34 protein-coding genes and 1 pseudogene are annotated in these 44,936 nt (G+C 65.6%); 18 read left to right on the top strand and 17 right to left on the bottom strand.

Annotated features, from left to right (window positions below; translation table 11 throughout):
• Positions 1–287: 287 nt before the first annotated feature.
• The gene (locus QJT82_RS38335) at positions 288–1,235 is read right to left on the bottom strand and encodes an NAD(P)-dependent oxidoreductase (RefSeq protein ID WP_259245213.1); all 948 of its coding nucleotides are present in this window, start codon (positions 1,233–1,235) and stop codon (positions 288–290) included.
• Between the two features lie 8 nt (positions 1,236–1,243).
• Positions 1,244–2,050: an N-acyl homoserine lactonase family protein gene (locus QJT82_RS38330; protein ID WP_028343658.1), complete on the bottom strand. Its 807-nt coding sequence runs from the start codon at positions 2,048–2,050 to the stop codon at positions 1,244–1,246.
• Between the two features lie 389 nt (positions 2,051–2,439).
• Between QJT82_RS38330 and QJT82_RS38325 the strand changes: the two genes are divergently transcribed.
• The 4 genes from QJT82_RS38325 to QJT82_RS38310 all read left to right on the top strand — a co-directional run bounded on the left by QJT82_RS38325 (position 2,440) and on the right by QJT82_RS38310 (position 9,112).
• The gene (locus QJT82_RS38325; RefSeq protein WP_028343657.1) at positions 2,440–3,990 is read left to right on the top strand and encodes a caspase family protein; all 1,551 of its coding nucleotides are present in this window, start codon (positions 2,440–2,442) and stop codon (positions 3,988–3,990) included.
• A gap of 142 nt (positions 3,991–4,132) precedes the next feature.
• The gene (locus QJT82_RS38320; RefSeq protein WP_028343656.1) at positions 4,133–4,783 is read left to right on the top strand and encodes an OmpA family protein; all 651 of its coding nucleotides are present in this window, start codon (positions 4,133–4,135) and stop codon (positions 4,781–4,783) included.
• A gap of 245 nt (positions 4,784–5,028) precedes the next feature.
• Positions 5,029–5,946, top strand: coding sequence for an efflux RND transporter periplasmic adaptor subunit (locus QJT82_RS38315; protein WP_028343655.1), 918 nt, complete (start codon positions 5,029–5,031; stop codon positions 5,944–5,946).
• Between the two features lie 13 nt (positions 5,947–5,959).
• Positions 5,960–9,112 (top strand): efflux RND transporter permease subunit, encoded by a 3,153-nt coding sequence (locus tag QJT82_RS38310; protein ID WP_028343654.1) that lies wholly within the window; start codon positions 5,960–5,962, stop codon positions 9,110–9,112.
• Between the two features lie 472 nt (positions 9,113–9,584).
• Here the strand turns inward: QJT82_RS38310 and QJT82_RS38305 are convergent, their stop codons facing one another.
• The 6 genes from QJT82_RS38305 to QJT82_RS38280 all read right to left on the bottom strand — a co-directional run bounded on the left by QJT82_RS38305 (position 9,585) and on the right by QJT82_RS38280 (position 16,703).
• A complete protein-coding gene (locus QJT82_RS38305; protein WP_028343653.1) occupies positions 9,585–10,220 on the bottom strand; it encodes a pyridoxamine 5'-phosphate oxidase family protein in 636 nt (211 codons plus the stop codon).
• Between the two features lie 82 nt (positions 10,221–10,302).
• Positions 10,303–11,604 (bottom strand): ArgE/DapE family deacylase, encoded by a 1,302-nt coding sequence (locus QJT82_RS38300; protein WP_028343652.1) that lies wholly within the window; start codon positions 11,602–11,604, stop codon positions 10,303–10,305.
• Positions 11,601–13,289: an ABC transporter ATP-binding protein gene (locus tag QJT82_RS38295; protein ID WP_259245073.1), complete on the bottom strand. Its 1,689-nt coding sequence runs from the start codon at positions 13,287–13,289 to the stop codon at positions 11,601–11,603. The genes QJT82_RS38300 and QJT82_RS38295 overlap by 4 nt, the downstream gene beginning before the upstream one ends.
• A complete protein-coding gene (locus QJT82_RS38290) occupies positions 13,286–14,119 on the bottom strand; it encodes an ABC transporter permease (protein ID WP_281446690.1) in 834 nt (277 codons plus the stop codon). The genes QJT82_RS38295 and QJT82_RS38290 overlap by 4 nt, the downstream gene beginning before the upstream one ends.
• On the bottom strand, positions 14,095–15,129 hold the full coding sequence (locus tag QJT82_RS38285; protein WP_281446689.1) for an ABC transporter permease: 1,035 nt from the start codon (positions 15,127–15,129) through the stop codon (positions 14,095–14,097). Before QJT82_RS38285 ends, QJT82_RS38290 begins: the two co-directional genes overlap by 25 nt.
• Complete coding sequence (locus QJT82_RS38280) at positions 15,126–16,703, bottom strand: ABC transporter substrate-binding protein (protein WP_028343649.1); 1,578 nt, start codon at positions 16,701–16,703, stop codon at positions 15,126–15,128. Before QJT82_RS38280 ends, QJT82_RS38285 begins: the two co-directional genes overlap by 4 nt.
• Before the next feature lie 185 nt (positions 16,704–16,888).
• Between QJT82_RS38280 and QJT82_RS38275 the strand changes: the two genes are divergently transcribed.
• Complete coding sequence (locus QJT82_RS38275; RefSeq protein ID WP_028343648.1) at positions 16,889–17,749, top strand: helix-turn-helix transcriptional regulator; 861 nt, start codon at positions 16,889–16,891, stop codon at positions 17,747–17,749.
• 248 nt (positions 17,750–17,997) lie between these two features.
• Here the strand turns inward: QJT82_RS38275 and QJT82_RS38270 are convergent, their stop codons facing one another.
• The gene (locus QJT82_RS38270; protein WP_016845951.1) at positions 17,998–18,672 is read right to left on the bottom strand and encodes a Crp/Fnr family transcriptional regulator; all 675 of its coding nucleotides are present in this window, start codon (positions 18,670–18,672) and stop codon (positions 17,998–18,000) included.
• A 215-nt stretch (positions 18,673–18,887) separates the two neighbouring features.
• On the opposite strand from QJT82_RS38270, the gene QJT82_RS38265 reads away from it, so the two are divergent.
• From QJT82_RS38265 to QJT82_RS38250, 4 genes are all read left to right on the top strand, one after another.
• Positions 18,888–20,945, top strand: coding sequence for an AsmA family protein (locus tag QJT82_RS38265; protein ID WP_028343647.1), 2,058 nt, complete (start codon positions 18,888–18,890; stop codon positions 20,943–20,945).
• Positions 20,946–21,079: 134 nt separating this feature from the next.
• Positions 21,080–23,572: an adenylate/guanylate cyclase domain-containing protein gene (locus QJT82_RS38260; protein ID WP_028343646.1), complete on the top strand. Its 2,493-nt coding sequence runs from the start codon at positions 21,080–21,082 to the stop codon at positions 23,570–23,572.
• 418 nt (positions 23,573–23,990) lie between these two features.
• Positions 23,991–24,914 carry an alpha/beta fold hydrolase gene (locus QJT82_RS38255; protein ID WP_196238222.1) on the top strand — a complete coding sequence of 308 codons (924 nt, stop codon included), beginning with the start codon at positions 23,991–23,993 and terminating at the stop codon, positions 24,912–24,914.
• Between the two features lie 7 nt (positions 24,915–24,921).
• Positions 24,922–25,800: an HlyD family efflux transporter periplasmic adaptor subunit gene (locus QJT82_RS38250; protein ID WP_035632869.1), complete on the top strand. Its 879-nt coding sequence runs from the start codon at positions 24,922–24,924 to the stop codon at positions 25,798–25,800.
• Positions 25,801–25,976: 176 nt separating this feature from the next.
• Here QJT82_RS38250 and QJT82_RS38245 read toward each other — a convergent pair whose 3' ends face one another.
• Positions 25,977–26,828: a caspase family protein gene (locus QJT82_RS38245; RefSeq protein WP_028343643.1), complete on the bottom strand. Its 852-nt coding sequence runs from the start codon at positions 26,826–26,828 to the stop codon at positions 25,977–25,979.
• Between the two features lie 372 nt (positions 26,829–27,200).
• Here QJT82_RS38245 and QJT82_RS38240 point away from each other — a divergent pair, with 372 nt between their 5' ends.
• The 8 genes from QJT82_RS38240 (at position 27,201) to QJT82_RS38205 (ending at position 39,017) form a co-directional block, all read left to right on the top strand.
• On the top strand, positions 27,201–28,928 hold the full coding sequence (locus QJT82_RS38240) for a hypothetical protein (protein WP_028343642.1): 1,728 nt from the start codon (positions 27,201–27,203) through the stop codon (positions 28,926–28,928).
• A gap of 253 nt (positions 28,929–29,181) precedes the next feature.
• Positions 29,182–29,907, top strand: a complete 726-nt coding sequence (locus QJT82_RS38235) for a thermonuclease family protein (RefSeq protein WP_028343641.1) — start codon at positions 29,182–29,184, stop codon at positions 29,905–29,907.
• A 183-nt stretch (positions 29,908–30,090) separates the two neighbouring features.
• On the top strand, positions 30,091–30,924 hold the full coding sequence (locus tag QJT82_RS38230) for an LssY C-terminal domain-containing protein (RefSeq protein WP_028343640.1): 834 nt from the start codon (positions 30,091–30,093) through the stop codon (positions 30,922–30,924).
• A gap of 253 nt (positions 30,925–31,177) precedes the next feature.
• Positions 31,178–32,362: an aminotransferase class V-fold PLP-dependent enzyme gene (locus QJT82_RS38225; RefSeq protein WP_028343639.1), complete on the top strand. Its 1,185-nt coding sequence runs from the start codon at positions 31,178–31,180 to the stop codon at positions 32,360–32,362.
• Positions 32,363–32,737: 375 nt separating this feature from the next.
• Positions 32,738–33,790, top strand: coding sequence for an ABC transporter ATP-binding protein (locus QJT82_RS38220; RefSeq protein ID WP_245288869.1), 1,053 nt, complete (start codon positions 32,738–32,740; stop codon positions 33,788–33,790).
• Positions 33,791–33,812: 22 nt separating this feature from the next.
• Positions 33,813–34,877 (top strand): extracellular solute-binding protein, encoded by a 1,065-nt coding sequence (locus QJT82_RS38215; RefSeq protein ID WP_028343637.1) that lies wholly within the window; start codon positions 33,813–33,815, stop codon positions 34,875–34,877.
• Positions 34,878–35,003: 126 nt separating this feature from the next.
• Positions 35,004–36,725 carry an iron ABC transporter permease gene (locus tag QJT82_RS38210; protein WP_028343636.1) on the top strand — a complete coding sequence of 574 codons (1,722 nt, stop codon included), beginning with the start codon at positions 35,004–35,006 and terminating at the stop codon, positions 36,723–36,725.
• A 183-nt stretch (positions 36,726–36,908) separates the two neighbouring features.
• The gene (locus QJT82_RS38205; protein ID WP_028343635.1) at positions 36,909–39,017 is read left to right on the top strand and encodes a S9 family peptidase; all 2,109 of its coding nucleotides are present in this window, start codon (positions 36,909–36,911) and stop codon (positions 39,015–39,017) included.
• A 188-nt stretch (positions 39,018–39,205) separates the two neighbouring features.
• On the opposite strand, the gene QJT82_RS38200 is transcribed toward QJT82_RS38205, so the two are convergent.
• The 3 genes from QJT82_RS38200 to QJT82_RS38190 form a co-directional block, all read right to left on the bottom strand.
• Positions 39,206–39,925: a ribonuclease activity regulator RraA gene (locus tag QJT82_RS38200; RefSeq protein ID WP_028343634.1), complete on the bottom strand. Its 720-nt coding sequence runs from the start codon at positions 39,923–39,925 to the stop codon at positions 39,206–39,208.
• Positions 39,926–40,026: 101 nt separating this feature from the next.
• Positions 40,027–41,766, bottom strand: coding sequence for an L-arabinonate dehydratase (gene araD / locus QJT82_RS38195; protein WP_028343633.1), 1,740 nt, complete (start codon positions 41,764–41,766; stop codon positions 40,027–40,029).
• 175 nt (positions 41,767–41,941) lie between these two features.
• Positions 41,942–42,574, bottom strand: a complete 633-nt coding sequence (locus QJT82_RS38190; protein WP_018269422.1) for a response regulator — start codon at positions 42,572–42,574, stop codon at positions 41,942–41,944.
• A 188-nt stretch (positions 42,575–42,762) separates the two neighbouring features.
• Between QJT82_RS38190 and QJT82_RS38185 the strand changes: the two genes are divergently transcribed.
• Positions 42,763–43,035, top strand: a complete 273-nt coding sequence (locus QJT82_RS38185) for a hypothetical protein (RefSeq protein ID WP_259245072.1) — start codon at positions 42,763–42,765, stop codon at positions 43,033–43,035.
• Between the two features lie 138 nt (positions 43,036–43,173).
• Here the strand turns inward: QJT82_RS38185 and QJT82_RS38180 are convergent, their stop codons facing one another.
• The 4 genes and pseudogenes from QJT82_RS38180 to QJT82_RS38165 form a co-directional block, all read right to left on the bottom strand.
• Entirely contained in the window at positions 43,174–43,491 is a 318-nt protein-coding gene (locus QJT82_RS38180) for a hypothetical protein (RefSeq protein ID WP_028343631.1), read from the bottom strand.
• A gap of 3 nt (positions 43,492–43,494) precedes the next feature.
• Positions 43,495–44,352 (bottom strand): protein-glutamate O-methyltransferase CheR, encoded by an 858-nt coding sequence (locus QJT82_RS38175; protein ID WP_028343630.1) that lies wholly within the window; start codon positions 44,350–44,352, stop codon positions 43,495–43,497.
• Positions 44,353–44,389: 37 nt separating this feature from the next.
• On the bottom strand, positions 44,390–44,779 hold the full coding sequence (locus QJT82_RS38170; RefSeq protein ID WP_018269419.1) for a response regulator: 390 nt from the start codon (positions 44,777–44,779) through the stop codon (positions 44,390–44,392).
• A 43-nt stretch (positions 44,780–44,822) separates the two neighbouring features.
• A pseudogene (locus QJT82_RS38165) lies at positions 44,823–44,936 on the bottom strand (chemotaxis protein CheW); the annotation flags it as partial.

Raw genomic sequence — 44,936 nt, 5'->3', positions numbered from 1 at the left:
CACACATGAGGCTCCTGACCCGCAGACTTGCCGCTGCCCGCAAGGATGGGTGACTTATGAGTCAGACTCTGAGGAGCGCGTAGCGCGTCTCGAAGGATGCACGGCCCGGCTGGTGGCCGTCGACCCTTCGAGACGCGCGCGAGAGCGCGCTCCTCAGGGTGACGGTGATGGAACTTTGTACGCGGCTCCCTCCACCGTCATTGCGAGCGAAGCGAAGCAATCCATGCATCCGAGCATGCGGGACGATGGATTGCTTCGTCGCTACGCTCCTCGCAATGACGGTGCCGTTACGCCCTGTCGATATGTTTCGCGATGACCGGGAAGTAATTGTCCCCCGATCCCTTGTCGATCGCCTCCTGCAGCACCGCGCCGATCAGCTCCGCACCGCGGATCTTGATGCCGGCATCGGCGGCGAGCTCCAACGCGTAGGACAGATCCTTCAGCGCATATTCGGTCGAGAATGCGCGCTCGGGAAACACGCCGGGCACGATCGCCTTCATGCCATGGTTACGCAGCGCGAAGCTGTCGGCCGAGCCCTTCGACAGGGTATCCAGCAGCAGTTTTGGATCGACGCCGTTGTGCTTCGCCACCGCGACGGCCTCGGCCAGCGCATTGACGGTTTCGAACAGCACCATGTTGTTGAGAATCTTGGTCACCTGCCCCGCACCGACGTCGCCGCAATTGGTGACGTCGGTGGCGAAGCAGCGGATCAGCGGCTCGATCGCAACATAGAGCGCGGGCACCGCGCCGACCATCACGCTGAGCGTGCCGTCCTGCGCCGCCTGCCGCGTGCGCGCGATCGGCGCGTCGACCCACGCCGCGCCCTTGGCCTGCAACTGCCCGGCGAAATCGCGGGTCTGGCTGACTGAAGACGTGCCGAGATCGACCACGATCTGGCCGCTTCTCGTGCTCTTCAAGATGCCGTCGCCTTCGAACACCGCGCGCACGTGCCTGGCGCTCGGCAAGCAGAGGAACAGCACATCGCTCTGCTCGATGACGTCGGCGACCGACGCCGCAACTTCGGCACCGTCGGCGCGCAACCGCTGCAGCGGTTCGGCCGAGAGGTCGAACACGACAACGCGCTTGCCGTTCTTCTTGACGAGGTTGCGGCAAATCGGCTCACCCATCACGCCGAGGCCGATGAACCCGAGAGTCTTGGTGTCAGTCGTCTTGGTGTCAGTCATATCGCTTCTTTTTGACGTTTCTTGACGTGTTGCAGACGTGCCTCGCTCAATCGGCGAGGCTATTTCGCGAACGATCGCGACGGCGCCAGATGCAGGGCGAACGCATCGACCTTGTCGCTGGCCCGCGGATAGATCTCGCTGACGATCGGATCGTGACCGGGAATGAAGCGATCGGGATGACCGGCCAGTCGCTCGACGGTCTCCCAGCCTTGCGCCATGTCGCCGACATTGTAGACGATCGGGAACGGGCTGCGCTTGTGCAGGTTCGCGTAATAATGCGCGGCATCGGACGCTAGCACGACCGGGCCGCGCGCGGTCTCGATGCGCACCACCTGCAGGCCGTCGGAATGGCCGCCGACGCGATGAACGGTGACGCCGGGTGCGATCTCGCCGTCGCCGGAATGGAAGGTGACGCGCTCGCCATAGACGTGGCGCACCATCTGCGTGACGTGTTCGATGGAGAACGGATGGCGCAGCATGCCGTTGCACATGCAGCGGCCGGTCGCGTAGCTCATCTCACGTTCCTGCAGATGGAATTTGGCGTTCGGGAAGCGATCCAGATTGCCGGCATGGTCGTAGTGCAGATGGGTGACGATGACGTCCTTGATGCTGTCGGCGCTGACGCCGAAGCCGGCCAGCGCATCGACCGGGTTGAGCGTCAGCTTGCGGGCGCGCGCCTTGGCCTCCTCGGCGTTGAAGCCGGTGTCGACCAGGATGTCGCGGCCATGACCCCGCACCAGCCAGACGAAATAGTCGAGGTCCTGCGCGGTGGTGTCGTGCGGATCGGGCACCAGGAAGTTGAGGTGGGGCGTGCGCGGCGACATCGTCGCATAGCGCAGGGCATAGATCTCGTAGGCGTTTCCCATCGGTTTCGCTCTTGTTTGCAAGGCCTGTTTTGAACGGCTTGTCTTTGAATGGCTTGCCGTCCTGAACACAAAGCCATCGCCTCGCGCAAAGGTCAAACCGCGCGGCGTGCGACGAGCGCATGACAGGGTGGCGACAGCCGTTGTGAGTGCCAGCACATTATCGGCTCACAGGAACCAGCACCATGCCGTGACGGCGATGGCCGCCATGACCGTGTGCTGTTGCACTGCGGTCTCACCAGTATCACCGCGATAAACGATGCCGCCGCAAGCCGTTGACGGGGGTTTGGCCGTGGTTTGATAATGGATTTTCGCTAGAGTAAGGTCCCCGAGGCGCAGGCTGGAAGCGGCGCCGTTTCATTGGAATGCCGCGATCTGGATTTGCTGCGATTATGAAAATCCGCCTTGCCTTGCTCGCCACGCTGATTTTTTCAATCGCGGCGCCCACTTTGTCCTACGCCGCCGGCGACCGTTTCGCGCTGGTCATCGGCAACGCCAAATATCCCGACGCCGACGCACCGCTGAAGGAGCCGGTCAACGACGCCCGTGACGTCGCCGACGAGCTCAAGCGCGATGGCTTCACCGTCGAGGTCGGGGAGAACCTGACCGGCGACGGCATGCGCCGCGCCTTCGACCGCCTCTACGGCAAGATCAAGCCGGGCTCGGTCGCCCTGATCTTCTTCTCCGGTTACGGCATCCAGTCGAACCGGCAGAGCTACATGATCCCGATCGATGCGCAGATCTGGGCCGAGGCCGACGTTCGCCGCGACGGCTTCAGCCTCGAGACCGTGCTCGGCGAAATCAACAGCCGTGGCGCCGGGGTGAAGATCGCCTTGATCGACGCCTCGCGGCGCAACCCGTTCGAGCGGCGCTTCCGCAGCTTTTCGGCAGGGCTCGCCCCGGTGATCGCCCCCAACGGCACATTGGTGATGTATTCGGCCGCGCTGTCGTCCGTCGTCTCCGACAATGGCAGCGACCACAGCCTGTTCGTGCGGGAACTCCTGAAGGAGATCCGCACCCCCGACCTGATGGCCGAGGAAACGCTGAACCGCACCCGCGTCGGCGTCACCCGGGCCTCGCGGCAGGAACAGGTGCCGTGGATCTCGTCGTCACTGGCCGAGGATTTCTCGTTCATTCCGGCCGGCACGGCCGGGCCGTCGAACGCCGCGCCGGCACCTGCCGCGTCGCCGTCACCCGAGGTCGCAACGGCACCGCCGGTCCCGGCTCCGCCCGCAGCAACGCCGACACCGCCTGCGACAACCCCGACGCCACCAGCGGCAACAGCGCCGACACCATCACCGGCGCCGCCGACGCCTCCGGTTGCGGCAGCGCCGACTGCACCGCCACCCCAGCCCAAGGCGCCCGAGATCGCCCTGCCGCCGCCCGCGGCTCCCCCGCCGGTCGTGATCCAGCCCACGCCGGCGCCTAGCAATTCGCCCGTGCTCGCCGATGATCCGACGATCAAGAGCCTGAGCGAAAAGCTGGACAAGAATCCCGACGACGCAGCGGCGCTGTATCGCCGCGGCCAGGTCTATGCCAGCAAGGGGGCCTACGACCTTGCGGTGAAGGACTTCACCAATTCGCTGCGGCTGAACCCGAAGGATGTCGAGGCCTATAACAACCGCTGCTGGGTCCGCACCGTGATCGGCGACCTGCAGGCGGCGCTGAAGGACTGCAACGAGGCGCTGCGGCTGCGTCCGAACTTCGTCGATGCGCTCGACAGCCGCGGGCTGATGAACCTGAAGGGCGGGCAGAACAAGAACGCGATCGCCGATTTCGACGCCGCGCTGAAGATCAACCCGCGGCTGACCTCGTCGCTGTACGGGCGCGGGCTCGCCAAGCAGCGCAACGGCGCGGTCGCGGAGGGCGATCTCGACATCGCCAACGCCAAGGCGATGGACCCGAACATCGTCAAGGAATTCGCCGACTACGGCGTGCAGTGACAGACCGACGAAGACCTGCCCGCGAGCTCGAACCGCGGACGGAATTGCGCGACTAATCAGAGGGTGCGTGCCGGGCAGCAACGCCGGCGATCAATCTGAATAATTGCCTGGAACCGCGCCAGCTTGCGCAAGAGGGACCGAAATGTTCAAGCCGTCGGCAAAGGCCGCGATCGTTTCAATCATGACCGTTGGCGCCGCGCTGTCGTTCGGCATGGCCGTCGCCCATGCCGGCGACGTCACCGAAGATCAGATCATCAAGGCGCTGACGCCCGACAAGAAGCCGCTGACCCGCGGCCTTTCGGCCGGCCCGCAGACCACCTCGCCGGAGCTGAATGCCGACCAGGCCAAATTCGTGCAGAGCGTTCGCGGCCGCGCCACCCGCTCGCTGTCCTCGGCGGAACGCGAGGAAATCGCGACCATCGTCCAGGACAAGCCCAAGATCGATCTCGAGATCAACTTCGACTACAACTCCGCCGACATCAGCGCGAAGTCGCTGCCGTCGGTGCAGGCGCTCGGCCGCGCCTTGACCAATCAGGACCTGAAGGGCTCGACCTTCGTGGTCGCCGGCCACACCGACGCCGCGGGCGGCGAGGACTACAATCAGGGTCTCTCGGAGCGCCGCGCCGACGCCATCAAGCGCTATCTCGTCGACAAATACGGCATCAACGGCACCGATCTCGTCACCGTCGGCTATGGCAAGAGCAAGCTGAAGGACCCGAGCCACCCGATGGCGGAGGTGAACCGGCGCGTGCAGGTCGTGAACGTGGAAAACAAGGCCACCGCCGCCAAGTGATGGGCGTGGCGGACTGTGTTTTTGAGGTTACAATGCGCCCCGCACCCCGGCGGGGCGCATTTGCTTTTGGGCCAATGCCGTTGGGCCGAGACCCAAACGGCCCACAGGTGACCCGCCTCACATGACGTCAGGGCATGATCCGGAACAATGGCACCGGCCTTCCGAATGCCCAAGCAGTACGATAGCGAGCGTGATGAGACTTCGACCAACACCCATGATGCGCCAGGCTCTGGATTGATCAGGCGATGAATTTTTCCCAATACCTCAAGCCTGCGCTCGGCACGGTGGTTTTCCTCGCCCTCGCGATCGCCTATTACGCGTTCGAGCATCGCTCCCATCCCGAGGAGAAGGAGACGCCGGGCCAGGCGCTGGTCGTGGTGACGAAGTCGACCAATGCCTGCTTCTCCGACATGGTCCGCGTCACCGGCTTCATCGTGCCGCGCCGCGAGGCGCAGGTGAATGTCGACCAGGACGGCTCCAAGGTCATCGACGTGCTGGTCCGCGAGGGCGACACGGTCACCGAGAACCAGGAACTGGCGCGGCTGACCCCGCCGCCGCAGCAGGCCGCACAGGCCAATGCCAAGCCGCTTGTGCTGCGGGCGCCGGCGGCCGGCCTCGTCACCGAAGTGCGCACCGCGCCCGGCGCGCCGGCTTCGCCGCAGGGTCCGCCGATGTTCAAGATCTCCATCAACAACGAGATCGAGCTCGACGCCGAAGTGCCGGGCTTCCAGCTCCTGAAGCTCAACCCCGGCGCCAATGTGCGCATCAGCCGCGACGATGCGCCCGACATGGTCGGCAAGGTCCGTCAGATCTCGCCGCAGATCGACCGCACCACCCAGCTCGGGCACGTCCGCATCACCATCAACAACAATCCGACGCTGAAGGTCGGCATGTTCGCGCGCGCCAATATCGACGCCAAGCGCTCCTGCGGGGTCGCGGTGCCGCGCACCGCGATCGACCGCCTGACCCTGCAGGTCGTGAAGGGCAACACCGTCGAGACCCGCCGGGTGCGCGTCGGGCTGACCTCCGACACCTCGACCGAAATCCTTGAAGGCCTCGACGTCGGCGAAATCGTCGTGGCCGATGCTGGCACCTCGCTGCATGACGGCGACCAGATCAAGACCATGTTCGCCGACGAACTCGATCGCACGCGATCACGGTAATTCGGGCACGCTAATGGCTTTGAACATCTCGGCATGGTCGATCCGGAACCCGCTTCCCTCGATCGTCTTCTCGATTATCCTGCTCGTGCTGGGCTGGGTTTCCTTCACCAAGCTCGCGGTGACGCGGCTGCCGAGCGCCGACATTCCGGTGATCTCGGTCGCGGTCTCGCAATTCGGCGCCGCGCCGTCGGAACTTGAATCGCAGGTCACCAAGACCATCGAGGACGGCGTCTCCGGCGTCGAGGGCGTACGCCACATCTCTTCCTCGATCACCGACGGCCTGTCGGTGACCACGATCCAGTTCGCGCTGGAGACCAACACCGATCGCGCGCTCAACGACGTCAAGGACGCGGTGACGCGCGTGCGCGCCAATCTGCCGCAGAACGTCACCGAGCCGCTGATCCAGCGCGTCGACGTGATCGGCCTGCCGATCGTGACCTATGCTGCGATCTCGCCCGGCAAGACGCCGGAGCAGCTGTCCTATTTCGTCGACGACGTGGTCAAGCGCGCCCTGCAGGGCGTGCGCGGCGTCGCCCAGGTCGAGCGCATCGGCGGTGTCGAGCGCGAGATCCTGGTCTCGCTCGATCCTGACAAGCTGCAGGCGGTGGGACTGACCGCGGTCAATGTCAGCCAGATCCTGCGCGGCACCAATGTCGACGTCGCCGGCGGCCGCGCCGAGATCGGCAAGAACGACCAGGCGATCCGCACGCTCGCCGGCGCCAAGACGCTGAACGAGCTCGCTGGCACCATGATCCCGCTGTTCGGCGGTGGCGAGATCCGGCTCGACGATCTCGGCACCGTCACCGACACCATCGCCGACCGCCGCACCTTCGCCCGCTTCAACGGCGAGCCGGTGGTCGCGCTCGGCATCAAGCGCTCCAAGGGCGCCAGCGACGTCGTCGTCGCGGCCGCTGTGCAGAAGCGGATCGACGCGCTGAAGGTGGCCTATCCCGACGTCGACCTGAAGCTGATCGACACCTCTGTCGAGTTCACCAAGGGCAATTACGAGGCCGCGATCTCGACCTTGTTCGAGGGCGCGATCCTTGCCGTGATCATCGTGCTGCTGTTCCTGCGCGACATGCGCGCCACGATCATCGCGGCGGTCTCGCTGCCGCTGTCGATCTTCCCGGCATTCTGGGCGATGGACCTGCTCGGCTTCTCGCTCAACCTGGTCTCCTTCCTCGCCATCACGCTTTCGACCGGCATCCTGGTCGATGATGCCATCGTCGAGATCGAGAACATCGTCCGCCACATGCGGATGGGCAAGACGCCCTATCGTGCCGCCCTCGAAGCGGCCGACGAGATCGGCCTTGCGGTGATCGCGATCTCGCTCACCATCATCGCGATCTTCGCGCCGGCAAGCTTCATGTCAGGGATCGCCGGGCAGTTCTTCAAGCAATTCGGCATCACCGTGTCGGTGCAGGTGTTCTTCTCGCTGCTCGCCGCGCGCTTCGTGACGCCCATGCTGGCCGCCTATTTCCTCAAGCATCATGACCACGACGATCCGCCGCCCGGCCCGATCCTGCGCGGCTATCACAGCCTCGTCACCTGGTCGGTAAAGCACTACTTCGTCACCGTGCTGATCGGTTTTGCGATCTTCGCCGCGTCGATCTGGAGCATCACGCTGCTGCCGCAGGGCTTCCTGCCGGCGCAGGACACCGCGCGCTCGCTGCTCGCGATGGAGCTGCCGCCCGGCTCGCAGCTCGCCTACACCGAGAAAGTCACCGAGGAGATCGTGGCGCGGCTGCGCAAGCGGCCCGAGGTACGAAGCGTGTTCGTCGATGGCGGCCGGGTGCCGCCGGGCCTCCAGGAGGTGCGCCGCGCCGCGCTGATCATCAACTACACGCCAAAGGCCGACCGCAAGATCACCCAGCGCGAGCTCGAACTGTCGATCGGCAAGGAGCTCGATAACGTTCCCGACATCAGATTCTGGTTCCTCGACGAGAACGGCCTGCGCGCGATTTCGCTGGTCGTCACCGGTACCGACAGCAACATCGTCAACAACGTCGCCAGCGAACTCGCGACGCAGATGAAGCGGATTCCGATCATCGCCAACGTGATCTCGGAGACCGCGCTCGACCGGCCCGAGCTGCGCATCCGTCCGCGCGCCGAGCTCGCGGCCCGGCTCGGCGTCTCGACCGAGAGCCTGTCGCAGACCATCCGCGTCGCCACCATCGGCGACGTCGGTCCGGCGCTGGCGAAGTTCGACGCCGGCGACCGCCAGGTGCCGATCCGCGTCCAGCTCGAGGACAATGCGCGCAGCGACCTGCAGATGCTGGAGCAGCTGCGGGTGCCGCTCGGCCAGCGCGGCGAGCGCGGCGGCGTGCCGCTCTCCGTGGTCGCCGACATCCAGCTCGACCAGGGCCCGACTAGCATCAACCGCTACGACCGCGAGCGGCAGGCCACCGTCGCGGCCGATCTCGTCGGCAACGCCGCGCTCGGCGACGCCACCAAGCTGATCTACGACCTGCCGGTCATGAAGAGCCTGCCGAAGGGCGTGAAGGTCAGCCCGTCCGGCGACGCCGAGAGCCTTGCCGAACTGTCCGACGGCTTCGCCACCGCGATCACCGCCGGCCTGATGATGGTCTATGCCGTGCTGGTGCTGCTGTTCGGCACCTTCCTGCAGCCGATCACCATCCTGTTCTCGCTGCCGCTCTCGATCGGCGGCGCGATCGGCGCGCTGCTGCTGACCGGCAAGCAGCTCACCACGCCGGTATGGATCGGCATCCTGATGCTGATGGGCATCGTCACCAAGAACGCCATCATGCTGGTGGAGTTCGCCGTGGAGGCGATCCGCGACGGCAAGGCGCGCGAGGAAGCCATGATCGACGCCGGCATGAAGCGCGCCCGCCCGATCGTGATGACCACGATCGCGATGGCCGCCGGCATGATGCCGTCGGCGCTCGCGTTCGGCGCCGGCGGCGAATTCCGCTCGCCGATGGCGCTCGCGGTGATCGGCGGCCTGATCTTCTCGACCGCGCTGTCGCTGGTGTTCGTGCCGGCGATGTTCATGGTGATGGACGACATCGGCAGCCTGATCTGGCGCTTCGGCAAACGGTTCGTGGTCTCGCATGCCGACCACGAGCTGACCCCGAACGAGAAGCAGGCTGACGAGACCAAGCGGCCGCCCGGTCCACCGAACATGATCTCGCCCGCCGCGGAATGAGCTGAGGCTCGCCAGCGGTGCCGCCAAAGCATGGTGAAGCCGGGTTTGGCGGCAGTCGCGAAGGCCGCCGTCGCAGGGCGCGCTGCCAAAATATCGAAAACAACCCCATGCAAAGTAGCCGGCGGCTGCCGGCGTCCGACATGGCAGCTTGACTCGTCGGGCAACTCAGTGGCATTCTTCCATTATTCAGAAATCGTATGACCGCGGCGTCGCTTCTCTGCGGCCAACCGTAGCGACGCCGCCGTTGAGTCCGCGGCCCCTCCACTACGTCGTCCCTGCGAAAGCAGGGACCCATAGCCACAACTGCCAATTGTTGGGCGATGCTGGAACGACGAGTCCTGCAACAAGGTCCGCCGCGGCGTATGGGTCCCTGCTTTCGCAGGGACGACGATGAGGATGCTTCCCGATTCAGGGCGTCACGCCACGCGGTGTCATCACCCGGGCATGCGATTCAATCTGGTTTCATTGAGTTCTAGTAGAGTCTCGTGCGATAGGCCTCTTCCATCGCCTTCTCGGCGACCTCGACCTCGATCGCGGCGGTCTGCTCGGCGATGATCCGGCCGAGCGTCGGAAAGCTGTGGCGCTCGACTTGCGCGGCGGGATTCCAGAGCTTCGAGCGCATCAGCGCCTTGCCGCAGTGGAAGTAGGTCTCGTCGACATGCACCTTGAGGCCGATGACCGGCGTGACGTTCTGCACCGTCAGCGGCGTCAACAGGTCCGGCTCCTGCGAGATCTCGGCGCGCCCGTTGACGCGCAGCGTCTCGTTGATGCCGGGCACCATGAAGATCAGCCCGATCCCGGGCGAGGCGATGATATTGCCGAACGTATCGACCCGGTTGTTGCCGCGCCGATCCGGGATCAGCAGCGTCTTGTCGTCGAGCACGGAAACGAAGCCCGGCGCATCGCCGCGCGGGCTGGCGTCGGCGTGACCCTTGCCGTCGCTGGAGGCGATGACGAGGAACGGCGACAGCGCGATGAAGCCGCGGCAGAACTTGTCGAGATGGTAGAGCACCTTTTTCTCGGCGAGCGGGCTCAATTGCCCGAAATGCGCACGAAGATCCTCCTGCGATTTGACCGGCGGCTTGCCGCCTGCATTCTGGTCACCCATAGCGAACCTCCCGTTTGGTTTGTCCCAATTAATTGAGCACGATCTTGTCGGAAAACCGCTTCGCACTTTTCCGGATCATGCTCTATACCGCGTCGATCCCGCACCAGCTCGCGACGAAGAGGGCGTAGGCCTTGGTGACCTTCTTCAGCGAATCGAGCTGGACCCGTTCATTGAAGCCGTGCGCGTTCTCCATCCTGGCGCCGAAGCAAAATGCGGGAACACCATAGTCCAGGCCATAGAAGCGCGCATCCGTCAGCGCGGTCGAGGGAAAATCCGTCAGCTTGCGCTCGAACACATGCTCGTAGACCGAACCGAGGACGGCCTCGCTCTCCTGCACCTCGGTCGCTTCATAGCCCGGCGACAGGAAGCCCGACCAGACGATCTCGGGCGGATTGTTGGCGAGGAACGGATGGGCCCGGGCGGCCTTGGTCACGCAGTCGACGATCTCGGCCTGGCAGTCGGCGATTTTCCATCCCGGCAGGATGCCGATTCGGCAATCGACGTCGCACCAGGCCGGTACGCTGGAGGCCCAATCGCCGCCCTTGATGATGCCCGGATTGAAGTTGAGCGGGTGATGCACCGCGCCGAAATAGCGATGCGACTTGGCACGCTCGTTCCACTCCGCCTCCAGCGCGTCGAGATGGCCGATCAGATGATAGGCGGCGCGGATGGCGTTGGAGCCGGTGCCGGCGCGCGCGACATGGACCGGGATTCCGCGAACCCTGAGGCGAAACCAGATCACGCCGACCTGGGCGCGCATCAACCGTTCCTCGGTCGGCTCCGGCAGCAGGCAGGCATCGGCACGGTAACCTCGCTGCAAGGTCGAGAGCGCGCCGAGACCGGTGCTCTCCTCCTCGATCACGGATTGCATATGGATGCGGCCCTTCGGCGCAAAGCCCGCGGCCTTCACCGCATCGAGCGCGTAGAGCGCGGCAATGGTGCCCGACTTCATGTCGCCGGTGCCGCGGCCATAGAGCCAGCCGTCCTCGACCACCGGCTGGAACGGCGGCCGCTCCCACATGTCGAGCGGCCCGACCGGCACCACGTCGCAATGCCCCTGAAGGATCAGCGAACGTCCCTCCTCGCGCGCCGGCCGATAGGTGCCGACGACGGTCCGCGCGCGGGAGAAATCGGTCTCGACCGGCCCGTAGCCCGGCAGCGTCTTCAGCTCGTCCTGATTGATGACCCAGTCGTCGACCTCATAGCCGCGCTCGCGCAGCAACTTCGCGAACATGTCCTGACAGGGACCTTCCTGACCGCGCGTGCTGGGAATCGACGAGAAGGCGATCGTGGTCGCGATCTGCTGCTCGAAGGCGGCGTCGACAGCCGCCTCGATGCGCTCGCGCGCGCTGGCCGGAAGGGGGACTGAACGGCTGTCGGTCATGAATTGGTCCTTGCTGTGGGGCGTGCATCGGCCGCGGCCGCAAAGCCCGGCTGGTCGAAGAAATCGCGCCCGGGAATCGCGTCGAGCAGATCGCGCGTGTAGGCCTGGCGCGGCGCGGTGAACACTTCGGCGGTGGTGCCTTCCTCCACGATACGCCCCTTCTGCAGGACGATGACGCGGTCAGCGATCTCGGCGGCGATCCGCAAATCGTGCGTGATGAAGATCATCGCAAGCCGCATCTCCTGGCGCAACTCGGCGAGCAGCGCCAGCACCTGGGCCTGCACCGAGACGTCCAGCGCCGACACCGCCTCGTCGGCGATCAGAACCCGCGGCTTCAGCGCCAGCGCCCGCGCGATGCAGATGCGCTGGCGCTGGCCGCCCGAGAATTCGTGCGGGTAGCGATCGGCGGCGGTCGCCGACAGGCCGACCCGCACAAGGAGCTTGTTCGCCTGCGCCATCGCCTCGGTCCGCGACGTGCCATAGGCCATCGGACCGCGCGCGATGGCATCGCCGACCTTCTGGCGCGGATCGAGACTGGCAAACGGATCCTGGAACACGATCTGGAGCCGGCGCCGCGCCTGGCGCAATGCCTCGCCGCGCAGCTGCCGGAGATCCGCGCCGCCGAAGCGGATGGCACCGGCGTCAGGTTCGGTGAGCCGCATGATCATGCGGCCGAGCGTCGACTTGCCGGAGCCGGATTCACCGACCACCGCAAGCGTCTCGCCCTCGTGCAGCGTCAGCGAGACGCCATCAGCGGCGATCACCTCGCGTGGCGGCTGCAACCAGCCGCGCTTGACCCGAAAGGTCTTTTGCAGGCCGATGACCTCGAGCAACGGCTCGGGACGCACGATGGCCTCGTGGATGTCGGCGAGGCGCGCCTTCGGAACCGCGTCGATCAATTCGCGCGTGTAGGCGGCCTGCGGATTGCGAAGCACCTCGCTGGCCGTGCCCTGCTCGACCACCTTGCCATGGCGCAGCACCACGACGCGATCGGCAACGTCGGCGACGACGCCGAAATCATGGGTGATCAGCAGCACGCCCATGCCGCGCTCGCGCCGGAGATCGTCGATCAGGCGCAGGATCTGGCGCTGGGTCGTGACATCGAGCGCGGTGGTCGGCTCGTCCGCGATCAGGAGCGCGGGGCGGTTGGCCATCGCCATCGCGATCATCACGCGCTGGCGCTGGCCGCCGGAAAGCTCGAACGGGTAGCTCTTTTCCAGCAGCTGCGGATTCGGCAGCCCGACCTGGGTCAGCAGCGTCAGCACCCGCTCGCGGACTTCGGTCACCGAGGGCGCAGGCCGCTGGTGCGCCAGGATCATCTCCTCGATCTGCCTGCCGACGCGCTTCAGCGGATTGAGCGAGGACAACGGCTCTTGAAAGATCATCGCGGCGTTGCCGCCGCGCAACTTGCGGAGGGCGCGGCCGTCGAGCTTCGACGGATCCTGCCCTGCGACCGTCACGGCACCGGACCCGACGTCGACGCCCCGCGGCAACAGCGACAGCACCGCATGCGCGATCATCGACTTGCCGGAGCCGGATTCGCCGACCAGACAAACCACCTCGTTTGGCCTGATTTCAAACGACACATTCTCGACCGCGAGGGGCCGGTCGCCCCCTTTGGGGAGCGCAATCGAGAGGCCCTCGACTGCAAGAACAGGCGCGCCGGACTGCATGGCTTCGCTCATGACCGGCGCCTCGAGACGCGCGGGTTGAGAACATCCGACAGTCCCTCGCCGAACAGGTTGATCGCCAGCACGGTGACGAGGATGGCGAGGCCGGGAAACACGCTCATCCACCACGCATTCCGGATCACGGTGCGGCCCGCACCGATCATGAAGCCCCACGACATCAGATTGGGATCGCCGAGCCCCATGAAGGACAGCGCGCTTTCCAGCAGGATCGCGGTCGCGACCGTCAGCGACGTCACCACCAGGATCGGCGAGATCGCGTTCGGCAGGATATGGCCGAGCACGATGCGCCAGGTGCGTTCGCCCTGGCACAGCGCGGCCTCGACGAATTCGCGGTGCCGCAGACGGAGGAATTCGGCGCGCGTGAGCCGCGCCAGCGGCGGCCAGCTCACCGCGCCGATGGTCAGGATGATCGTCAGCAGCGACGGATTGAAGGTCGCGACCAGCAGGATGGCCAGCACGAAGGCCGGAATAGTCTGGAACAATTCCGTCATCCGCATCAGCACCAGATCGACCTTGCCGCCGAAATAGCCTGACATCGCGCCGATCACGACGCCGATCGCCATCGCCGCGAGCGCCGAGGCGATGCCGATCAGGAGCGACACGCGCGCGCCATAGGCGACGCCGGCGGCGACGTCGCGGCCGAGCGTATCGCCACCGAGCCATAATCCGTCCTCGCCGGGCGGCGTGAACGGCGCGCCGACCATCTCCCAGGGCGAGACCGGAAATGCGACCGGCGCGATGATCGCGACGACAACGACGACGAGGAGCAGGACAAGGCCAAGTCGGAGGCCAAGCGGTCTTAGGAAGACAAATATGTCTGGCAACTCCTTGGCTCACAGAACGACATGGCTACGATCCGACTTATCAGCCGGTAGACCAGGTCGGTGAGCAGGTTGAGCGCGATCACGACGATCGAGAGGATCAGGAAGATGCCGAGCAGGACCGGATAGTCGCGCTGCAGCAGTGCCTCGAAGGTCAGGCGGCCGAGGCCCGGCCAGGCAAACACCGTCTCGATCACCACGGCGCCGCCGACCAGCGCGCCGGCCTGCATGCCGGCGACAGTGACGACCGGCACCAGCGCATTGCGCAGCATGTGGCCGACCACGATCCGTGTTCCGGACAAGCCCTTGGCGCGCGCGGTCTTGATGAAATCCTGCTGCGCGACCTCGATGATCGAGGATCGCATCAGCCGGGCATAGATCGCCAGATAGATCGCCGCCAGCGACGTGACCGGCATGATCATGTGTTTCATGATGTCGAGCGCATGTTCGACCGGCGAGAGCTGGACGTTGATGGTCTCGTAGCCGAACGGCGGCAGCCAGCCGAGCGTCACCGAGAACACCAGCACGAGCATCAGGCCGAGCCAGAACACCGGCGTCGCGTAGAGCACGAGCGAGAGCACGGTGAACACCGTGTCGAGCACACTGCCCGCCGCGAGCCCGGCCAGCGCGCCGAGCGCGGTGCCGATCAAGAGCGCGAGGCAGAAGGCCGTCACGGTCAAGAGAAGCGTCGCCGGAAGCCGTTCGAGGATCAGATCGACGACCGGACGGCGCTGGCGGTGGGAATAGCCGAGGTCGAGCCTGACGACACGGCCGAGGTGGCTCGCAAGCTGCACGAAATACGGCTTGTCGAGCCCGTACTCCTTGCGCAGGTCGTCGAGCAGTTTTGGATCGGACGCGCCGGATTGCCCGGCCATGACCTGGGCCGGATCGCCGGGCGCGGCCCGCACCAGCACGAAGTTGAACGTCGCGATGACGAGGATCACGGCGACGAGCTGGGCGATGCGGCTGACCGCCTGAAGTCCGATCGCCGCTGCGCTCCCGAGCCGGGTCACGATTTGTAGACCGACCCGAAGGTTTCGTGCGAGCCGATGCCCGTCGTCACGATGTTCTTGAACGCCTTGTCGTAGATGATGGGATATTCGATCTCGAGCGTCCAGGCCACCGGCACGTCCTCGACCAGGATCTGCTGCACCTTGGTGTAGAGCTCCTGCCGCTTGGCTTCATCGAGCGTCACCGCGGCCTCGTCGAACAGTTTGTCGACCTCGGGATTCGAATAGCCCTGCGTGTTGGAGAACAGGATGCCCTTCTTGATGTTCGACGAAATATAGGTGCGGGCGACGCCCAGCGCGGGATCGCCAAGCTGGTAGAGCAGATTCTGGGTCATCTCATAATCCCAGTTGCCGACCTTCTCGGCCCATCCGGCCATGTCGGTGCCGACAAGGACGAGGTCGATGCCGACCCGCGCGAAGCTCTGGCGGAAGAATTCGCCGGCCCGCTGATAGGACTCGCCATAGGGCGGCACGATATACTTGATCTCGGCGCGCTTGCCGTTGGCGCCAGGCTTCAATCCCATGTCGTCGAGCAGGGCCTTGGCCTTGTCGACCGAAAACTCGTAGCGCTTCACGTTCGGATCGTAGAACCGCGTCTTCGACGAGATCGGTCCGGTCGCCACCTTGGCATTGCCGAAATAGACCCGCTTGCTGAACGCCTCGCGATCGATCAGGTGCATCACCGCCTGCCGGAACCGCTTGTCGTTCATCGGCGCGATGCGATTGTTCATTTCGAGCCACTGATGCGGCGCGAAATACTCGTAGCCCCTGGTGGTGAATTCGAGGTTCTTCTGCGCCTTGAAGCGCTGCACATCGTAGAATTCGACGTCGGACCATTGCACGAGCTGCACCGTACCGTTCTCGAGCGCCAGCGCGCGCGAGGCCGCGTCCGGAATCACACGGTAGACGATCTCGTCGAGATAGGGCTGGTCCTTCTGATAGTAGCCGTCGTGGCGGACGAGATGAACATGCGAGCCGCGCACCCACTCCTTCAGCTTGAAGGGGCCGGTGCCGATCGCCTTGTCGTTCTCCGGATTCTTGCGGTAGTCGGTGCCGTCATAGATGTGCTTGGGCACGATCGGGGCGGACGTGCAATCGAAGCAGCCGATGAAGGGCGCGAACGGCTGCTTCAATTTGAACACGACGGTGAGCGGATCGGGCGCCTCCGCCGACGCCACGCGGGCGAAGTTTTGCCGTGCGCGCGGATGCGTCTCCACCAGCAGCTTCATGCAGCTGAAGACCACGTCCTCCGAGGTCATTGGCTTGCCGTCGTGGAAGGTGATGCCCGGAAACAGCTTGAACGTATAGGTCAGACCGTCGGGCGAGATCTCCCAGGACTGCGCCATGCCGGGCATCGGCTTGAGATCGGCGCCGTATTTCAGCAGGCCTTCGTAAATCTTGCCGCCGAGCGTCAAGGTCGGCTGCTGCTGGTTCAGCGCGGTCACCAGAACCGGCGGCTCGGGCTGGATGATGGTGTTGAGCGTTCCACCGCGGGTCTGGCCCGCCGCCCGCGTGATGCCGAACGGGATGGCTGCACCGCAGGCCAGCATTGCCTTGGTGAATTCGCGTCTGTTCATCGGACCTCTCCGTCTCCGCGCTCTCACATTCGATTTCGGCGAATGCCGCGGGGTGAGGCATTGTTGCCAAACGCCATATCCCGCGCTACCTGAAGAGGGACAACAACCATCGCGATCGGGCCAAGTGGCCCGGAAGATGCATGAGCACCCTGCGAAAACGACGATCGATCAGGAGCTCACGACACTTGAAAGTCGCAGCGCGACGAAATGACACCACCGGCTTGCGCGTTTGCCGCAAGCAATCGGGTCCCGCAGCCGCCGCGCACTATGCCGGACAGCTGCAACAGGTCGAGCGGCCGCTCGCGGCGATGGCGGCCTCCTATCCGAACGAAAGCACCAGTGCACGACACGCGCACCGACGCGATCAATTCATCCTGCAGACCGCGGGCGTCACCTCGATGATGACCGAGCGCGGCCATTTCGTCGTGCCGCCCGGCCACGGTCTGTGGATTCCGGCCGGCGTCGCGCACCAGTCGCGGGCATGGGGCGAGGTCGAGATCCAGACCATCTATGTCACGCCTGACCGCATCAGGAACGCTCCGGCGACATGCCGCCTGATCAGGGTCTCCGCGCTGGTCGAAGCGTTGATGGAAGAAGCGGTGCATATGCCGACCCGTTACGATCCGGAAGGGCGCGACGGCAGGCTGGTCGATTTCCTGCTCGACGAGATCGGCAGGATGCCGGAAGTGTCGCTGCATGTGCAGGTGCCGCCCGATCCGCGGCTCGCCGCGATCTGCGAAGCCGTGCTGGTCGATCCGAGTTCCGATCTCACGCTCGACGAATGGGCCGATCGCTGCCAGCTCAGCCGGCGGACGCTGACGCGTCTGTTCCGGCGCGAGACCGGCCAGAGTTTTGCGGCCTGGCGCCAGCGGGTGCGGCTGCTCGAAGCGCTGGCGCGGCTCGGCGCCGGCGAAGCCGTCACCTGCGTTGCGCTCGACGTCGGCTATGAAAGCCCGAGCGCTTTCGCCGCGATGTTCAAGCGCGAGCTCGGCGCCGCGCCGCGCCAGTATCTGCGCTGGGCCGATCCCGAAGTGGTGTTGAGGTAGGCTGATTCGCGTCACGCATCTGCCGGAACGCAAAACCCCTGCGGTCAACGGGAGAGACCGCAGGGGTTTGCAGGTGGATGGCGTGAGGCCAGCAAAGGCTGGGTGTCACCCCAAGGACCGGCGGCCGGATGAAAGCGGTACCGGCCTCATCATGCAAGCACGTCTTTTAGGCAGGAGTGCGTCAACATTCGCGAGCAAAGCGCGCGAAAGAATCGGATCTTCCCGCGCGCGTTGCATTCGCGCCCGCTCTAGTCGTTGCGGGCAACCGCCGTCAGCTTGGTCATGTTGTGCAGCATGATCCGGCCGCGTTGCAGGTCGACGATGCCGTCCCTGCGCCAGGTCTGCAGCTGCCGGTTGACGCTTTCGCGCGCGGCGCCGACGAAGATGCCGAGCTGTTCCTGCGAGATGTGCACCTCGGAACCGAAATCCTCGGCCAGCGCGCACAGCCGCCGTGCGAGGCGGACCGGCAATGGCTGCAGCACGGATTCTTCCATCCGCTCGCTCTGCCATCGGATGCGCTGGCACAGCAATTCGATCAGCCTGACCGCGACCTTCGGCTCGCGCTCGAGGAAGCCGAGGAAATCCTGCCGCCGCAACACGAATAATTCGCTGGGCTCGCCCGCGGTCGCATCCGCGGTGCGGTCCTGACCGTCGAGCACGGCGACTTCGCCGAACAGGTCGCCGGATCCCATGAAGTTCAGTGTGAGCCGGCTGCCGTCGGAGGCACCGGTCTCGATCCGGATCTGACCACGGCGGACCCCAAACAGGGCATCGCCGGGATCGCCTTTCTGGAACAGCACCTCGCCGGTCGCGAGTTGCTGGGTGTGGCAGAGGCCGGAAAGCCGCTGCAATTCGTCCGCACCGAGATCGGCGAACATCGGATTCATCTTCAGAATGACCGCAAATTCGGCCTGTTTGCTCATTGTACTGCTGCCTTCCAAATCCATCCGAGCCGATCCCCTGACGCCCGGTTAGCAAAAATCACCCTCATAAGAGTGTGTGAGAGGTCACATAAGTTCATGCGGTAACGGATTATTTTTCCGGTCAATGGAGCGAGATCCCGTTTGCGGGATAAACTCGTGTGATCGGCCGTGTCCTTCTGCGGCGGAATTCCGCTTGCCCGGCCTGGAACAACGACATGAGAGCACTGAAATTCGCCGGGGCCGCCATCGCTGCCGTGATCGTGATCATCGCGCTGGTCGCAGCGGTCGGGATCCCGTCCTCGTTCCTCACATCTGCGATCACCGATCGGGTCGAGCGCGAGACCGGCTACAAGCTCACCATCAATGGCGGCGCCAGGATAGGCCTCTGGCCGAGGGTCAATCTGACGCTGAGCGATGTCGTGTTGCAGGACCCGCGGGGGCGCGACGTCAACAACCGGTTCGCAGCCGCTAGCGTCGGGGCCGAGATGACGTTGTCGAGCCTGTGGTCGGGCCAGCCCGACATCACCGACCTTTCGATCGTCAAGCCGGTGATCAATCTGCCGCTGCAGCGCGAGCGCACCCGCGACCACAATCCGCCGGCGAAATCCTCCGCGTCCGATGGCGGCGGCATCACGATCCGGCATGTCAGCATCACCGGCGGAACCATCGTGCTCTCCAATGTGCGCGACCGGGTCGAGAACCGGATCGAGACGCTCAACGCGGACGCGACCATTGGCGACGACCGCAAGATCGTCGTGACGGGTGATGCACACGCCGGCGACAAGCCGCTGAGGTTCGAGATCCGCGCGACCGCGCCGCAAGCGCCGCTGGAGCGTCAGAGCGTGCCGGCCGAATTCAGCATCGATGCGCCCGGCCTGCTGCCCGCGGCGATCAAGGCGAATGCGGAAGCGCGGTTGAACGGCACGGTGGTGATGTTCAACGGCGTCTCCGGCACGCTCGGCGATGGCGGCTTCACCGGCTGGGCCTCGGTCGATTTCGCCAGCAACAAGCCGCTGGTGAAGCTCGATCTCGACTTCCAGCGCATTGCGATCGCGATGCCGCCGGGCCAGTCCGGCTCCACGCAGCCGCTCGGCACCAATACCTGGAGCAACGCGTCGATCGATCTTGCCGGGCTCAACTATGTCGACGCGCAGGCGCGCATCTCGGCGGCGGAGCTCGTGATCGGCGACGGCCGCTTTGCGCAGGCGGCGATCGATGCGTCCATCGACAGCGGCGTGCTGAAGGGCCGGCTCGCCAATCTCGGCGCCTATGAGGGCACCGCCAATGGCGACGTCACCATTGACGCGCGAGCTACGAATCCAATCTACGCGCTGCGGCTCGACCTCGCCGGCGTGCGCGCGCTGCCGGTGCTGAAGAGCCTTGCCGAGTTCGACAAGCTCGACGGCAGGATGCAGGCCAAGATCGCGCTGACCGCGCAAGGCGGCAGCGAGCGCGCCATCGTCGGCAATCTCGCCGGCACCGCCTTCGTCGTGTTCCAGGACGGCAAGATCCTCGGCCTCAACGTGGCGCAGATGATCCGGAGCCTCACCACCAGCACCTTGTCGGGCTGGCAGGAGAGCCAGGAATTGTCGACCGATCTCAGCCAGCTCTCGGCGTCATTCAAGGTCGACAAGGGCCAGGCCGTCACCACCGATCTCAATCTGATCGGCCCGCTGGTGAAGATGACCGGGGTCGGCACCATCGACCTCAACACCCGCCAGATCGGGTTCCGCGTCGAGCCGCAGCTCGTGATGACCACCGAAGGCCAGGGCCGCGCCGGCAATCCGGTCGGCCTCGGCATCCCCGTGATGCTCGAGGGACCCTGGGTATCGCCGCGGATCTATCCGGAGATGCAGGGCATCCTCGACAATCCGCAGGCGGCCTATGCCAAGCTCAAGGAGATGGGCAAGGGCCTGTTCGGGGCGAACGGCCAGGGGCTGAGTGAAGGCCTCAACGGGCTGACCAATCTGCTCAACGGCGTGCAGGGCGGCGCGCAGCCCGGCACCGGCCAGCCACCCGGCGGCGGCGCCGGCCAGAGCAACCCGCTCGGCGGGCAGCTTGGCGACACCATCGGCAATTTGCTGCAGCAGGGCCTCTCCACCTTCAATCAAGGCAACGCATCGCGGCCGAGCCGCAGCCTGGCCAAGCCCGAGGCGGACGCGCCGCCGGCCGCCGATCCGGCCCCGCCACCGCCCCCTCCGCCCGGCGAGACCGCCGAGCAGCACGACAGTCCGGCGATGAAGGACGTGCTGCGTCAGCTGTTCAATCGCTGATATTCCCGGACATCCCCCGCCGATATGAAGGGATAACCATGCGGCCCGAGCGGCCGCCCCGCCTCGCCGATCCGTGCTAAACAGCGGCGGATCGTGCGGCGCACCCGATTGATGCGAGGGGCGGACGAGGCTGGATGAACGCGGCTACGGACAAGGGCAAGAACTGGTTCCTGCGCGGCGGCCTGTTCGCCAAATATGTCCTCGCGCTGGTCGGCCTCGTCGTATTCGTGCTCGCGGTCAACGGCGCGCTCGAGACCTGGATCAGCTACCGCGGCATCAAGGGCACGCTGACGGATGCGATGAGCGAGAAGGCGGACGCCACCGCCAAGCGCATCGAGCAGGCGATCTCCGACCTCGAGCGCCAGATCTCCTGGGTGACCCGCGCCTCCTCCAATACGATCGAGCTGCGCCGCGCCGACTATGCCCAGCTGCTCGGCCAGGTGCCGGCGGTGAGCCAGCTCACCCTGATCAGCGGCCAGGGCCGCGAGCTGCTGCGGCTGTCGCGCCAGACCACCACCGTCAACTCCAACGCCGACTTCTCCCGCGATGGCAGGTTCACCGAGACCATCGCCCGCGGCACCGCCTATGCGCCGGCGTATTTTCGCGACGGGCGGCCGTTCATGTCGATCGGCGAGCAGCATTCCGGCTTCAATGCCGGCGTCACCATGGCCGAGATCGACCTGCGCTTCCTCAATGACTATTTCGGCGATTCCCAGGTCGGCCGGCTCGCTCATGCCTATGTCGTCGACGGCAAGGGCCGCGTGCTGGCGAGCTCGTCGAAGGGCCCCGAGGTCGGCAAGGATCTTGCCGCGCTGCCGCAGGTCGCCGCGGTGCTTTCGCCCGGCGGCAGGCCGATCGCCTCCGGCAAGGATGTCGACGGCAACGCGGTGCTGACCACAGCAACGGCCGCGCCGAACCTCGGCTGGCACGTGTTCTATGAGCAGCCGACCGCGCAGGCGCTGTCGCCGATCCGCGACCAGCTGGTGCGCATCGCGCTCTTGATCGCGCTCGGCCTCGTGGTCGCGATCATCGCCGGCACGATCCTGGCGCGGCGCATGCTGGAGCCGATCACCGCGCTGCGCACCGGCGCGCGGCGGCTTGGCGCCGGCGACTTCGGCCATCGCATCGAGGTGAAGACTTCAGATGAGCTGGAGGAGCTCGCCGGCCAATTCAACAGCATGGCCACGCAGCTGGCCGAAACCTATTCCGACCTCGAGGCCAAGGTGAAGGAGCGCACCCGCGACCTCGCGCAATCGATCAACGAGCTGAAGGTACTGGAGGAGGTCGGCCGCGCGGTGGCGTCCTCGCTCGATCTTGCCGCCGTGCTGCCGACGGTCGGCGCCCGCGCGCTCGAGATCACCCATGCCGACGCCGTGCTGATCTATGGCTATGACGCCGCACGGCGCAGCTTCACCCTGACGCAATCGATCGGCATCGACAGCGGAGCCGAAGGCCATCATCGCGCGATCGATGCGGCAAACAGCCCGCTCGGCGACGCCGCGGCCAAGGGCGAGCCGCTGGCGTTTCCCGATCTCACCGACCAGCCCGATCATCCGCTGCGCGATGTCGTGGTCGGCGCCGGCTTCCGCTCCGTGCTTGTGGTGCCGCTGGTCGACCAGCAAGGCGTGCTCGGCGCGCTGGTGGTGCTGCGCAAGGCGGCCGGCGATTTCCCGTCGAGCCTGATCGGCCTGATGAAGACTTTCGCGCACCAGGCGGTGCTGGCGATGCGCAACGCGCGGCTGTTCACCGAGGTCGACCAGAAGAGCCACGCGCTGGAAGAGGCCAACGCCACCGTGCGCGAGCAGGCCGACAAGCTGCGCGAGCAGACCGAAGCCCTCAAGGACTGGAACAAGTCGCTGGAGCAGCGGGTCGAGACCCAGCTCGGCGAGATCGAGCGCATCCGAAGGCTCGAGCGCTTCCTGGCGCCGCAGGTGGCGCAGCTGATCGCCTCGTCCGACAATCCCGAGGGCCTGCTCGACAGCCACCGCCGCGAGGTCACCGTCGTATTCTGCGACCTGCGCGGCTTCACCGCCTTCACCGAGGCGACCGAGCCGGAAGAGGCGATGAACGTGCTGCGCGAATATCACGCCGCGCTCGGCAAGCTGATCTTCAAATATGAAGGCACCCTCGACAAATATGCCGGCGACGGCGTGATGATCCTGTTCAACGCGCCGATCCAGCTTGCCGACCACACCGCGCGCGCCGTGAAGATGGCGGTGGAAATGCGCGACACGGTCGGTCCGCTGACCGAGAAGTGGCGCAACCGCGGGCATAGCCTCGGCTTCGGCATCGGCATTGCGCTCGGCTATGCCACGCTCGGCCAGGTCGGCTTCGAGCAGCGGCTGGAATATGCCGCGATCGGCAGCGTCACCAACCTCGCCTCCCGCCTGTGCGGCGAGGCCAAGGCCGGCCAGATCGTGGTGAGCCGCCGCGTCTACGGCATGGTCGAACCCTTCGTCGAGGGCCGCGCCATCGACGACCTCGTGCTGAAGGGATTCAATCATCCGATCCTGGCAGCGGAGATCCTGAGCTGGAAGGGCGAGCGATCAGCGGAAGCGGCGGCGGAGCAGCTCCGCTCTCTCCCATCGTCGTCCCTGCGAAAGCCGGGACCCATAACCACAGGGTGAAATTGCTGTGCGACTCTGTGGCCCCAGCGAACTCCCACACGCAAAGCGGTGGTTATGGGTCCCTGCTTCCGCAGGGACGACACCGGAGATGAGGCGCCGTCCTGATTCGATTATCAAACAGCCGAGGGGAGAACACACGCTCGCATCCTCGCGACGCCACCGCGCCCGAGTCATGCGATCAGCGCACGCCGTCGCACGCGCCGCCAGGTGATTTGGGGGCAACAGCTGCCCTTGCTTTCATGTCCGCGAAATCTCGCGAACCTTAAATCACCATCCAGTGAATCGGGTTGCCTCCGCAATCACGATCCCGCCCCCTCCCGCCCCTCCCAGGAATAACCCATCCCCCGCCTCGCTCGCGTCATGACGGGCGCGTGCGAACGCGCGTCCGGCGATAACAAGAACAAGCAGGATGGGTTTGATGAAGGGTTTGGATGGGACGCACGCGGCGCCGGTGGTGGCGCTGCATTGCTCGCTGGGGTCGGGACGGCAATGGACCAAGCTTGCGGCCGCGCTCGGCGGCGACAGGTTCATGGCGCCGGATATTTCCGGCTATGGCGTTGCCGCCTGCGGGCGCGACTGGCCGCGGACGCTGGATGGCGAGATCGCGCGGCTCGAGCCCTGGCTCGCCAAGGCCGACGGGCCGATCCATCTGATCGGGCATTCCTATGGCGCGGCGATCGCGTTTCGGCTGGCGACCACGTCGCCTTACGCACAGCACGTTCGCAGCCTGACGCTGATCGAGCCGGTGCTTCCCACGTTGCTTCGCGACACGCCTGCCGACGCGCGGCTGTACGATCGCTTCGCGCGGATCGCGCAGGTCGTCTCAAAGGATATTGTCGACGGCGCCGTGATGGAGGCGGTCGAGGCGTTCACCGCGTTCTGGGCCGGCTCCGGCCCGCGCGAGCAGTTCTCGCCGAGCGGGCGGCTGCGGATGATCGAGCAGGCCGACAAGCTGCCTTTCGATTTCAGCGCCGCGCTCGATCTCGACGGGGTGGCGGAAGCCGCGCGTGCCTTGAAGGTGCCGACGCTGCTGCTGTCGGGCGGGTTGTCGCCCTATGTGACCCAGCGCATTGTCGCCAAACTCGCCGCGCTGATCGATGGCGCCGAGCTGCGGCATTTGCCGGCCGCCGGCCACATGCTGCCGGTGACGCATGCCGATCGGGTCAACCCGGAGATCCTGCGGCATATCTGGCGCGCCGAGGAGCTGACGAATTTGGAGCTGGCGAATTTGGAGCTGGCGAAGCTGGAGCTGGCGGCGGATGCGGGGCCGGCCGACGTGGCGCAGCCGGCTGGCTCGGCCAGACGGCATCTGGTATTCAGGAGGCCCTCATTTTGGGAATAGTTTGCCGATGATTTTGCCTCGCACGCGCGCCTCAGCCCTCGCCGCCTCCGCGCTGCTCGTGCTCGCGGCCTCTCACGCGCTTGCCGCGGGCGAAGCCGACGCCGTGCCGAAGGGCGCGGCGGTGACGGTGCTGAAGGCCGCAAAGTTCTGCTTCGGCAATATCGTCGAGGTCTCCGGCATCGTGCTGCCGCGCGATGAGCAGCAGATCCGGCCCGAGCGGTTCGGCTTGAAGGTGGCGGAGGTGCTGGTCGATCCCGGCGACACCGTCGCCGCCGGCCAGGTGCTGGCGAAGCTGACCGATGGCGCCAACTCGGTCAACGTCACGGCGCCGGTGGCGGGCACGATCTCGGCGTCGTCGGCGATCGTCGGCGCGCCGGCCTCGGGCAAGGACGCGCTGTTCTCGATCATCGCCAAGAGCGAGTACGACCTGGTCGGCATGGTGCCGACCCGCGACATCGCCAAGCTGAAGACCGAGCAGACGGCGCAGCTCAAGATCCTCGGCGCCGGCGATCTCGACGGCAAGGTGCGGCGGATCGCGCCGACCGTCGAGCCGAACAGCCAGCTCGGCCAGGTGTTCATTGGCATCGGCGCCAACAAGCGGCTGCTGGTGAATTCGTCCGGCCGCGCCCAGATCAAGACCGGGCAGAGCTGCGGCGTCGCGGTGCCGCTGACCGCGATCCTCTATTCCACCGCGGGCACCGTGGTGCAGGTGGTGCGCGGCGGCCGCGTCGAGACGCGGCGGGTCGAGACCGGATTGATGTCGGCCGGCCAGGTCGAGATCCGCGACGGCATCCAGGAAGGCGACATCGTCGTCGCCCGCGCCGGCGCGCTGCTGCGCGAGGGCGATCCGGTGCGGCCGGTCGGCGCCAGCGCGGATGCGAAGTGAGGCGTCGCTACATCCACAGTGTCGTCCTGGCGAAAGCCAGGACCCATAACCACCGACAGAAGTTTTGCGAAGACTTGCAGTGAACGCGCGCCGCGGTACACGCAGCAGGCTTCAACGATAGATCACGCGGTATGGGTCCCGGCTTTCGCCGGGACGACGTAGGGAAAGAGCTAGGCTCAGCCGCCGAGCTTGATGTCTTCCAGCAGCGAGGACGACACGCTCGGCACCTGCTCGCCTTCGCTGGCACGCGAGATCGCAACGCGGGTCTTGTTGAAGGCGCTCTCTGCCCCGGCCTGGGCGTTGAGGTTGTTGAGCAGCTCGGAGACCAGCACGCTGTTCGGCGCCTTGCTGTCGTCGGCGACCTTGCCCGGCGTCGCCGAGCTCAGCACAATGGTGTTCTCCGGCGGGCTGATCGGCGCGAGGCCATGCGAGAACGCGCGGAAGCGGCGCTCATAGGGATTGCGGCGCGAAGCATCGAGCACGACGAGCTTGGCCTTGGCGCCGCGCTCCTTCATCGCATCGAGCACGGACTCGACGCTGACGCCGGTGCGCTTGACGTCGGCTTCCTTCCAGATCGTGGCGTCGACCGGGATCATGTAGCTCTCGCGGCCGACCTGCACGCCGTAGCCGCCGAAGAACAGCAGCACGACGGTGTCGGGGCGAATCTTGGCCTTCATGCGCTCGACCGCGCGGAACATGTCGTCCTTGGTCGCATCCTCGACCACGTCGACGTCAAAGCCCTCGCGGCGCAGCGCCGTCGACAAGGTGCGGGCATCGTTGATCGGCTGAGCCAGCGGCGCCGCAGCGTCCGGATAGTGGCCGTTGCCGATGATCAGCGCGAGGCGGGAGGTGCCGGTCGGAATGCTGCCGGTCTGCTCTGAGGTGACGGCTCCGACCGCCCCCTTGGCGACATCGAGCGTCCGCTTGTTGAGCGCGGCATGGGCGCCAATCGCCAGCGACACCGTGCCGGCCACCGCGACGCAGACGGCGATGGTGCGGCGGGAAATGCGAAGCTGCCTAAGGTCCATAGCGTTCCTAAGTCCCAATTCTTATCCCGATGGCGCTCAAGCGAAGATCGCGCCAGTTAGTCGCGTCAAAGACGTTCAGGTTTAATGGGGTTGAGGTGTGTGTGCCGTTGAATTGAACTCAATTTGCGGCGCCGCAACAAACGCTCCTTTAACCCGGACGGCCGCTCGGGGCAACCCGAATTGCCGCATGCTGCCGCCCGGCAGAGGCCATTGACGCCGTTAAAATCCCGTTACGTGATCTTAGTCACATTTGTGTTTTGTGGCGATTCATGTAGCTTTCCAAAGACTTGCGAGTTTGGGGCGGAGCGACAGGAAACACCGTCGGGCGGCGGCGTTAACCGGTTCCTCGGGAAAGGGGATTCTTTGAGCTTCTTGGGCCTTCACGAGATCGCAGGCGCGGTGTGCCGGTCGCTGACCGTCAAGAAGGACGGCCCGTCGCTGTACGACGTCTGCGACCCCGTGCTGCAGGCCTATCGCGGCGGCGATGCCCATCTCGGAAAATTCTACCGGACCGCGCTCGGCAACCCGCCGCTGCGCGCGCTGCTCCGCCGCACCGGCCTGCCCGCGCTCAACGATCCCGGCCGCCTCGCCGGCCTGCGCGCGGCGCTTACCGCGGCGCGCGACGTCGCGGCGCCGGACTGGGCCGCGATCGGCACGCCGATCGCAGCGTTGATGGACGGTATCGGCGTGCGCCACCCGGCCCCGCCGGCCGCGACCGCACCTAGCCGCCCGCCGGAGATCGCCGAGATCGACCGCGTGATCCGCCTGACCGGCGCGCATCTGTTGCGCTCGTTCGGCAGGAACGGCTTCATCCCGACCTATGCCGCCTTCAATTTGATCGGCGACCCCGACGTCGGCGGGCGCGAGCTGCTGATGGCGCTGACCGGGCTGAACGCGCGCGGCTACAAGAACTCGACCTTGCTGTTCAATTTGGCGCGGATCTTCATCGCGCATTCGCCGGCGCGCGCGCTGATCAATCCGCCCTGGCGCGGCATCGCCGAGCCGATGTGGGAGCCGGTCCAGATCCGCCACCGCTCGGCCTATTACGACGCCTTCTTCACCGAGGCGCTGCTCGGCTTCGTCGAGACCGGGCTCGCCGCGCCGGATGAAGCTGTTACCGCGCGGCGCGCGATCGCCGACATGGTGGACTTTTGCCTCAAGACCAGCGCCGAGGAGGTGCCGTCGCATGACGGCTCGACGGTGAAGGTCATCACCGCGCTGGCGCCGGGGAGGCATCCGCGCTTCTCGCGCTTCTTCGCCCAGATCAAGCAGGATCTCGGCTTCGGCATCTATGTGCCGGACTGCGACACCACGGCGTGCTCGTTCTCGGCCGCGACCCAGGCCGGCTCCGACGATCCGATCCTGCAGCAGCCGCTGCTCGACTTCTACCGCGGCTACCAGGTGCGATCGGGCGCCAACGAGCCGCGCGTCACCGTGCCGCTCAACGACAACATCGACTACGAGGGCGGCGTCGTCACCTGGATCGACAATCTCGCCGGCGAGCGGCCCTATGGCAACGACCTCGATCCGACGCTGAATCTCGACATCCTCGAGGTCTCGTTCCGCAACCTCGCCCGCTGGCAGATCATCGAGACGCCGCAGCGGCTGGAGACCGTGCATCGCATCATCGCCTTCCAGAAACAGCTGGTCGAAAGCGGCGCGTTCAAAAACCCGCGCTCGCACATCTATTATCTGCCCGAGCTCTATTCGGCCTATTTCGGCCGCTGCTATGCCGCCTTCGTCGCGCTGCCGCTGGCGGCGCAGCGCATCATCGATCCCGGCAACGTGTTCGCACTGATCCGCGCCCGCGTGCTCGGCTATGTCACGCACGAGCTGATCGCCCACGAGATGAACCCGTTCGACGCCGCGCTGGCGCTGATGGCGCTGGCGCATCTTGGCGCCGAGGTCTCGACCTTCACGCCGGCGCTGCACTGCATCGTGCAGGGCCTCGGCGAGGGCGGCCGCAAGGGGCCCTACCGGGCCTATGAGTGGAATAAGATGAAGACGCCGACCCGCATCCTGGTCGGCGGGCCGGAGGTGACCTCGGCTTTCGTGCTGATGGCGCTTGCGCTGGCGAAGCGACGAATGGCCGCGGTGTAGGTGTAGGATGGGTAGAGCGCAGCGAAACCCATCAATATTGTCCGCGTCGTGAGATGATGGGTTTCGCTACGCTCTACCCATCCTACGAACCGACGAAGACGAACGGCGCATTGATAGCCGGATGACGCGAAGTTGAAACTGGCGGAAACGCAACAGCACTGGCACGGTTGCCCAATTGCCCGCACAATCGTTGGGCACTGACCACTGCACGCCAAAAGCCATTTGAACGATAAGAACCTGGCCGGGAACGCCGATGTTCAAGACGCTGCTCACCGCGGGGCTGCTGCTCTCGCTACCGACGCTGGCTGCCGCCGCCGACATCACCGGCGTGCCGAAGATCCGCGACGGCGACCAGCTCATGATCGGCAGCGTCCGCATCCGGCTCGCTGGCATCGACGCGCCGTCGACCGACCAGCTCTGCCTCAACACCAAGGGCGAGCGCTGGACCTGCGGCGTCGCCGCGCGCGACGAGCTGATCAAGCATGCCGGCAGCAAGACCTGGACCTGCCACGCCCGCTCGGTCGATCGCCGCGGCCGCACCATCGCGCGCTGCGAGGTCGACGGCGAGGACATCCAGAAATGGCTGGTCGCGAGCGGCTGGGCGCTGGCCTACACCCGCGCCTCGCATGACTACGAAGCCGACGAGAAGGCCGCGCGTGAGGCAAAAGCCGGGATGTGGCAAGGTGCCTTCATCGCGCCGTGGGATTGGCGGGTGCGCAACAAGAAGACCACCGTGCTCGGCGCGGTGAAGCCGCCGGACGGCGCCAACGCGATCCTGCTCGCCTCGGCCTCCGGCCCGGTGGCGCCCTCGCCCGACTGCACCATCAAGGGCAACGTCAACCGCTCCGGCGAATGCATCTTTCACCAGCAGACCAGCCGCTGGTACGCCAAGATCGAGATGAAGATCAGCAAGGGCACGCGCTGGTTCTGCTCGGTCGAGGAGGCCGAGGCCGCCGGCTGCCGCGAGACGCGGCGCTAGTCGGAAGTCTGATTGAATTGTAGCCTCATCGGCACCGCGCTCCCTCTCCCGCTTGCGGGGGAGGGTTTGGGGTGGGGGTGTCACCGCTTGCGACGCTCCTTATGAGGAGAAAGCCCCCACCCGGATTGCATCTTCGATGCAATCCGACCTCCCCCGCAAGCAGGAGAGGTGAAGGACCGCGGCATGAGCGATGTCGAGATCAATCCTCCTTCCGTGCGCCGGCGCAGCCGCCTCCGGCAAGCGCAGCTGCTGTTGCTGTTCGTCCTGGTGATCTACCTGATCGCGGCCTATCTGCTGCTGCCGGCGCTGTGGACGCATTACGAGCATCAGAAGGGTCTCGCCAATCTGCCGATGGTGACGCGTACCGCGCAGGGCATTCCCGGCGATCCGATGAATGTCGGGCTGATCGGCGACAAGCGGGACGTGGTCTGCGCGATGCACGAGGCGGGCTGGTTTCCGGCCGATCCGGTGACGCTGAAATCGTCGATCGAGATCGTGGGCAGCGTGCTGCTCGATCGCCCCTACAAGGATGCGCCGGTGAGCAACCTGTTCTATCTCGACCGCCGCGAGGACCTCGCCTTCGAGCGGCCGGTCGGATCGAGCGCGGATCGCCGCAACCATGTCCGGTTCTGGAGGGTGCTCGATCAGGGCGAGGAGAAGCGTCCGGTGTGGCTGGGCGCCGCGACGCTCGACCGCAGCGTCGGCGTCAGCCACTACACCGGCGCGGTGACGCATCACATCGCGGCCGACCTCGACGCCGAACGCGCGCTGCTCGCCACGGACCTCGAGTCCGCCGGCATGGCCACCGCGAAATATCAGGTGACCGGCATCGGCCCGACCTTCAACGGCCGCAATGGCGGCGGCGATCCCTATTACACCGACGGCGAAATCTGGGTGCTGCGGCTGGTCGAGGCCTGCCGCAAGAACCACGGCACCGTCGAGCAGCTCCCGAGCCCCGCCGCGACCGAGTTCAAGGACCAAGTCTGGCGCGCGGTCGTCGAAGCGATCGGCAAATAGGGGCTAAATCGTGATGAGACGGGGTTGAGTCGCCATCGCGCATTAGCTCATTGTTGAGCATGATCTCCGCGCAAACGCCATGCGTTTGTCGCGGGGGAAAACCGCTTCGCACTTTTCCGGATCATGCTGCCCCGCGGTTTTGGAAACGCTGGATTGCTTCGTCCTGCTCGCAATCGAAGCCGCGATGGAATATTCTCTGCGCCTGATCCCTCACACGCATGATTTGCGCGCTTTATCCAAAAGGAACAGGACGATGACCGTTCGCGCGGGCCGGGAATTTCTGGCCATCCCCGGGCCCACCACGATGCCCGATCAGGTGCTGCAGGCCATGCACCGCCCGGCGCTCGACATCTACTCCAACGAGATGGTCGAACTGACTGAGAGCCTGCTGCGCGACCTCTCGAGGCTGTTCGCCACCCAGGGCAAGTCCTACATCTACATCTCAAACGGCCACGGCGCCTGGGAGGCGACGCTCTCCAACGTGCTGTCGCGCGGCGACAAGGTGCTGGTGCTGGAGAGCGGGCGCTTCGCGATCGGCTGGGGCCAGGCTGCGGCCGCGATGGGCGCCGAGGTCGAGGTGCTGAAGGGCGACTGGCGCCGGGCGATCCGTCCGGCCGAGGTCGAGGAGCGGCTGCGGCGCGACAAGGAGCACACCATCAAGGCAATCCTGGTGGTGCAGGTCGACACCGCGTCAGGCGCCTATAACGACATCGAGGCGATCGGCAAGGCGATCAAGGCCGCCGGCCATCCTGCATTGTACATGGTCGACACCGTGGCCTCGCTCGGCTGCATGCCGTTCGAGATGGACAAATGGTATGTCGACGTCGCGATGTCGGGCTCGCAGAAAGGCCTGATGACGCCGCCCGGCCTCGGCTTCGTCGCCGCCAACGACCGCGCCTGGGACGCCCACAAGAAAGCCGACCTGCGCACGCCCTATTGGGACTGGACCGAGCGCGAGGGCTCGGAGCACTACCGCAAATATGCCGGCACCGCGCCGGTGCATCTGCTGTTCGCGCTGCGCGAGGCGATCAACATGCTGCACGCCGAAGGCCTGGAGAATGCGCATCTGCGGCATCGGCTGCTCGGCGAAGCCGTGCGCCGCGCGGTCGCGGTCTGGGCCGAGGGACAGGTGCTCGGCTTCAACATCACCGAACCCGCCGAGCGTTCCAACACCGTGACGACGGTCACCGTGAAGGGCGCCGATCCCGCCGCGATCCAGCGCTATGCCAAGGAGAAATGCGGCGTCGTGCTCGGCACCGGCATTGGCGATTTGCAGGGCCAGGCCTTCCGTATCGCGCATATGGGGCACGTCAACGCGCCGATGATCCTCGGCACCCTCGGCGTCGTCGAGGTCGCGCTGACAGCGCTGAACATCCCGCACGGCAAGGCCGGCGCCGACGCCGCCATCCAGTGGCTCGGCGAGAACGTGAAGGCGTAGGCTGAGCAAGGCAGTGCTCGGTCATCCTGGGTACGATCGAAGCCACACGCTCCGCTGTCGTCCCGGCGAAGGCCGGGACCCATAATCCGCGGCGGGTGTTGCGGGCAGACTCGTCGTTCCGCCGGCGCACAATAATGACCATCGGTGGTTATGGGTCCCGGCCCCCCGTGCGCAATTGCGCACTAGGCCGGGACGACACTGAATGTCTGGCGTCGCTTGTGACTGATGCGCTCACAAGGATGACGGGATGCAGTGCATGCAACGCATTGCTAAGGCCCGAACACTTTCCGTCGTCATCATTTTCCGCTTTACTGCCGGCAACAGCCGGGCACGGATCCCTGCGACACAACAAAATGGAGGGACCGCTTGGCATCGGTGGAATTGCGCGGCCTGGTCAAGCGGTTTGGATCGTTTGTCGCGGTTGATGATGTTTCGCTCACGATCGATCACGGCCAGCTGGTCTGTCTGCTCGGGCCATCCGGCTGCGGCAAGACCACGACGCTGCGGCTGATCGCCGGGTTCCTCGAACCATCCGACGGCGAGATCCGCGTCGGCGACCGCGTGGTGTCGTCGAGGGCGCGCACGCTGCCGCCCGAGCAGCGCAACATGTCGATGATCTTCCAGAGCTACGCGCTGTGGCCGCATATGACGGTGGCGGAGAACATCGTCTACGGCCTGCGCTTGCGCAAAATGGATCGCGACACCATCGCCAAAAAGCTCGCCGCGATCCTGGCCACAACCAAGCTGGAACCGCTGGCACAGCGTTATCCGGGCGAGCTCTCCGGCGGCCAGCAGCAGCGTGTTGCGCTGGCGCGCGCGCTGATCGTCGGCCCTGAGACGCTGCTGCTCGACGAACCCTTGTCCAATCTCGACGCCAATCTGCGCGAGGAGATGCGGTTCGAGATCCGCCGCCTGCACGACGAATATCGCTACACCACGGTCTACGTCACCCACGACCAGTCCGAGGCGATGACCACAGCCGACCTGATCGCGGTGATGAATGCCGGCAAGATCGACCAGCTCGGCGCGCCTGAGGACATCTACGCGCGGCCGGAATCCGAATTCGTCGCGCGCTTCATCGGCGCCGCCAATGTGATCAAGGGCACCGCGCGCGATGCGAACCACGTGGAGTTCGCCGGTGCAACGCTCGAGGTGGTCGGCGCCACGCTGACGGCCGGCCAGAGCGCGCCGGTCGCGATCCGCCAGCATGAGATCCAGCTCGCGACGCAAGCACCCATCGCGCAGCAGAACACACTCAAAGCCATCGTGACGCGGCAGGTCTATCTCGGCATGAATCGCGACTACATGGTGGAAACCGCTGACGGTACATCGCTGCGGGTGACCACGCCGACGGAAACCGCGGTCGAGAAGGGCAGCGAGGTGTGGCTGACCTTGCCGCCCGCGCGCTGCCGGGCGCTCAGCCGATAACAACAAGAAACGGAGCGACGCGATGCGGAAGCCGGTTTCCAGACGCGATGTCCTGAAAGGCTCCGCGGCGTTTGGGGTCGGCACGGTGTTCGCTTCACCGGCACGCGCCGCCGTCCCCGCGCCGGTCGCGATCACGCCCGATCTCGTCGCCGCCGCGACCAAGGAAGGCAAGCTCGTGTTCTATTCGTCGATGGACCTGCCGGTCGGCGAAAAGCTCGGCAAGGCGTTCGAGGCCGCCTATCCAGGCATCACCGTGCAGATCGAGCGCTCAGGCTCGGAGCGGCTGTTCCAGCGCGTGGCGCAGGAATTCGATTCCAACATCCACGCCGCCGACGTCGTCAACAGCGCCGATGCCTCGCATTTCATCCCGTGGAAGAAGAGCGGTTGGCTGATGCCGTTCGTGCCCGAAGACGTCGCGAAGCATTTTCCCGACAATTATTGCGACCCCGACGGCATGGCCGTGACCACGCGGCTGTGGCTGTCGTCGATCGCCTACAACACCAATCTGGTGAAGGCGGAGGACGCGCCGAAGAGCTTTGCCGACCTGCTCGACCCGAAGTGGATGGGCAAGATGGTGAAGGGCCATCCGGCCTATAGCGGCACCATCATGACCACCACGTTCCAGATCGTGCGCGAGCTCGGCTGGCCGTATCTGGAGAAGCTTGCGAAACAGCGCGTGATGCAGGTGCAGTCCTCGACCGATCCGCCGAAAAAACTCTCGCTCGGCGAGCGCGCCGTGATGGCCGACGGCAATGAATATGGCATCGTGCTCCTGAAGGAAGCCGGACAGCCGGTCGAGCCGGTCTATCCGACCGAGGGCACGCCGACGATCTCGGGTCCCACAGGCATCTTCGCCGGTGCGCCGCATCCGAACGCCGCAAGGCTGTTCCAGGCCTGGCTGCACACCCGCGAGACCCAGCAATTCTTCGTCGACTTCACCGGCCAATATTCGCTGCACGCCCAGGTGCAGCCGAAGGCCGGCCGGCGCAAGCTTTCCGACGTCAAGCTGATGAAGGAGGATCCGGCGGGGGTGGAAGCGATGACCGAAGAGATCAAGACGCGCTATGCGCGGCTGTTCAAAGTCTAGGACCCTTCATGGTGAGGAGGCGCGAAGCGCCGTCTCGAACCATGCGGCCCCAGTGGTGGCCTCGTCCTTCGAGACGCGCGTTCCGCGCTCCTCAGGATGAGGGGATAGAATGGATGCGCGGATAAGATGACCACAACCATCACCACCTCCCCGGCCCCAAGCTCCCGCATCGACTGGACACGCCCGGTGCTGTGGCTGTTCGCGGCAGTGCTCATCCTGCTGATCCTGCTGCCGCTGTCGTGGCTCGCGGTGTTTGCCTTCACCGACAAGAGCCGGCATCCGACGCTGCAGAACTTCGTCACGCTGTTCAGCAATCCCGATTTCCTCGATCCACTGCTGACGACCGCGATCATCGCGACCACGTCGGCGCTGATCTGCTGCATCGTCGCGGCGCCGATCAGCTGGCTGGTGTCGCGCACCGACATGCCGGGACGGCAGACCATCCGCGCACTGGTGACGGCCTCGTTCGTGACGCCGCCGTTTCTCGGCGCGGTCGCCTGGGAGTTGCTGGCGGCGCCGAACTCCGGGCTGCTGAACCAGCTCTACCGGCTGTTCGCAGGCGAGGATGCCGACGCGCTGTTCAACATCTATTCGATGACCGGGATCATCTTCGTGATCTCCTGCTACACGTTTCCGTTCGTGTTCGTGCTGGTGGCCAACGCGCTCGACACCATGCCGGGCGAGCTGGAAGATGCCTCCGCGATCCTCGGCGGCAATGCCTGGACCACGGCACGGCGAGTGACCATCCCGCTGGCGCTGCCCGCGCTGGTCGCGGGCGCCCTGATCGCGTTCCTGCAGGCGATGACGCTGTTCGGCTCACCGGCGATCCTGGCGCTGCCGGCCGGCTTCCACACCATGACGACCAAGATCTGGAGCCTGTTCCAGTATCCGCCGAAGCTCGAGCTCGCGGCCGCCGCCGCGGTGCCGCTGCTGGTGCTGACCATCCTGCTGCTGCAGGGCCAGAAGGCGCTGCTCGGCCGCCGCGGCTATTCGGTGATCGGCGGCAAGTATGGCGCGCCGCGCCGGGTCGAATTGCGCGGCTGGCGCTGGGCCGCGCTCGGCTTCTGCCTTTTGGTCTTACTCAATCCCGTCTTCCTGCCTTACCTCGCGCTGCTCAACGCCGCGTTCTCGCCGAACGCGACCACGCTGGTGACGCCGTCGACGGCGACGCTGCACAACATCGTCTTCGTGTTCACCGAGCTGTCGTCGACCCAGCTCGCGCTCAAGAACACCGTGATCCTCGGCACCGCGACCGCGACGATCGGCACCATCCTCGCGCTCGTCATCGCCTATGTCACGACGCGCAAGGTGATCGCGGGCCACCGCGTGCTCGGCTTCCTCGCCACCGCGCCGGTCGCAGTCCCCGGCATCGTGCTCGGCGTCGGCCTGTTCCTGAGCTACACGCGGCCGCCCTTCGTGCTCTATGGCACGCTGTGGATCCTGCTGCTGGCGTTCCTCACCATCAATTTGCCCTCCGCCTATCAGCAATTGCAGGCGGCGTTCTCGACCATCCATCCCGAGCTCGAGGAGGCGAGCCGCATCCTCGGCGCGACGCGGTTGCAGGCGCTGCGCCAGATCACAGCGCCGCTGCTGCGCACCGGCGTGATCGCGACCTGGTGCTTCATCTTCATCGGCGTGATGCGGGAACTGTCGGCGGCGATCGTGCTGTTCACCTCGCAGACCAAGGTGCTGTCGGTCCTGATCTACGACCTCAACGAAGGCGGCGACCTCGCCGCGATCGCGGTGCTCGGCATTGCGATGCTGGTGATCACCTTCGCGGTGGTGCTGGCGGTGAACCGGATTCCGATGTCCGGCGGCAATGCGGGGGCGAGGCTACGGAACGGGTAGCTCCCCCTAACCACGTCGTCATTGCGAGGAGCGAAGCGACGAAGCAATCCATTCTATCCCTTCGCGGAACGATGGATTGCTTCGCTTCGCTCGCAATGACGAGGCAACCAAGGATGCGCGCCCCATCTGGCAATCGCCACATTCATCCCGATATAGAGCGGAACCCCGCACCATGAGGATCGTGTGACCAAACCCGCCACCACAACATCGCCCCCTGTCGCGCCGCGCCGGCCGCATTCCTTCACCACCCACGGCATCACGGTGACGGACGATTATGCGTGGATCAAGGATCCGAAATGGCAGGAGGTGCTGCGCGATCCCTCGATCCTCGATCCCGATATCCGGAGCTATCTCGAAGCCGAGAACGGCTACACCGAGAGCCTGCTCGGCCACACCGACGGCTTGCAGAAGCGGCTGGTCAAGGAGATGCGCGGGCGGATCAAGGAGGACGATTCCAGCGTGCCGTCGCCGGACGGCCCGTTCGCCTATTTCCGCAAGTTCCGCGAGGGCGGTCAGCACGAGCTGTACTGCCGCACGCCGCGCGACGGCGGCGACGCGCATGTCGTGCTCGACGGCGACGCGCTGGCGAAGGACCACAAATATTTCAAGTTCGGCGGCAGCCGGCATTCCAACGATCATCGGCTGCACGCCTGGAGCGCCGACACCAAGGGCTCCGAATATTTCTCGATCCGGGTGCGCGACTGGGCCACCGGCGGCGATCTCGACGACCTCGTCGAGGAGACCGACGGCGGCGTGGTCTGGGCCGCGGATTCCAGGAGCTTCTTCTACGTCAAGCTCGACGACAATCACCGGCCGATGCAGGTGTGGCGGCACAAGCTCGGCACCAAACAGGCCGACGACACCCTGATCTATGAGGAGCAGGATTCCGGCTGGTTCACCCATCTGCACGAGAGCGCGAGCGGCCGCTTCTGCGTGATCGCGGGCGGCGACCATGAGACCTCCGAGCAGCGGCTGATCGATCTTTCCAATCCCGACGCGCCGCCGCGCCTCGTCGCGGCGCGCGAGGAAGGCGTGCAATATTCGATCGCCGACCGCGGCGACGAGCTGTTCATCCTGACCAATGCCGACGATGCCATCGACTTCAAGGTCGTCACCGCGCCGCTCACAGCGCCCGAACGCAGCAACTGGCGCGACCTGATCCCGTATCGCGAGGGCGTCTATGTGCTCGACGTCGAGCTCTATGCCGGCCACATGGTGCGGCTGGAGCGCGCCAATGCGCTGCCGGCGATCATCATCCGCGACCTCAGGAGCGGCGAGGAGCACGCGATCGCCTTCGACGAAGCGGCCTATTCGCTCGACACCATGGGCGGCTACGAGTTCGACACCACCAACTTACGTTTTGCCTATTCGTCGATGACGACGCCGTCGGAAGTCTATGACTATGACATGGCGACGCGCACGCGGAGCTTACGCAAGCGCCAGGAGATTCCGTCCGGCCACAACCCAGCGGACTACGTCACCACGCGCATCATGGCGACCTCGCATGACGGCGCGCAGGTGCCGGTCTCGATCCTGCATCGCAAGGATTTCGTTCGCGACGGCAAGGCGCCGCTCCTGCTGTATGGTTACGGCTCCTACGGCATGGCGATGCCGGCGTCGTTTGCCGCCAACCGGCTCTCGCTGGTCGACCGCGGCTTTGTCTATGCGATCGCGCATATCCGCGGCGGCGCCGACAAGGGCTGGGGCTGGTATCTCGACGGCAAGCGCGAGAAGAAGACCAACACGTTCGACGATTTCGCCGCCGCCGGGCGCGCGCTGATCGAGGCGAAATATACCGGTGAAAAGCGCATCGTCGGTCATGGCGGCTCGGCGGGCGGCATGCTCATGGGCGCGGTCGCCAACCGCGCCGGCGAGTTCTTCGCCGGCATCGTCGCCGAAGTGCCGTTCGTCGACGTGCTCAACACCATGCTCGACGACACGCTGCCGCTGACGCCGCCGGAATGGCCGGAATGGGGCAATCCGATCGAGAGCGAGAAGGATTTCCGCACCATCCTGTCCTATTCGCCCTACGACAATGTCGCGGCCAAGGACTATCCGGCGATCCTGGCGATGGGCGGGCTCACCGACCCGCGCGTCACCTATTGGGAGCCGGCGAAATGGATCGCGCGGCTGCGCGCCACCATGCGCGGCGGCGGCCCGGTGCTGCTGCGCACCAACATGGGCGCCGGCCACGGCGGCGCCTCCGGCCGCTTCAACCGCCTCGACGAGGTCGCGATCGTCTATGCGTTTGCGCTGTGGGCGGTCGGGATGGCGGACAAGGCGGAGGTGTAGACCTCGTAGCGGGATATCTCCCCTTCGTCGTCCTGGCGAAAGCCAGGACCCATACCGCGTGATCCATCGAGCAAGGAAGTCGCAGTACCACGGCACGCAACGCAACTGGCTGTCTTCGCCAAACTCCTCCCTGTGGTTATGGGTCCCTGCTTTCGCAGGGACGACAGCGGAGGGCGGGGCGAAAAAAGCTACCGCCCCTTCGCCTTCCGCCACGCAGCAAAATCCTTCAGCGTCTGCTCGTCGGTCGCGGGATAGAGCCCGAAGATGCCGCGGCCGTTCTGGACCTGCTCGGTGACGAAATCCTCGAACGCGGTCATCTCGAACGTCTCGTCGGCAATCTCGTCGGCGAGATGCGCCGGGATCACGATGACGCCGTCGCTGTCGCCGAGGATGACGTCGCCTGGAAACACCGGCGCATCGCCGCAGCCGATCGGGACGTTGATCTCGATCGCCTGATGCAGCGTCAGATTGGTCGGCGCGCTCGGGCGATGATGAAAGGCCGGGAAACCGAGGCGCGCGATCTCGGCCGAATCCCGGAAGCCGCCGTCGGTGACGACGCCGGCGCAGCCGCGCTTCATCAGCCGCGTCACCAGGATCGCGCCGGCCGACGCCGCGCGCGCATCCTTGCGGCTGTCCATCACCAGCACCGCGCCCACGGGGCAGTCCTCGATCGCCTTGCGCTGCGGATGCGCGCGATCGCGGAACACCTCGATGGTGTTGAGGTCCTCGCGCGCCGGCATGTAGCGCAGCGTGAAGGCCTCGCCGACCATGGTCGGCTGATCCGGACCGAGCGGATGAACATCCTGGATCATCTGGATGCGGAAGCCGCGCTTGAACAGCGCGGTCGCAACGGTCGCGGTGGAGACGGATTTCAGCTTGTTGCGGGTGGTGTCGCTGAGTTTTGACATAGGATTTTCCGGTTGTCATTCCGGGGCGATGCGTCAGCATCGAACCCGGAATCTCGAGGTTCCGGGTTCACGCTTCGCGTGCCCCGGAACGACGTTGTGAGTCAGTAGATCGACGGCTCGCCGACCGGCTTGCCAAAGCCGGCCTCGAGGAAATCGAAGTCGCAGCCCTCATTGGCCTGCTTGATGTGCTTCGAGAACATCCAGCCATAGCCGCGCTCGAAGCGCGGCTCGGGCGGCATCCATTCGGCGCGGCGCCTGGCGAGCTCGGCCTCCGGCACATCGAGATTGATGGTGCGCGCGGCGACATCGAGCGTGATGCGGTCGCCGTTCCGCACCAGCGCCAGCGGGCCGCCGATATAGGATTCCGGCGACACGTGCAGGATGCAGGCGCCGTAGCTGGTGCCGCTCATCCGCGCGTCCGACAGCCGCACCATGTCGCGCACGCCCTGCTTCACGAGCTTGGTCGGGATCGGCAGCATGCCCCATTCCGGCATACCCGGCCCACCCTGCGGACCGGCATTGCGCAGGATCAGCACGTGATCGGCCGTGACGTCGAGATCGGGATCATCGACCGCCTTCTTCATCGACGGATAGTCGTCGAACACCAGCGCCGGCCCGGTATGCTTGAGGAAACGCGGATCGCAGGCGCTTGGCTTGATGACGCAGCCGTTGGGCGCGAGATTGCCCTTCAACACCGCGAGCGCGCCCTCCTTGTAGATCGGGTTGTCGACGGTGCGGATCACGTCGTCATTGTGCACCTCGGCACCTTCGATGTTCTCGCCGAGGGTCTTGCCCGTGACGGTGATGCAGTCGAGATGCAAATGCTGCCTGATCCGGTTCATCAGGCCGGGCAGCCCGCCGGCATAGAAGAAATCCTCCATCAGATAGAGGTCCCCGCTCGGCCGCACATTGGCGATCACAGGCACCTTGCGGCTCGCGATCTCGAAGTCGTCGAGCGAGATATCCTGGCCGGCGCGGCGCGCCTGCGCGATGAGGTGAATAATGGCGTTGGTCGAGCAGCCCATCGCCATCGCGACCGTGATCGCGTTCTCGAAGGCCTTGCGGGTCTGGATCTTCTGCGGCGTGAGATCCTCCCACACCATCTCGACGATGCGGCGGCCGGCCTCCGAGCTCATGCGGATGTGGTTGGCGTCGGCCGCGGGGATCGACGAGGCGCCCGGCAGCGTCATGCCGATGGCTTCCGCGATCGCGGTCATCGTCGAGGCCGTGCCCATGGTCATGCAGGTGCCGTAGCTGCGGGCGATGCCGGCCTCCATGTCGACCCAGTCCTTGTCGGAGATCTTGCCGGCGCGGCGCTCGTCCCAGTATTTCCAGGTGTCCGAGCCGGAGCCGAGCGTGCGGCCCTTCCAGTTGCCGCGCAGCATCGGCCCGGCCGGCAGATAGATCGCCGGCAGGTTCATGCTGGTGGCCCCGAGCAGCAGGCCTGGCGTGGTCTTGTCGCAGCCGCCCATCAGCACCACGCCGTCGACCGGATGACCGCGCAGCAGCTCCTCGGCATCCATCGCCAGCATGTTGCGGTAGAGCATCGTGGTCGGCTTCAACAGCGATTCCGACAGCGACAGCGCCGGCAGCTCGAGCGGAAAGCCGCCGGCCATCAGCACGCCGCGCTTGACGTCGTCGACCCGGCTCTTGAAATGCATGTGGCAGGGCTGCGCATCCGACCAGGTGTTGATGATCGCGATCACCGGCCGGTCGCGCCACTCCTCCGGTGCGTAGCCCATCTGCATCGCCCGCGATCTGTGGCCGAAGGCGCGCAGATCATCGGGCGCAAACCAGCGCGCGCTGCGCAATTGATCCGGGGTCTTGTTCTTTTTCGTCATCGCCATGTGTCTCGACATTGCTCGCACGCGCGCGGTCCCGGCACGCTTGCCCTGCGTCAGGCATACACTCGATTTTCAGACATGTCGTCCCGCCCTCGGCGCAGACGTGCCGTTCGCTGAACGTGCGCCGCGCGGGCTCCGCAATGTGGCAATCGGAACGTAAACCAGCCTTGGCTTATTTTTGCTGCGCCGTCATCACGATGCGGACCAGATCGGCGGCGTTGCGCGCGCCGAGCTTCTTCATGATGTTGGCGCGGTGATCCTCGATCGTGCGCGGACTGATGCCGAGGTGGCGGCCGGCTTCCTTGTTGGAGGCGCCCGCGGTGAACTGCTCGAGCACCTCGCGCTCGCGGCGGGTCAGCGGCTCGCGGCCCGGGAAGTGCAGCGCGGCGATCCGCGACGCCGACGTCTCGGCCTGGCGCCTGGTGTAGGCGTCGATCGCCTCGTTCAGACGGCTCACGATTTCGTTGCCGCGGAACGGCTTCTCGATGAAGTCGAGCGCGCCGTTCTTGATGGCGCTGACCGCCATTGCGATGTCGCCCTGACCGGAGATCATGAAGATCGGCGCCGGATAATCCTCGCCATGCAGCTCTCTCAGGATATCGAGGCCGGATTTGCCGGGGATGTGCACGTCGAGCAGGATGCAGGCCGGCGTCCTGCTGCGCGCCACCGCGAGCAACGCCGCGCCGTCCGCAAAGCAGATCACCTTGTAACCAGCGGTCGACAGGACCACTGAAAGCGTCTCGCGAACGGCAGGATCGTCGTCGACTACAAAGATTTCCCCGCGCGGAGCGCCATTCTCAACCATATGCATCGTCCATCAGTGGTGAAGCGTGCTGCCCTGACCGCACAAGAACTAACTAGACCATCTCGATCAATGGACCCGTATTTGTACGGGACGTCCGCTTAACGCACAAGTAGCACCGCGTTCCCTAAAAGTGGGGCAGTGGAGAAACATTCATGGAAAATGCAGCGGCGGACCGCGTTGCAGCGCGCTTGGACGACGGCAATGATCCCACCGGTCTGATCGTGACGGACCTGGTCGCGCTGATTGGCCATGTCCAGGCGAGCCTGCGGCTGATCGAAGCGGCGATTGCGCGCGAAGCCGTGCTGGCCGCGCGGCAGGCCGACGCCGACACCGTCGTTCGCGACGACGTTACCCCGCGCTATCTCACAGCATCTACCGCCCTGAAGGCATGCGATGCCGGCCTCGGCGCGGCGCTCGACCGCCTGCGCGATTCCGGGGCACCGGCGCGTCTGCTGAACTGACCCGCCGCCACCGACGGGTTCGGCCCATCACCTCGATTGTCCCGACGACGCCCAACCCATCAGGCGGCAATCTGTTCCACGCATCGTCCGGATTGGCCGCGGGCCTTGCCCGCCCGGCCGGATCAGGTCTTCTTGACGTCAGGCCCTGGCCCGCTCTTCGTCGGCGGACGACCGCCGCTTGCTCGGCTTGCCCTTGAGGAAGCTGATGTCCATTTCGGTGCCGTTGACGCGGACCAATTCGCAACGGCGATACGCAAGTCCGGTCGAGGACAGCAGGAGGAAAAACTCCTTCAGGTTGAGCCCCTGAATGGAACCTTCGACCGTCAGCGACGCATCGGTGTCGGAGATGGCATTGAGCTGGCAGTCGCGCCGCCAGGTGCCGTCGATGGCCATGATGCAGACATCGACGCCCCGGCTGAAGGTGACCCGCTCAATGGATTTGCCGTCCTCGGTCATCGCTCAATATCCGACCGCCATGGCAGGCCTAGGCATGGCGAGCCCGCCCCGCACTCCGCTCGGCCGATACAGGCCACGCCGCTCGGGAAGCGGCTTGAACGTGTCGGTCAGGCCGACCACGGTTTCGGCGGCACCCAGCACCAGGAAGCCGTCGGCCTCCATCAAGCGGGCGAGACGGTTGAAGATGTTGATCTTGGTGTCCTGATCGAAATAGATCAGCACGTTGCGGCAGAAGATCACGTCGAACGTGCCGAGCTGGGAGAAATCGTGCAGCAAATTGAGCTGGCGGTGCTGCACCATCGCGCGCAATTCGGGATTGACCTGCCAGAATTCACCCGACTGCTTGAAGTACTTGACCAGCATCTGGATCGGCAGCCCGCGCTGCACCTCGAACTGGCTGTAGATGCCGGCCTTCGACTTCTCCAGCACCTCCTGCGACAGATCGGTCGCGATGATCTCGACGCGCCATCCGGCAAGCGCCGCGCCCATTTCCTTCAGGCACATCGCCAGCGAATAGGGCTCCTGGCCGGTCGAGCCGGCGGCGCACCAGATCCGGACGCTGCGGCGCGCGGCGCGTGCCTTCAGCACCTCCGGCATGATGGTGTCGCGGAAGTGCTCGAACGGCACCTTGTCGCGGAAGAAGAACGTCTCGTTGGTGGTCATGGCCTCGACCACCTGGACGGTGTGCGCGGACGAGCCCGCCTTGATCTTGGCGACCAGGTCGGGGATGCCGGACAGGCCGCTTTTGCGCGCCAGCGGCAGCAGGCGGCTCTCGATCAGATATTGCTTGTCCGCGGACAGATCGAGACCGGACTGGTCCTTCAGGAGCTTACGCAGATACTCGTAGTCGGGGGGCGTCACGGGAGCCTCACAAGGGACTGAATGGTGAAACTGGGTGTCAGGCTTCGGCCGACGCGTCGAGCGCCAGCAGGCCGACTTCCTGGAATTTCGCGATCACGATGTCCTTGTCGAACGGCTTCATGATGTACTCGTTGGCACCGGCATGCAGCGCACGCGAGATGTGGTCGATGCCGTTCTCGGTGGTGCAGAACACGACCTTGGGCTGATCGCCGCCGGGCATGCGGCGGAGCTGCACGAGGAATTCGAAGCCGTCCATGACCGGCATGTTCCAGTCGAGCAGCACGGCATCCGGCAGCGCGCGCTTGCAGGCTTCGAGCGCGACCGCGCCGTCCTCGGCCTCGATGACCGTGAACTCCATTCCTTCGAGGATGCGGCGCGCGATCTTTCGCACCACGCCGGAATCGTCGACGACGAGACATGTCTTCATGTGTTGGCCTCCTTGTGGAATCCACCGTCTCCGCGGTGGAGTGTTACGCTGCAGCAGCTGTCCTTGGATCGGTCTTGGGCACCAGTTCGAGCACGCGATCGACATCGAGGACGACCATGAGCTGGCCGTCGAGGCGGTGGACGCCGCCGGCGAGCTT

Source organism: Bradyrhizobium sp. Mp19 (assembly GCF_029952935.1).
GTDB classification, from domain to species: Bacteria; Pseudomonadota; Alphaproteobacteria; order Rhizobiales; family Xanthobacteraceae; genus Bradyrhizobium; species Bradyrhizobium elkanii.
Note: the sequence above shows the minus strand (reverse complement) of the source record. Positions and strands in the feature narration are given on the sequence as shown.

Excerpts from the sequence above, each read along its gene's own strand:
- QJT82_RS38330 (WP_028343658.1), bottom strand. The coding sequence starts at position 2,050 with ATGGGAAACGCCTACGAGATCTATGCCCTGCGCTATGCGACGATGTCG.
- QJT82_RS38325 (WP_028343657.1), top strand. The coding sequence starts at position 2,440 with ATGAAAATCCGCCTTGCCTTGCTCGCCACGCTGATTTTTTCAATCGCG.
- QJT82_RS38320 (WP_028343656.1), top strand. The coding sequence starts at position 4,133 with ATGTTCAAGCCGTCGGCAAAGGCCGCGATCGTTTCAATCATGACCGTT.
- QJT82_RS38315 (WP_028343655.1), top strand. The coding sequence starts at position 5,029 with ATGAATTTTTCCCAATACCTCAAGCCTGCGCTCGGCACGGTGGTTTTC.
- QJT82_RS38310 (WP_028343654.1), top strand. The coding sequence starts at position 5,960 with ATGGCTTTGAACATCTCGGCATGGTCGATCCGGAACCCGCTTCCCTCG.
- QJT82_RS38305 (WP_028343653.1), bottom strand. The coding sequence starts at position 10,220 with ATGGGTGACCAGAATGCAGGCGGCAAGCCGCCGGTCAAATCGCAGGAG.
- QJT82_RS38300 (WP_028343652.1), bottom strand. The coding sequence starts at position 11,604 with ATGACCGACAGCCGTTCAGTCCCCCTTCCGGCCAGCGCGCGCGAGCGC.
- QJT82_RS38295 (WP_259245073.1), bottom strand. The coding sequence starts at position 13,289 with ATGAGCGAAGCCATGCAGTCCGGCGCGCCTGTTCTTGCAGTCGAGGGC.
- QJT82_RS38280 (WP_028343649.1), bottom strand. The coding sequence starts at position 16,703 with ATGAACAGACGCGAATTCACCAAGGCAATGCTGGCCTGCGGTGCAGCC.
- QJT82_RS38270 (WP_016845951.1), bottom strand. The coding sequence starts at position 18,672 with ATGAGCAAACAGGCCGAATTTGCGGTCATTCTGAAGATGAATCCGATG.
- QJT82_RS38265 (WP_028343647.1), top strand. The coding sequence starts at position 18,888 with ATGAGAGCACTGAAATTCGCCGGGGCCGCCATCGCTGCCGTGATCGTG.
- QJT82_RS38260 (WP_028343646.1), top strand. The coding sequence starts at position 21,080 with ATGAACGCGGCTACGGACAAGGGCAAGAACTGGTTCCTGCGCGGCGGC.
- QJT82_RS38255 (WP_196238222.1), top strand. The coding sequence starts at position 23,991 with ATGAAGGGTTTGGATGGGACGCACGCGGCGCCGGTGGTGGCGCTGCAT.
- QJT82_RS38250 (WP_035632869.1), top strand. The coding sequence starts at position 24,922 with ATGATTTTGCCTCGCACGCGCGCCTCAGCCCTCGCCGCCTCCGCGCTG.
- QJT82_RS38245 (WP_028343643.1), bottom strand. The coding sequence starts at position 26,828 with ATGGACCTTAGGCAGCTTCGCATTTCCCGCCGCACCATCGCCGTCTGC.
- QJT82_RS38235 (WP_028343641.1), top strand. The coding sequence starts at position 29,182 with ATGTTCAAGACGCTGCTCACCGCGGGGCTGCTGCTCTCGCTACCGACG.
- QJT82_RS38230 (WP_028343640.1), top strand. The coding sequence starts at position 30,091 with ATGAGCGATGTCGAGATCAATCCTCCTTCCGTGCGCCGGCGCAGCCGC.
- QJT82_RS38225 (WP_028343639.1), top strand. The coding sequence starts at position 31,178 with ATGACCGTTCGCGCGGGCCGGGAATTTCTGGCCATCCCCGGGCCCACC.
- QJT82_RS38215 (WP_028343637.1), top strand. The coding sequence starts at position 33,813 with ATGCGGAAGCCGGTTTCCAGACGCGATGTCCTGAAAGGCTCCGCGGCG.
- QJT82_RS38210 (WP_028343636.1), top strand. The coding sequence starts at position 35,004 with ATGACCACAACCATCACCACCTCCCCGGCCCCAAGCTCCCGCATCGAC.
- QJT82_RS38200 (WP_028343634.1), bottom strand. The coding sequence starts at position 39,925 with ATGTCAAAACTCAGCGACACCACCCGCAACAAGCTGAAATCCGTCTCC.
- araD (WP_028343633.1), bottom strand. The coding sequence starts at position 41,766 with ATGACGAAAAAGAACAAGACCCCGGATCAATTGCGCAGCGCGCGCTGG.
- QJT82_RS38190 (WP_018269422.1), bottom strand. The coding sequence starts at position 42,574 with ATGGTTGAGAATGGCGCTCCGCGCGGGGAAATCTTTGTAGTCGACGAC.
- QJT82_RS38180 (WP_028343631.1), bottom strand. The coding sequence starts at position 43,491 with ATGACCGAGGACGGCAAATCCATTGAGCGGGTCACCTTCAGCCGGGGC.
- QJT82_RS38170 (WP_018269419.1), bottom strand. The coding sequence starts at position 44,779 with ATGAAGACATGTCTCGTCGTCGACGATTCCGGCGTGGTGCGAAAGATC.